This window comes from Streptomyces toyocaensis, from assembly GCF_000725125.1.
GTDB lineage: Bacteria > Actinomycetota > Actinomycetes > Streptomycetales > Streptomycetaceae > Streptomyces > Streptomyces toyocaensis.
In genome coordinates this window covers 1-53,097 of record NZ_JFCB01000040.1, presented here as the reverse complement: position 1 = coordinate 53,097, position 53,097 = coordinate 1, and the positions used below count along the sequence as shown (strand labels likewise).

The window sequence follows — 53,097 nt, the reverse complement described above, 5'->3', positions numbered from 1 at the left end:
CCCGGCCCGCCACCGCGCCGGGCGCGCGTCCCGGTCCCGGTCGTGTGCTCGCGCCCGGCCCCTGAAGGCCCCGCCCGCCTCCGGTCCGCTCCGACCCGGTGCCGCGGCAGGTGTCCGGTCCCGGTCGTGTGCTCGCGCCCCGTCCGGCACCGCGCCGGGCGCGTGTCCCTGTTCCGCCCGTGCGCTCGCGTGCGGTACGGCACCGTGGCAGGCGGCCGGTCTCACGGCCCGCCCCGACCTCGCGCTCCCGTCGGCCTCGCGCGGTGAACCCGCCCCCGGGCGCCCGCGGGAACGCCCCGAGGGCCCCGCATCCAGGCGGATGCGGGGCCCTCGGGGCGTTGCGAGGGGGACGGCTCAGCGCACGTCGCCCATGAGGCTCTTGACCTTGTTGCGGTACATCCACACGGCCACACCGGCGACCACGGCGAGCGTGGCCTCCATCGCGACGATGCCCGTCTTGTTCAGGTCGACACCGGCGATGGACAGCAGACCGGTGGTGGCGTCACCGGCGGTGACGGCCAGGAACCAGACGCCCATCATCTGCGAGGCGTACTTCGCGGGCGCCATCTTCGTGGTGACCGACAGACCGACCGGGGAGAGCAGCAGCTCACCGACGGTCTGCGTGAAGTAGATCGCCACCAGCCACAGCGCCGCCGCCTTGTGACCGCCCTCGGCGATCGACAGCGGGGCCAGGAACAGGAAGAACGACACGCCGACCAGCATCAGGCCGGAGGCGAACTTCACGATCGTGCTCGGCTCCTTGCCGCGCCGGTTCAGCGCCAGCCACACCCAGGCGAAGACGGGGGCCAGCGCCATGATCAGGACCGGGTTGACCGACTGGTACCAGGAGACCGGGAAGTCCCAGCCGAAGACGCTGTTCTCGGCCGAGGAGTCGGCGAAGATCGACAGGGTCGAGCCACCCTGGTCGTAGATCATCCAGAAGATCGCGGCGGCGACGAAGAACCAGATGTACGCGGACATCTTCGACTGCTCGGCCCGGTCCAGGTCCTTGTCGCGCTTGATGCGGGCGATCACCATCACCGGGACGATCACGCCGAGCAGCGTCAGCGGCACCAGGACCCAGTTCAGGGTGTAGTTGCCCGTGAAGCCGACGACGGCGTACGCCACCACGGCGATGCCCGCCCACAGCGCGGCCTTGCGCAGCGTCGTGGCCTTCTCCCGGTCGGAGAGCGGCTTCGGGACGACGCTGGACTGCGCGTCCAGGTGGCGGCTGCCCAGCAGGAACTGCGCCACACCGAGGCCCATGCCGAGCGCGGCGAGGGCGAAGCCCAGGTGCCAGTTGACGTTCTCACCGATGGTGCCGATGATCAGCGGCGCGGCGAAGGCACCCAGGTTGATGCCCATGTAGAAGACGGTGAAGCCACCGTCCCGGCGCGGGTCGTCAGGGCCCTGGTAGAGCTGGCCGACCATCGTGGAGATGTTGGCCTTCAGCAGGCCGGAGCCGATGGCGACCAGGCCCAGCCCCGCGTAGAAGGTGCCGGAGGACGGCAGGGCCAGCGTCAGGTGGCCCAGCATGATGATTCCGCCGGCGACGGCGACGGTCTTGCGCGGGCCCCACACGCGGTCGCCGAACCAGCCGCCCGGCATCGTGAGCAGGTACACCAGCGAGAGGTAGACCGAGTAGATCGCGGTGGCGGTACCGGCGCTGAGGCCCAGTCCGCCCGGCGCGACAAGGTACAGCGGGAGCAGGGCCCTCATGCCGTAGTAGGAGAAGCGCTCCCACATCTCGGTCATGAAGAGTGTGGCCAGTCCGCGGGGGTGGCCGAAGAAGGTCTTCTCGGAGCCGGGGGTGCCCGGGGTCACCGAGTCCTTCGTCAGGCTGGACGCCATGGTCGATCCTTGCTGTCGGGACGCGTCGCGCGAGCGTGTACGCGCCCGGTGGGGGGCGGCCGGCACCGGCGGGCCGTACCGTCCACCCCACGCCCGGGGGAGGCCGCTCCGGATCGCGGAACGGCGGACGGCGACCACCGGGATCCACGCCTCCTCCGTGCGTCCACGCGCGGTGAGGCCCGGCCACAGGTCATTCCTTCCGGGGGCCGGCGGGAACCGGCCCGCACACAAAAGAGACCCTCGGCGTCAGCGCCGCCAAAGGTCCCCGTGGTGCAACAGGCGTTGATTCACCATACGGCAGGACAGTGCCGGATATGGAAGGACTTGAGACGCGAATCACAGGTTTCGAAGGAACCACGATCACCCATTCGAAGGTCTTCCCCAGGATCGCACCCCACACACCCAGGTCCGTACCAGGCCCGCCGAAGGTGAGAGGACGGTATGTCCGAGGTAAGGGACGAGCGTGGCGATCACACCCCGGGGCCCACCGCGGCGGGTCTACCATCACTGGCATGACCCGTGTACTGCTCGCCGAGGACGACGCGTCCATCTCGGAGCCGCTGGCCCGCGCCCTGCGCCGGGAGGGCTACGAAGTCGAGGTGCGTGAGGACGGACCCGGCGCTCTCGACGCCGGCATGCAGGGCGGCGTCGACCTGGTGGTGCTGGATCTCGGACTGCCCGGCATGGACGGCCTCGAGGTCGCCCGCCGGCTCCGCTCCGAGGGGCACACGGTGCCGCTGCTGATCCTGACCGCGCGCGCCGACGAGGTGGACACGGTCGTCGGCCTCGACGCGGGCGCCGACGACTACGTCACCAAGCCGTTCCGCCTCGCCGAACTGCTCGCCCGGGTCCGCGCCCTGCTGCGGCGCGGCTCCGCCGAGCCCCAGCAGCCGCCCGCCACCCACGGGGTGCGCATCGACGTCGAGTCGCACCGGGCCTGGATGGGCGACGAGGAGCTCCAGCTCACTGCGAAGGAGTTCGACCTGCTGCGGGTCCTGGTGCGCGACGCGGGGCGGGTCGTCACCCGCGACCAGCTGATGCGCGAGGTCTGGGACACCACCTGGTGGTCCTCCACCAAGACCCTGGACATGCACATCTCCTGGCTGCGCAAGAAGCTCGGCGACGACGCGGCCAACCCCCGCTACATCGCCACCGTGCGCGGTGTGGGTTTCCGCTTCGAGAAGAGCTGAACCCCGCCGGGGTTCGCAGTGGGTAAGAGAACATGCGCCGCCGCCTGATCCAGTCCACGCTCGCCGTGGTGCTCGTCGTGATCGCCGTCTTCGGCGTCTCCCTGGTGATCGTCGAGACCCGCACCATCAGCGCGACCGCCAAGGAGCGGGTGGAGTCCGAGGCGGTGCGGCTGGCCAGCATCGTCGACAGCCGGCTGCTCGTCGAGGACAAGGTCACCGCCGAGATCCTGAGCGACCAGGTCACCGAGGACCGGTACGCGGTCGTCCGGATCCCCGGCAAGCCGCCCATCGAGATCGGCGCCGAGCCGGACGGCGACGTCATCAGCGCCTCGGCGCCCGGCGAGGAGGGCGAGACGGTCACCGTCCAGGAGCCGCGCTCCTCGGTGACCCGGGAGGTCGGCCGCACGCTGCTGATCATCGGCCTGGTGGCGCTGCTCGCGGTGATCGCGGCGGTGCTGCTGGCGATCCGCCAGGCGAGCCGGCTCGCCTCCCCGCTCACCGACCTCGCCGAGACCGCCGAACGGCTCGGCTCCGGTGACCCGCGCCCCCGCCACCGCCGCTACGGCGTCCCCGAGCTGGACCGGGTCGCGGACGTGCTGGACGCCTCGGCCGAGCGCATCGCCCGCATGCTGACCGCCGAGCGGCGCCTCGCCGCCGACGCCTCCCATCAGCTGCGCACCCCGCTGACCGCTCTGTCGATGCGCCTCGAGGAGATCACCCTCACCGACGACCCGGACACGGTGAAGGAGGAGGCGACGATCGCGCTGACGCAGGTGGAGCGGCTGACGGACGTGGTGGAGCGGCTGCTGACCAACTCCCGCGACCCCCGCACCGGCTCCGCGGTCACCTTCGACCTCGACGAAGTGATCAAGCAGCAGCTCGCCGAGTGGCGCCCCGCCTACCGCAGCGCGGGCCGCGCGATCGTCACCTCCGGCAAGCGGGAGCTGCGGGCGGTGGGCACGCCGGGCGCGGTCGCGCAGGTGCTGGCCGCGTTGATCGAGAACTCGCTGATGCACGGCGGCGGCACGGTCGCCCTGCGTACCCGCGTCACCGGAAACCAGGTCGTCGTCGAGGTCACCGACGAGGGCCCCGGTGTCCCCGCGGACCTGGGCGCACGGATCTTCGAGCGGGCGATCAGCGGCCGCAACTCCACCGGCATCGGACTCGCCGTCGCCCGGGACCTGGCGGAGGCGGACGGCGGGCGGCTGGAGATGCTGCAGGCCAGCCCGGCCGTCTTCGGACTGTTCCTGTCCCGCACGCCCCCGCAGCGGTCCGCGGACGAGGAGAACCGCCGGCCGGTGCGCTGAGCGGTGCGGGCCGGGGGTGCCGGACCCCCCTACGGGACGCGCTGCGTCGCGCGGCTCCCGGTGACCCGGCCCGACCCGGCCACCGGCCCCCGGGCCGGCAGCGCACGGAACACCCACGTGCGGTAGGACCAGAAGCGGAACAGGGTCGCGACGCCGATGCCCAGGAACTTGAAGACGTTGCTCTGCAGCGGGCTGTCCCAGCCGAAGCCGTATGTCGCCGCGTACAGGACGCCGTTCTCGATCACCAGACCGACCGCGCTGAACAGCAGGAAGAGCGACATCTCGCGGGTACGGCGGGACTTGTCGCGGTCCCGGTAGGTGAAGTAGCGGAAGCCGACGTAGTTGAAGATGATCGCCACGACGGTGGCGATGACGCTCGCCCGGACCACCTGGAGGTCGGTCACCTGGCGGACCAGGTTGAAGACGCCCAGGTTGACCAGTACTCCGGCTCCTCCCACCGCGCCGAATTTGGCCACTTCCCGGAAAAGCCGCCGAAGCCCCGAGGAACCGCGTTCCATCGTCTGCAGGCTCCCGTCGATCGAATGCGTCAACGCAGCCATGCTAACCACCCACCCGTGCGATCTTCCTGCGGACGCGGGCCGTGACCGCGGTCCTTCCCGTGCGACGGGAGGGAAATCGGCCACCGTGGCGCGGGCCGATACCCTGGGGGCGTGACATTCCCGGTAGTCGGCATGGTCGGCGGGGGCCAGCTCGCTCGTATGACACACGAGGCGGGCATCCCGCTCGGCATCAGGTTCAAGCTCCTCAGTGACACTCCGCAGGATTCCGCGGCGCAGGTCGTCGGCGATGTCGTCGTCGGCGACTACCGCGACCTGGAGACGCTGCGCGCGTTCGCGCGCGGCTGCGACGTGATCACCTTCGACCACGAGCACGTGCCCACCGAGCACCTCAGGGCCCTGGAGGCGGACGGCATCCCCGTCCGCCCGGGCCCCGACGCGCTCGTGCACGCCCAGGACAAGGGGGTGATGCGCGCGAAGCTCGACGCGATCGGCGTGCCCTGCCCGCGGCACCGCATCGTCGCGGACCCCGCGGACGTTGCCGCGTTCGCGGCGGAGGGTGAGGGTTTTCCCGTCGTCCTCAAGACGGTCCGCGGCGGTTACGACGGCAAGGGCGTGTGGGTCGTCGACTCCGCAGAGGAGGCCGCCGAGCCGTTCCGGGCCGGTGTCCCCGTCCTCGCCGAGGAGAAGGTCGACTTCGTGCGCGAGCTGGCCGCCAACGTGGTCCGCTCCCCGCACGGCCAGGCAGTCGCCTACCCGGTGGTGGAGTCCCGCCAGGTGAACGGCGTCTGCGACACGGTCGTCGCGCCCGCTCCCGGCCTCGACGAGACCCTCGCCCTGAGGGCCGAGGAGATGGCGCTGAACATCGCCAAGGAGCTCGGCGTTGTCGGCCACCTCGCCGTGGAGCTGTTCCAGACCCGCGACGGCCGGGTCCTCGTCAACGAGCTCGCGATGCGCCCGCACAACTCCGGCCACTGGTCCCAGGACGGTGCGATCACCTCGCAGTTCGCCAACCACGTCCGGGCCGTCCTCGACCTCCCGCTCGGCGACCCGCGCCCGCGCGCGCCGTGGACGGTCATGGTCAACGTCCTCGGCGGCGACTACCCGGACATGTACTCCGCGTACCTGCACTGCATGGCCCGCGACCCCCAGCTGAAGATCCACATGTACGGCAAGGACGTGAAGCCCGGCCGCAAGGTCGGACACGTCAACACCTACGGCGACGACCTGGACGACGTGCTGGAGCGCGCCCGTCACGCAGCCGGCTACCTGAGAGGCACGATCACCGAATGAGCGCCCACCCGTCGCCCGGCCACCACTCCTCGGCGAGCGCTGACGCGCGCCCCTTCCCTTCGGTCGGCATCGTCATGGGGTCGGACTCCGACTGGCCCGTCATGGAGGCGGCGGCCAAGGCCCTCGACGAGTTCGAGATCGGCTACGAGGTCGACGTCGTCTCCGCGCACCGCATGCCCCGCGAGATGATCGCGTACGGCGAGCAGGCCGCGGACCGGGGCCTGAAGGCGATCATCGCCGGCGCGGGCGGCGCCGCCCATCTGCCCGGCATGCTCGCCTCGGTGACCCCGCTGCCCGTCATCGGCGTGCCCGTGCCGCTGAAGTACCTCGACGGCATGGACTCCCTGCTGTCCATCGTGCAGATGCCCGCCGGTGTCCCGGTCGCCACGGTCTCCGTGGCCGGCGCACGCAACGCGGGCCTGCTCGCGGCCCGAATCCTCGCCTCCCACGACGAGGAACTCCTCGGCCGGATGCGGGAGTTCCAGCAGGAGCTGAACGACCAGGCCACCGAGAAGGGCAAGCGGCTGCGCGCCAAGGCCGAGGGGTCCGGCAACGGCTTCGGCTTCGGTAAGTGAGCGGGGCGGGTGCCATGACCTCCCTCGACGACGCCCGAGCGCTGCTGGCCGAGTTCCCCGTCGTCGACGGGCACAACGACCTGCCCTGGGCACTGCGCGAACAGGTCCGCTACGACCTCGGCGCCCGCGACATCGCCGGTGACCAGTCCGCCCATCTGCACACCGACATCCCCCGGCTGCGCGCGGGCGGGGTCGGGGCGCAGTTCTGGTCGGTGTACGTACGCGCGGACCTGCCGGACCCGGTGCCGGCGACGCTGGAACAGATCGACTGCGTACGGCAGCTGCTGGCGCGTCACCCGGAGGACCTGGCGCCCGCGCTGACCGCCGCCGACATGGAGGCGGCGCGCGCCCAGGGCCGGATCGCCTCCCTCATGGGCGCGGAGGGGGGCCACTCCATCGCGTGCTCCCTCGGCACGCTCCGGGGGCTGTACGACCTCGGGGTGCGCTACCTGACCCTCACGCACAACTTCAACGTGCCGTGGGCGGACTCGGCGACCGACGAGCCCGGCGTGGGCGGTCTGTCGGCCTTCGGCCGCGAGGTGGTCCGGGAGATGAACCGGCTCGGCATGCTGGTCGACCTCTCCCACGTCGCCGCGACGACCATGCGGGACGCGCTGGACACCACCTCCGCGCCGGTGGTCTTCTCCCACTCCTCGGCCCGCGCGGTCTGCGACCACCCGCGCAACATCCCGGACGACGTACTGGAGCGGCTTCCCGCCAACGGCGGCATCGCCATGGTGACGTTCGTCCCGAAGTTCGTGCTCCAGGCGGCCGTCGACTGGACCGCCGCGGCCGACGAGCACCTGCGCGCGCACGGCTTCCACCACCTCGACACCACCGCCGAGGCGATGCGGATCCACCGCGCGTTCGAGCAGGACCACCCGCGCCCGGTCGCGACGGTGTCCACGGTGGCGGACCACCTGGACCACATGCGTGAGGCGGCCGGCATCGACCACCTCGGCATCGGCGGCGACTACGACGGCACGGCCTTCACCCCCGACGGCCTGAACGACGTCTCCGCCTACCCGAACCTGATCGCCGAACTCCTCGACCGCGGCTGGTCCAGGTCCGACCTCGCCAAGCTCACGTGGCGGAACGCGGTACGGGTGCTGGGCGCCGCGGAGGACGTGGCCCGGGACCTGCGGTCGACGCGCGCACCCTCTCACGCCACCCTGGAGTCCCTCGACGCCTGACCCCGCCCCGGCGGCGGGGCCGGGGGCGGCCGTACCCCCGAACGCCGCGTTCACCAGGAAGTCCGCGGGTGCTTCGTGCGACGGTGACCGTACTGCCGAGGTCACGACGTACGGAGCCCGTGATGGCCGATCTCCAGGACGACCTGCACCCCGCCGCCGAGGCCGGGCGGGTCGGCGAGCCGTACCCGGAGGAGGCGGTGGTCGTCGGGCCGGAGGAGTACGAACCCGTCTCCGATCCCGACGACGCCCCGCTGACCCGGGCCCGCGCCGTCCTCGCCGCCCACCCCGTGGCCGACGGCTACAGCGGGCTGCCCCAGGCGCTGCGCGGGCTGCCCTGGTACGACCTCGACCTCGGGGAGAGCGCCGTCGACGCGGACGTTCCCCGGCTGCGCAAGGGCCAGGTCGGTGCCGTGTTCTGGTCGCTGCACCTGCCCGAGGGACCGGGCGGTGACCGGGCCGTCGGCGCGACCCTGGAACAACTGGACCTGGCGAAGGCGGTGGTCGACGCCCACGCCGAGGGCCTGCGGGCCGCCCGCACCGCCGGGCAGGTCGTCGACGCCCGCAACTGCGGCCGGGTGGCGGTGCTGTTCGGCCCCGCCGGTGCCGCCGCCCTCGGCGACTCACTGAGCGTCCTGCGCTCGCTGCACACCCTCGGGCTGCGCGTGATCACCCTGGCGGGCGCCTCCTGGGCGGGCGCTGCGGGCCTCACCCGGTTCGGTGAGGAGGTCGTCCGCGAGATGAACCGGCTCGGCATGGTCGCCGACCTCTCGCACGCCTCCACCCCGACGATCCGCCGGGCCCTCGCCCTCTCCAAGGCGCCCGTGATGTTCACCCGTTCGGCCGCCCGCGACCTGCGGCCCCACCCGGCCAACCTCCCCGACGAACTGCTCGCCGAGGTGGGGGAGGCCAAGGGCCTGTGCCTGGTGCCGCTGACCGCCGAACAGGCCGGCCCGACCGTCCGGGACGTCGCCGACCACCTCGACCACATCCGCACCCTCGCCGGGCCGGAGTGCGTCGGCCTGTCCGGCACCTACGACACCAGGAGCGCCCATCCGCGGGAACTCGGCGACACCTCCTGCTACCCCACCCTGATCGCCGAACTGCTGCGGCGGGGCTGGGAGGAGTCCGACGTGGCACTGCTGACCTGGGGCAATGTCCAGCGGGTGCTGCGCGGCGCCGACTTCACCGCGCACGCCGCCCGGCAGCGCCGCCCCCCGTCGACGGCGACGATCGCCGAGCTGGACGGCTGAGCCCGTCCCCTACGGCTGCTCGATCCGGCACAGGCAGAACGGATGACCCGCGGGGTCGGCGTACACCCGGAAGTCCTTCTTCCTGTCGTCCTCCCGGTCCAGCACCCGTGCCCCCAGCGCCAGTACCTTCTCCTCGGCCGCGTCGACCTCCTCCCAGGTGCCCCCGGCGTCGAAGTCGAGATGGAACTGCTGGGAGCCGTGGTCGGCGCGCGGCCAGTCCGGCGGGATGTGGCCCGGCGCCCGCTGGAAGGCCAGCCGCGGCCCCGCGGGGATCTGGAGCACCACCCAGTCCGGGTCCTCCTCCACGGGTGTGCCGCCGGCGACGGCCGCGTAGAAGACGGCCAGTTCGCGCGGATCGGGGCAGTCGAGGACGACGTTGCGCAGGCGGGCCACCGCGGCCATGGATTCCTCCCTGGTTGTCAACAGGCGCACAGGCAGAACGGGTGCCCGGCCGGGTCCGCGTAAACCCGGAAGGTCCGCGACCGGTCCTCCGTGTCGAGCGGCTTCGCGCCCAGTGCCAGCACCTCCTTCTCGGCCGCGTCCAGGTCCTCGACGGTCAGGTCCAGGTGGAACTGCTGGGAGCGGTCCGCCGCCGGCCACCGGGGCGGTACGTGTCCCGGGGCCGCCTGGAAGGCCAGCGTCGGGCCGCCGGGCACCTTGAGGTCCACCCAGTCGCCCTCGTCCTCCACCGTGCCGCCCACGATCCCGGCGTAGAACCCGGCCAGCGCATGCGGATCGGGACAGTCCAGGACGACGGCACCCACCTTGGCCACGGACATGACTTCCTCCTCGACATTCGAAGGGAGTTACCTGTATCTGCGAGCAACAGGTAACCGTTACTGCATGCTGCACCATAGGGGGTAACGCCGCAAGGGGAATCGCCGGAGAGCCCAGAGCCGAGAGGTACGGTCCAGGCATGAGTGAGAGATCGGCCCCGCCCGGTGGGCTCGCCCTGGTCCAGTCCCTGGTCAACACGCTGGACGTCGAAACGGGCGGCGACACGCTGGACACCGCGGAGGGCCGCGCGCCCTTCGGGCTCACCGAGGACACCGCCGACTCCGCCCGCGAACTGCGCGAGTCCCTGCGCGCGACGCTGCTCGCCCACGCCGGCCACCCCCCGCACCGCGCCGTCACCCCGCTGGGCGACCTGCTCGCCGGGGCGCCCCTGGTGGTCACGGTCGACACCACCGACGGATCCGCCGCCCTCGCGCCGGTCGACGACGGTCCCCTGGTCTCCCGGATCGCCGCCGCCGTCGCCGAGGCGGTCACGGCGGGCACCTGGAACCGGCTGAAGGCGTGCGAGGCCGCCGACTGCCACTGGGCGTACTACGACCGCAGCCCCGCCGGACGCGGACGCTGGTGCTCCATGCAGGTGTGCGGGGCGCGCGCGAAGATGCGCCGCTACCGGGCGAAGGGCGCCTGAGCGCTCCGCCGGACGTACGGCGACGTGCCGTCGACCGTCTGCGGCGCCGCCGTGGCCGGCCGCACCCACGCGGCGGTGGCCGTACGCCGGTGCGGTCCCGCACACCCTCAGGGCGTCGCCGCACCGCGCCCGCGCCCGGTGCGGCAGAATGCGTCAGGACGTCGGTTCGGCCGACTGAGCCTCGGCCGAACCGGCGTCCTCCTCGTGCCGGCGCCCGTCAGACGCCGGGGCGCCCCATGGCGCGCAAGCGCCACCCGGCCCGCCGCCACGTCTCGGCGTCGAGCGCGTTGCGCCCGTCCAGGATCAGCCGGTCGGCCGCCACCTCGCCCAGCTCCGCCGGGTCCAGCTCGCGGAACTCCCGCCACTCCGTCAGGTGCAGGACGACGTCCGCGCCCCGCACCGCCTCCAGCGCCGAGTCGGCGTACCCCAGGGTCGGGAAGATGCTGCGGGCGTTGTCCATGCCCTTCGGGTCGTACACCGTCACCTGGCCGCCCTGCAGGTGGATCTGCCCGGCCACGTTCAGTGCCGGCGAGTCCCGGACGTCGTCCGAGTCCGGCTTGAAGGTCGCGCCCAGCACCGCCACCCGCTTGCCGAGGAACGGCCCGCCGCCCAGCTCCTGCCGGGTCAGCTCCACCATCCGGCCGCGCTGGCGCATGTTGATCGAGTCGATCTCGCGGAGGAACGTCAGTGCCTGGTCGGCGCCCAGCTCACCCGCGCGCGCCATGAACGCCCGGATGTCCTTGGGCAGACAGCCGCCGCCGAAACCGATCCCGGCGCGCAGGAACTTCGCGCCGATCCGGTCGTCGTAACCGATGGCCTCCGCCAGCTTGGCGACGTCACCGCCCGTCGCCTCGCACAGTTCCGCCATCGCGTTGATGAAGGAGATCTTGGTGGCCAGGAACGAGTTCGCGGAGGTCTTCACCAGCTCCGCCGTCGGGAAGTCCGTCACCACGAACGGCGAACCCTCCCCGACCGGCCCGGCGTACACCTCGCGCAGCAGCTTCTCCGCCCGCTCGCTGCGCACGCCCACGACGACCCGGTCCGGGTGCAGCGTGTCCTGGACGGCGAATCCCTCGCGCAGGAACTCCGGGTTCCACGCCAGCTCCGCGTCCTCGCCGGCCGGGGCGTGCTCCGCCAGGTAGGCGGCCAGCCGGTCGGCCGAGCCCACCGGCACGGTGGACTTGCCGACGACCAGCGCCGGGCCTCTCAGGTGCGGCGCGAGCGAGGCGATCGCGGAATCGACGTACGACATGTCGCAGGCGTACTCGCCGTGCCGCTGCGGCGTGTTCACGCACACGAAGTGGACGTCGCCGAACTCGCCCACCTCGGCCCAGTCCATGGTGAACCGCAGCCGCCCGCTCGATCCCTCGATCCCGGCGACGTGCCGGCGCAGCAGGTCCTCGAGCCCCGGCTCGTACATCGGGACCTCACCGCGCCGGAGCTTGTCGATCTTCTCCGGTACGACGTCGAGACCGAGCACCTCGAACCCCAGCTCCGCCATGGCCGCCGCGTGGGTCGCTCCGAGATAACCGGTGCCGATCACGGTGATCTTGAGGGCCATGGGTGCTCCAGGGGTCATCGGCAGGCAGGGCGCGCCCGAGCATATCCGGGGAACCGGGACGGGCACCGGTCGGCTGTCGTCAAGCTCACCTATCCACGACCGTGGATGAAGGCATAAAATTCGAGTTACTTAACGGTAGTTAGCGTGATCAGCATCGCAGTGTTTTGGAGCGTGAGAAACCTTGGCCGGATCGGCTGACTTCGACCTGTACCGCCCGTCCGAGGAGCACGACATGCTCCGCGACGCCGTCCGCGCACTGGCCGAGGCGAAGATCGCGCCGTACGCCGCCGCGGTGGACGAGGAGGCCCGCTTCCCCCGCGAGGCGCTCGACGCGCTCGTCGCGGGCGACCTGCACGCCGTCCACGTACCCGAGGAGTTCGGCGGCGCCGGCGCGGACGCCCTCGCGACGGTCATCGTGATCGAGGAGGTGGCCCGCGTCTGCGCGTCCTCCTCCCTCATCCCCGCCGTGAACAAGCTGGGCTCGCTGCCGGTCATCCTCTCCGGCTCCGAGGCGCTGAAGAAGAAGTACATGACGCCGCTCGCCAAGGGCGACGCGATGTTCTCGTACTGCCTCTCCGAGCCGGACGCCGGCTCCGACGCCGCCGGCATGAAGACCAGGGCCGTCCGCGACGGCGACCACTACGTCCTCAACGGCGTGAAGCGCTGGATCACCAACGCCGGCGAGTCCGAGTACTACACCGTGATGGCGGTCACCGACCCCACCAAGCGTTCCAAGGGCATCTCCGCCTTCGTCGTCGAGAAGTCCGACGAGGGCGTCTCCTTCGGTGCCCCCGAGAAGAAGCTCGGCATCAAGGGCTCGCCGACCCGCGAGGTCTACCTGGACAACGTCCGCATCCCCGCCGACCGCATGATCGGCGAGGAGGGCACCGGCTTCGCCACCGCGATGAAGACGCTGGACCACACCCGCATCACCATCGCCGCCCAGGCCCTCGGCATCGCCCAGGGCGCCCTCGACTACGCCAAGGGCTACGTCCAGGAGCGCAAGCAGTTCGGCAAGCCGATCGCCGACTTCCAGGGCATCCAGTTCATGCTCGCCGACATGGCGATGAAGATCGAGGCCGCCCGCCAGCTCACCTACGCCGCCGCGGCCAAGTCCGAGCGCGGTGACAGCGACCTGACCTTCCAGGGCGCCGCCGCCAAGTGCTTCGCCTCCGACGTCGCCATGGAGGTCACCACGGACGCCGTCCAGCTCCTCGGCGGCTACGGCTACACCCGCGACTACCCGGTCGAGCGGATGATGCGCGACGCGAAGATCACGCAGATTTACGAAGGCACGAACCAGGTCCAGCGCATCGTCATGGCCCGCAACCTGCCGTAGCCCTTCCCCCTCCCGGGCCGGTGCGTCCGGCCCGGGAGCGGCTCACAGGAAACGCCGGATCGGCGTGACCGAGGCCTCGGCGAGGCGCTCCCGCAGCGGGCGCCGCCTCCAGCGGGCCGGGTCGATCGGCTCGCTCAGCTTGTGGTCGGCGTCGAAGTCGGAGTCGAGCTGGGCGGTGAAGTCCTCGTCGAGGACGGCCAGCATGACCTCCTCGTCGTGCTCCAGCGAGCGGCGGTTGAAATTGGTGGAGCCGATGAGGGAGCAGACGCCGTCCACCGTGATGATCTTCGTGTGGAGCATGGTCGGCTGGTACTCCCGCACCTCCACACCGGCGTCGACCAGCGTCTGGTAGTGCTGCCGTCCGGCCAGCAGACACGCCCGCTGGTCGGTGTGCGGTCCCGGCAGCAGGATCTCCACCCGCACCCCCCGGCGGGCGGCGGCGGCCAGGAGGTCGATGAAGTAGACGTCGGGCGCGAAGTAGGCGGTGGCCAGCCGGAAGCGTTCCCGCGCCGAGGTGATCACGACGCGCAGCAGTGTCTGCATGTCCTGCCAGCCGAAGCTCGCCGAGCCGCGCACCACCTGGACCGTGGCGCTCCCGGGCTGTTGCTGGGAGGTGAACCGGTCGTGCTCGTCGTACAGGTCGTCGTGGCACTCGGCCCAGTTCTGGGCGAAGGCCGCGGCTATGCCGTCCACGGCGGGACCCCGGACCCGGACGTGGGTGTCGCGCCACTCGTCGGGGTTGCGGGCGTCGCCGCACCACTCCTCGGCGATGCCGACGCCCCCGGTGAAGGCGGTGTGCTCGTCGGTGACCAGGACCTTGCGGTGGCAGCGGTGGTTCTGCCGCATCGGCGACAGCCGCGTGGGCTTGCGGAACCAGGCCACCTGGACGCCGGCCTCCTCCATGGTCCGAAGCAGCTCCGGCTCTATCTCCTTGGCCCCGAAACCGTCCAGCAGCAGGCGCACGCGGACTCCCGCGTGGGCCCGGTCGGACAGGGCGTCGGCGAACTCCCGCGCGATGTCGCCCCGCCAGTAGACGAAGGTCATCATGTCGACGGTGTGTTCCGCGGCACGGACGGCCGCCAGCATCGCGGGGAAGATCTGGTCGCCGTTGCGCAGCGGCACGAGTTCGTTGCCCTCGGTCGCGGCGATGCCGATGAGCCGCTCCAGCCGTCTGCGCAGCCGCTGTCTCTCCGCCTGTGGTGTCATGCCTGCTCTCCCTGTGCCACTCGTCGAGCCCTCGTCACGTCGTCGGTCCGATCCGGGCGCCCCACCTCTTCTTGCCGTTGCCCGCATTTCCACACGGACATCCCGTCCTGTGGTGGTCATGGGGTGGAGGGCGTAGGACGGAGGGGCGGGGCCGGGCACCGGTCCCCGGCGTCCCCGGGAGGAACCATGACCCAGCAGCAGCCCACCACGGAACCGATGAGCCGGCAGATGCAGGACTGCGTCCAGGCCTGCATGTCCTGCCACGGTGTGTGCGAGGAGACCATGAGCTCCTGTCTGCAGAGGGGCGGCCAGGACCGGATGCAGATCATGCGGGCGCTCATGGACTGCTCGGAGCTCACCCGCATGTGCGCGGACATGATGATGCGCCGCTCACCGCTGGCCAACGAGATGTGCATGATGTGCGCGCAGGCGTGCGACATGTGCGCCGAGGCGTGCATGTCCATGCCGGACGACGACCGGATGATGCGCTGCGCGGAGTCCTGTCGCCGCTGCTCCGAGATGTGCCGCGCCATGGCGGGCGCCACGATGTGACGCCGCCGGGAAGCGGCCGAGGGCACCCCCGGCGGGGGTGCCCTCGGCCGGCTCGCCCCCGTCAGTTGCTCGTGACGGTGACCTTCTCGTCGTTGTTCAGCTGGTTCACCAGCTGCTTCACCTTGGCCTTGTCCCACAGCAGATTGCCGCCGCTGGAACCGGCGATCGGCATGTTCATGGACGTGCCCTCGCCTCCACTGACGCCCTTCATCGACCAGAACATGTCGGCCAGGTCGAACAGGCCCATGTCCTTGTCGACGATCAGGGAGTCCAGGCCGGCGCCCATGGTCGGGTACAGCCGGAAGGGGTTGAGGACCGTGCCCGGCGTGGCCACCTGGTTGGCGAGGGCGGACAGGAACTTCTGCTGGTTCTTCGTACGGTCCAGGTCCGAGCCCGCCAGCGCGTAGCGGGTGCGGACGAACGCGAGGGCCTCCTCGCCGTTCAGGGTCTGCTTGCCCTTCTTGAGGTCGGCGCCGGACTTGGTGTCCTTGATGTCCTGCGGGATGTCCATCTCCACGCCGCCGACCGCGTCCACGATGTTCGCGAAGCCGGCGAAGCCGATCTCCACGTAGTGGTCGATGTGCAGGCCGGTGTTGAACTCGACCGTGCGGACGAGCAGCTCGGGCCCGTCCTCCGCGTAGGCGGCGTTGAGCTTCACCTGCCGGCCGGTCGCGGGGTAGGTCTTGCCCGACTCGGACCCCTTGAAGGACGGGATCTCGACGTTCGAGTCCCGGGGCAGCGAGATGAGGGTGGGGCCGTTGTCGCCGGTGTGCAGGATCATCATCGAGTCCGTGCGCTTGCCCTCGGCGGACCCGGTGCGCAGCCTCTTCTTGTCCTCGGCGGACATGCCCGCGCGGCTGTCGGAGCCCACGATCAGGTAATTGGTGCCCGAGCCCTTCTCCGGCCGCTCGATCACCTTCGACAGGTCGACCTCGCGGTTGAGCTTGGAGTCGGCCCAGAAGTAGGTGCCGACGGTCGTCACGACCAGCACCGTCACCAGGGTGATCGCCGTCCACTTGATGCGGCGGCGCCAGTCGGGAGCGGGACGCTGCGGGCCGTAGCCGCCGTCACCGCCGGGGCCACCGCCGCCGGGCGTGCCGTAGACCTGGCCCGTGTTGTAGCCGCTGTCGTAGCCGTCCGGGCCGTGGCCGCGCCCGTCCACGTACGACGGCTGCTGCGGGACGCCGCCGTAGGCGCCCTGCCCGGGAGGGGCCGCCGGGCCGCGGCGGACCTGCCGCATGACGCGGGCGCTCTCGGGCTGTGCGCTCGCGCTCCCGCGTCCGTAGTGTCCGCCGCGGTTGTCGTCGGACCGTGCCTCGGGCCAATCAGTCATGGGAGACAGTGTGCAGGTCCGGGCACTGCGCCATACAAGGGTCGTCGGAAAATCAGGGCAGCGCTGTTGCGAAGCTGACACAGAACGGGGCGGACGACACGTCGGCATAAGGTGGAGTCCATGACAGACCAGGCCACAGCCGCAGCCACGGAGAGTCCGGACATCCCGGGCAAGCCCATCGCGGCGTCCCGTACGACCCTCAGCCACATCATGACCCACAACGACACCAACCTCCTGGGCACGGTGCACGGAGGGGTGATCATGAAGTTGGTCGACGACGCGGCGGGCGCCGTCGCCGGACGGCACTCGGGAGGCCCTGCCGTCACCGCCTCCATGGACGAGATGGCGTTCCTCGAGCCGGTCCGCGTCGGTGACCTGGTCCATGTGAAAGCCCAGGTCAACTGGGCCGGCCGGACCTCGATGGAGGTCGGCGTGCGGGTACTGGCGGAGCGCTGGAACGAGTCGGCTCCGGCCACCCAGGTCGGCTCCGCCTACCTGGTGTTCGCGGCCGTCGACGCCGACGGCAAGCCGCGCCGGGTGCCGCCGGTGATACCGGAGACCGAGCAGGACAAGCGCCGCTACCAGGAGGCCCAGATCCGCCGCACGCACCGGCTGGCCCGGCGCCGGGCGATCATGGAACTGCGCGAGAAGCGGGCGGCGGAGGGCTTCGAGGACTAGGGCCTCAGGAGCAGTTCACCTCGTCGCCCCGCACCACCCCGAACTCGCCCTGCCCCGGGTCCTCGGCCCGCACCTTGCGGACCTTGACGAAGTCGGTGCCCGCGATCACCTTCAGCGTGGGGCCCTGTCCCTTCACCGCGCGCAGCTCGCTGCCGGGAAGGGCCGCCGCGAGGGACTTCGCGGAGCGGTCCCAGCGGGGATCGTGGGCCACGACGGTCCGCCGCACGTTCCGTTCGGCGGCGTTGGCCGGGACACGGGTGGTGCGGAAGCCGGTCGCCGCCAGTGCCGCGTCCACGCGCCGGCCGAGGCCCGCGGTGGGGGTGCCGTTCTCGACCTGGACGCGGATCTGCCGGGGGTCCACCGGCACCCGCAGGGCCGCGTCGGGGGAGCGGCGCAGGGTGAGCGGCTGGTCCCGGCGGAGCGCGTCGAAGATCTGCTCGGCCTTCGCGGTGTCCCACTTCAGCGTCGAGCCGACACCCTTCACGGCATAGCCCATCCTCGCGATGGGCACCGTCATGAACTCGGAGGAGGACGGCGAGAAGTTCCGCATGGCCCGGCCGAGGTCCAGCAGCTCGCCGGTGCCGAAACCCTTGTCGGCGCGGACCGAGCCGAGCACGGCCCGGGTCACGTCGCGGAACTTCATCGGGTTCAGCAGGATCCCGGAGGAGGTGGCGCGGTCCACCAGTGCCGCCATGAAGTGCTGCTGGCGCTTCATCCGGCCGAGGTCGGAGGCGCCGTCGACATACCGGGCCCGGACGTACTGCAGGGCCTCGCCGCCCTTGAGGGTGTGCCGGCCCGCCGGCAGGTCGAGGCCGGTGTGGCTGTCCTTCAGGTGCCGGTCGGTGCAGATCTGCACCCCGCCGACGACGTCGACGGTCTTCATGAAGCTGGTGAAGTCCACCTCCAGGTAGTGGTCGATCTTCACCCGGGTCATCTTCTCCACCGTCCGCACGGTCAGCCGCGGCCCGCCCTCCGCGTACGCCGCGTTCAGTTTGAGGGGGTGCCCATGGTGCTGTTCGCCGCTCACGCGGTCGGTGTGCGGGGGCGTCTCGGCGTAGGAGTCGCGGGGCAGGCTGACCACGCTGGCGCGGTCCCGGTTCTCCGAGATGTGCACGATCATGATCGTGTCGGTGCAGTGGCAGGGTGCCCCGCCGAGCCGGTACTTCTCCCGCTCCGCCCTGCCGAGCCGCTCCCGGCCGTCGGTGCCGACGAGCAGGATGTTCATGCCGTGGCCGGCCTCGGGCCGGTTCTTCATGTCGCGGAACGGATCGACCCGGGTGATGTCCTCGCCGAGGCTGCTGAGCACCGCGTGTCCGATCCCGGCCGAGGCGAGCACCACGACCGACAGCGTGGTGACGGTGCGCATCGCCCAGCGCGGCTTGCGGCGCGGCGGCACGGGCGGCCGCGGGCCCCGGCGGGGCGGGCGGGCCGGGTGCCGGGACGAGCTGCGGGGCCGGGGGGACCGCGGCGGCGTGGGCAAGGGGGCACCTCCGGAGGACGGCCGTGCGGGGGATGCGAGCACCGTAGGCCGATACGATCTGCGGCCCGGCGCACAGCACCCCGGCGCGCGCAACCGTGTCCCCCGTTCGCGGTAACGTGAGCCCTCTATGAACGCCAATCCCGACGTGCGGCTCCCCGCCGTTTCCGTGATCATGCCCGTCCTCAACGAGGAGCGGCATCTGCGTGGCGCCGTCCGCGCGATCCTCGCCCAGGAGTACGCCGGCGAGATGGAGGTCGTGATCGCCCTCGGTCCGTCCACGGACCGCACGGACGAGATCGCCGCCGAGCTCGTGGCCGAGGACCCGCGGGTGCACACCGTGCCCAATCCGACCGGCCGCACCCCGGCCGCCCTCAACGCGGCGATCAAGGCCTCGCGCCATCCGATCGTGGTCCGCGTCGACGGGCACGGGATGCTCTCCCCGAACTACATCACGACCGCCGTGCGGCTCCTGGAGGAGACCGGCGCGCAGAACGTCGGCGGCATCATGCACGCCGAGGGCGAGAACGACTGGGAGCACGCCGTCGCCGCCGCGATGACGTCCAGGATCGGTGTGGGCAACGCCGCCTTCCACACCGGCGGTGAGGCCGGTGCCGCCGAGACCGTGTACCTGGGTGTGTTCCGGCGCGAGGCGCTGGAGCAGCAGGGCGGCTACAACGTGGAGTTCATCCGCGCCCAGGACTGGGAGCTGAACTTCCGCATCCGTGAGGCCGGCGGACTGATCTGGTTCTCGCCGGAGCTGAAGGTGTCGTACCGGCCCCGGCCGAGCGTGCGCGCCCTGGCCAAGCAGTACAAGGACTACGGCCGTTGGCGGCACGTCGTGGCCCGCTACCACTCCGGTTCCATCAACCTGCGCTACCTCGCCCCGCCGGCCGCGGTGTGCGCGATCGCGGCCGGGATCCTGGTGGGCGCGGTGCTCACCCCGTGGGGCTTCCTGGTGCCGGGCGGTTATCTCGCGGCGATCGTGGCCGGCTCCATACCCGCGGGCAGGGGACTGCCGCTGAAGGCACGGCTGCAGATCCCGGTGGCCCTGGCCACCATGCACATGTCGTGGGGCTGGGGCTTCCTGACCAGCCCGCGCTCGCTGGCGAAGAAGGTCATCGCCTCGCGCCGGCCCGCCGTCCACGCGGACGCGCCCGCCGCCTGACGCCGCTGCGGACGCGGGCCCCTTCCCCTGCAGGGAAGGGGCCCGCGTCCGTTCACCAGGTGTAGGCGGGGTTGACGTGCATGCAGGCCTCGTCGTCGGCCCCGTTGAGCGCGTTCGCCGACTCCGGGGTGGTGTCGTCCTTCCCCGGTGCCTCGTACTCCGTGCCCTCGCGCCAGTCGGCGCCCACCACCAGGGTGACGCCGGACACGTCGGTGGACCGCTTCACCTGGCCGGCCGGGATGCCGAGGGCGTCGGCGACGCGCCGGGCGTCGCCCGCGAGGTCGGCGCTCGGATAGCGCACCACCGTCCGCTTCTCGGTGAGGGCGCTGCTGGTGTCGGCGGTCGCCGCGGTGAAGCCCTTCTCCCGCAGCGCGCCGACGACCGTGCGGGTCCGGCCCGGGGCGGCGCCGAGGGTGTCGGTGCGGGTGCCGTTGAGGACCTGGACGGCGATCGCGGCGTCGTCGGCGGCGGGGTCGGAGGGCGCCTTCTCCTCGGCCTTCCGCGGCTTCGCGTCCTTGCCGTCGAGCGCGATGTCCTCGCGCACCAGACGGAACAGCGTCTCCGCGTCCTCGGTCGGCTCCACGCGGGCGCCCACGTACCGGTTGGGCATCGTGGTCATGGTGATGCGTTCCGGTTTCACCTTGCGCAGCTCGGTGCTGAGGTCGTAGAGCTTCTTCACGGTGTCGAGCCCGGGGTCGACGGTGAGCGCCCCGGTGGCCTCCTCGGCCAGGCGGCGCAGCTTGTTGGGGCTGCTCAGGGTGGCGTTGGCACGCAACTGGCGGACCAGCGAGTTCATGTACATGTGCTGGGCGCGGGCGCGGGCGAGGTCACTGCCGTCCTCGAAGCCGTAACGCGTGCGCAGCCACTGGAGGGCCTGCTCGCCCTTGACGGGGTGGGTGCCCTTCTCCAGTTTGAGCCCGGAGCCGTGCCCCTGGCCGTCCCTGGAGTGGATGTTGGCGTCGACGCACACCGGGACGCCGCCGACCGCGTCCGCCATGGAGACCACGCCCGCGAAGTCGACCATGACGAAGTGGTCGATGTGGATGCCGGTGAGTTCCTGCCAGGTGGCCACGGTGCAGCCCGGACCGCCGTGCCCGAGGCTCTGGTTGGTCATCGTGCGGCCGTGGCTCGCCGGGTGGACCGTTCCGTCGTCCGGGTCGGTGCACTTGGGGATCTCGACCAGGGTGTCGCGCGGCATGCTGATCACGGACATGTTGGTCCGGTCGGCGGACAGGTGCACGAGCATCTGCACATCGGCGAGCGGTGTGGAGCCGAACGTCTCCCGGGCCCCGCCGAGTTGCTGGTTCTCCTCGGTGTCCCGCGCGTCGCTGCCGATGAGCAGGATGTTCAGCGGGGTCTGCCCGGCCGCGTTCGGCGTCGGCTCGGCCACCTTGTGGTCGCCCAGGTTCAGGACGTCCTTCTTGATGTTGCCGTTCAGCTGCCGGTAGTAGAGGTAACCCGCTCCGGCAGCGCCGGTCATGAGCAACGCGAGCGCCGCGGCCGACCACTTGAGCACCCGGCGTGTGCGTCGCGGTCGGGGGCCGCCGTCACCGGCGGGCGGGCCCGCGTCCGGGTCCTCCTCGCACTCCTCGTCACGGAGCGTATCCAGCGTGGCGTTCTGCGTCACTGCCCCCGTCCTCCCCACCCTGACAACTCCTCACCTCGGCCGCCGGGCCCGGCTTGCGTCCTGTTAGACGCACGACGGGCCCGTCAGTTGCCCAGCGATTCCGACCGAGTTCGACGAATTCGGGGACCGGCCGCCCTCGTCACGCCGGCACCGGCTACCAGCGGTAGGGCTCGTACACGTCCATGCACCTGCCGGTCTCCGCGCCGTTGAGCGCGTCGGCGTCCTTCGGCAGGTCTCCGGCCCTGGGCGGCGCCTGCTTCGGATAGGCCGTGCCCTCGCGCCAGTCGGCGCCGACCACCAGCGTGACGCCCGAGACGTCGGAGGACCGCTTGACCGAACCCAGCGGGATCTTCAGGGCCCTGGCGACCCGCTGGGCGTCGCCCTGCAGCTCGGCACCCGGATAGCGCACCACGGTCCGCTCCTCGGCGACGGCGGCCGTGGTGTCCGGCGCGGCCCGCGTGAAGCCCTTGGCGACCAGCGCCTGCGCGATCGCGCCCGCCCGCCCGCCGACCGGGCCGAGGGCCGCGGACCGGGTGGCGTTCCGCACCAGGACACCGATCTCGCCGTCCGGTGCGGCAGGGTCCTTCGAGGCGGCCCGGTCGTCGTCCGCCGTCTTCTTCGCGTTCCTCACGCCGCCCTTGCCGTCGAAGGACACGTCGTCACGGAGCATGGCCCACATCCGCTCGGCGCCGGCACCGGCCGGGAGCAGGTGGTTGCGGTTCTGCGGGTCCTCGACCGTGGGCAGCGTCGTCATCGTGATGCGGTCCGGCGGCACCGTCTTGAGCTGCATCCCCAGGTCGTACAGCTTCTTCACCGAGCCGATCTCCTCGGAGACCTGCAGCGACCTGGTCGCCGCCTCGGCCAGGTCCGTCAGCCGCCCGGTGTCGGTGAAGACGTTCTGGTCCCGCAGGGTGCGGATCATCGAGTTCATGTACATGCGCTGCGCCCGGGTGCGCAGGACGTCACTGCCCCAGGCGTGCCGGGTGCGCAGCCACTGCAGCGCCTGTTCGCCCTCCACCTCGGTGGACCCGGCCTTCAGCTTCAGGCCCGAGCCGCCGGGCACGCCGGGCAGCGGACGGTCCCACACGTTCTGGTTGACGCAGACCTCGACACCGCCGACGGCGTCGGCCATCCGCACCACACCCGCGAAGTCGATCGTCATCCAGTGGTCGATGTAGACGCCGGTGAGGTTCTCCCAGGTGGCCAGCGTGCATCCGGCGCCGCCGCGGGACAGCGAGGTGTTGATGATGTCGTTGACCGCCGGGTAGGTCTTCCCGGACCCGGGGTCGGTGCACTGCGGGATGTCGACCCGGGTGTCGCGCGGGATGCTCACCACGGCCGCGCTCTCGCGGTCCGCGGCGAGGTGGATCAGCATCTGCACGTCGCCCAGCGGCGGGTTGCCCCGGTTGTCCCGGCTGCCGCCGAGCGCGACGTTCGCGTCGGAGGCCCGGCTGTCGGAGCCGATCAGCAGGATGTTCAGGGGTGTCTGCCCGGCCGCGTTCGCCCCGGTCCTGCGGGCCTTGGAGTCGCCGCTGCTGCGCTCACCCTTCACCAGGTTGTCGTTGAGGTGCTCGTAGTACAGGTAACCGGCGCCGGCCGTCCCGAGTATCAGCACGGCCAGGGTCGTCGCCGACCAGCGCAGCGCGCGCCGCCCCCGCCCGCCGGGCCGCAGGCCTCCGGGTCTTCCCGCGACGTCGTCGCCGTCGGCGTCCGGCCGCCCGCCGGGCCGGCGCGGGGCGTCGCCCGGCCGTGTCCCCTCCTCGTGCACGCTGCTCCGCGTCATCGCTCCGTCTCCCCACCCCTGCACGTGAAACGGGCCCGCCCGCGCCCCGTGGGACGCGCGGCAGGCCCGTCAGGCCAGTCCTACTTGGCGCACTCGACCTTGTCCGCCGTGGACTTCTCGATGTCGTCCGGCGCCTTGTCCGGCGGCGTGAGCGACACACCGGCACCCTTGAAGTCCTTGCCGAGGGTCAGTGTCATCGCGGGCAGCCCCTGCGCGTTGGTGACGCTCTCGCCCGGCTTCATCGCCGATCCGGACAGGCCCAGGATGTCGGCCAGGCGGCGTGCCTGGTCGGCCTGGTCGGGAGCGTACTCGAGCGTCGTCCTGCCCAGCTTGCCGGGCGCGTTGCCGGCGTTCTCCGACTTGGTGACGCCCTGCTGGACCTGGAGCCAGCTGAGCATCTCCTGCGCGCTGCCCCCGGGGGCACCGCCGTTGAGGATCCGCACCCGGACCTCGGAGGCCGGTGCCTTCTCGCCCTTCAGCCGGGCGGCGACCGCGGCCTTCTCCTGCTTCTTCTGCTCCTTGACCTCGGTGAACGACACGTCGTTGCGGATCAGGTCGAAGACCTCGGGGGCCTTGGACTCGTTGAGGACGACGGTCGCCTTCACCTGCTCCGCGGGGTTGTCGACCACCGGCACGGTCGTGAAGGTCAGGTTCTTGACGTCGAGCTTGCCCAGCTCCAGGCCGAGCTCCTTGAGCTTGTTGATGCTGTCCAGCTGGGAGTCGACGGTGAGCGCCTCGGTGCCCGCCTCGGCCAGCTTGATCATCTTCGAGGGGCTGGTGAGCGTGTCGTTCGACTTCAGCTTGCGCATCAGCGCGCTCAGGAACTGCTGCTGGAGCCCGATCCGGCTCAGGTCGCCGCCCAGGCCGACCGAGTGCCGGGTGCGGACGAACGCCAGCGCCTGCTCGCCCTTGATGGTGTGCGTGCCCTCGGACAGCTTCAGGTGCGAGTCCGGGTCGTCGATGTCCTTCCCCAGGCACACCTCGACACCACCGACCGCCGAGGTCAGCGTCTTGACCGCGTTGAAGTCCGCCACCATGAAGTTGTCGGGCTTGATCCCGGTCAGCTCGGTCACGGTCCGCATGGTGCAGCTGGGCGTACGGCCGCCCTGCCCGAGGCTGGTGTTGAAACGGACGCCGGGGGAGCCCGGGATCACCTTCTGGCTGCCGTCCGCCTGCTCGGTGGGGCAGTCGGGGATGTCCACTATCAGGTCACGCGGGATGCTCAGCGCGGTCGCGTTGGAACGGTCCTTGGAGACGTGCAGCAGGATCGTGGTGTCGGCGTGCCCGGCGCTGCCCTTGTCCCCGTAGCCCTCGTTGCCCGAACCGGTGCGCTTGTCGGTGCCGATCAGCAGGATGTTGATCGCTTCGTCCTTCTTGAAGCCACCCGTGCCGGCGCCGTCGTCGGAGACGGACGTGATGTTGTCGTTCAGGTGTTCCAGATACAGGTAGCCGGCCACGCCGACGCCGAGCACCAGGAAGGCCATGGTGCCGCTGGTCCACAGCAGGACCTTCTTCGCCTTGGCGTTCTTCTTCGCCGGCCGGCGCCCGCGCCGTCCCGGAGGCGGCTCCTCCGGCACGCCCCGGCGCCTGCGCTGCGGCGGTACCTCCCGGCCCGGGGCCGCACGGCCGGGGCGCTCGGGCGCACGGCCGGAGGGGGTTTCGCCGTCGGCCTTACGGGCACTCGGCCTCACCGGGTCCGAGGGGCGTGGCCCGCGCGGGCTCGGGATGGGTGAATGCGGTGCGGAAGGACCCAGTCGCAGTTCGTACTCACCCGTCGCCGGATTGAGCACCCACTGATCTGCGGGATCGATGTTCTCTCCCCGCTCACGGCTTTGCGCGTCCACGGTCGCTCGAATCCTCCGTCGGGGCCACGCGGCGCCTTTCCCCTCCCAGGCGCTCGGGTCTCGGTCACACAGTGCGGGATCTCAGGACGGGCCTGAAGGAACGGACGCACCGGAGCGCTCACACTAACGGTCCTGATCGGCCCCGGGCGACGCCGGTGACGAATTCCACGTCCTCACAAGGGGGCAATCCACCCATTTCCCTGGACAAGGGTGCGCAGTCGTGGAGTTGGCTTGGCGCAGCCTTTACGTACAGGTGTCCTCGGCGGCCGTGTTCCCCGAGAACGTCGGAGCGGGGGAAGTGCCACCGGCCGACCCCTCCGATTCCTTTTCCGTGGCCTTTTCGTCACGTTCCGTATGGACCGTCACGGGCGCGTCCGTCCGCAGCCGTTCGAACAGCTCTTCCGCCGCGGGCTGCGCGAGCTGGTCGCGGTTGACGTCGCCGGTGTACGCCTCCCGGGGCACGGTCAGGAATCGCACGTCTTGCGTGGGGATCTCGCGCAGGCCCCGCACGAGTTCGTACAAACCGCGCAGACTGGCCAGCTCGGGGTCGGTGGTGAGCGACGACGTGGCCGCGTGCAGAACGGGATACAGCTTCACCGGGTTCAGCAGGACGTCATTGCCGCGCACCTTGCTGACGAGCGCGCCGAGGAACCGCTGCTGCCGCTCCATCCGGCCGGTGTCGCTGCCGTCGCCGAGGCTCTTGCGGGCCCGCACGTAACCGAGCGCCTGCTCCCCGCTCAGCGTCACCCGGCCGGCCGGGAGTTTCAGTCCCGCGTCCTTGTCGTCGATGGGTTCGCTCAGGCACACCTCGACGCCGTCCACCGCGTCGACCATGTCCTTGAAGCCGTCGAAATCGACGACGACGTGATGGTCGACGCGGATGTCCGTGAGTTTCTCGACCGTACGGACGGTGCAGGCGGAACCGCCCACTTCGAAGGCCGTGTTGAAGGCGGCGAACGTCGGTTCGGAACGTGAGCCGTCGGCACGCCGGCAGCCCGGCACGTCCACCATCAGGTCCCGGGGGATGGACACCGCCGTGGCGCTGCGCCGTCCCGCCGACAGGTGCAGCAGGATCACGGTGTCCGAACGCTCGGTCCCCGGGTCCCGCCCGTAGCGGCCGTTCTCGTCACCGGAGCGCGTGTCCGAGCCGATGAGCAGGATGTTCCGGGCGTCCTTGACCAGCGCGGTGGGGCGGTCCTTCTCGAACCGCGCGAGTTCGGCCGCCGCCGCCTCGTCCGGGGTGATGTTCCCGTCCAGCTTCATGTACACCGCCCACCCGGCGCCCCCGGCGACGACGAGCACGGCCGTGGCCGTCAGCCCGGTGCCGCGGGCCCAGCGCCGCCGCCGGCGGATCCGGCCCCGCCCGCCCGTCGCGGACCCCGCTGCCGGGTCCGGAGCGCGCCCGTTCTCCGGCCGCCCGGAGGGGGCGCCTGCGGTGTCGCTCATGGCCGGGTCCACCCCTCACTGCGTACGGGACCGGACGGCGTACGGGTGTGTGGTGCGTGCCGCTGCCTACGACGATGGACCGGAAACGGGGCGTGTGGTGGGTGGTGCTGCGCCGAACGGGGGAGCGGGCGGCTCCGCGGGCTCGGGTGGGCCCGAGGTGGCGTCGGCGGGCTCGGGTGGGCCCGAGGTGGCGTCGGCGGGCTCGGGTGGGCCCGAGGTGGCGTCGGCGGGCTCGGGTGGGCCCGAGGTGGCGTCGGCGGGCTCGGCGGGCAGCGGGCTCAGCGGGCGATGACCGTCACGCGTTCGCTCTCCACCCGCTTGTCCAGGGCGTCGGCCCCGAGGCGGTCCAGGTTCCGGCACAGGACCACGGAGCCGCCGGTCGCCAGCGCTCCGTACAGACCCGAGGTCAGGCCCTCCCACGTGTCGAACGGCAGCCCCGACAGGATCCGCGAGCCGGGACCGGTCAGACCCAGTTCCGGTGCCTCCGCGCGGGCCCGCTCGACCACCTCCGCCCCGGTGAACTCGCGCCCCGCGACGATGAGCGCCGGCTCCTCCGGATCGACGGGCGCGTACGGCACGAACCGGTCCCCCTGGCCCGGCACCTCCACGGCGTAGTCGGCGAAGCCCTCCGGCGGCTGCGGGAAACGTCCGCCCAGCGGCCTGAGCGCCAGCGCGATCCGCGGTCCCGGGCAGGCCCGCGCGGCCTCCAGGGACTCCGGCTCCGGACCGCTCACCGCCACGTCCGCCGCCGACGGGTCCCCGGCCACGTCCGCGACCACGCCCACCGACGCGCACGCCAGCAGCCACACCGCCGTCTGCCAGTGCGCGGGCAGCAGCAGCGCCACCCGGTCGCCGGGCTCGACGGACAACTCGTCCTGGAGGAGGTTGGCGGTCTTGGCCACCCAATTGGCGAAGGTGGCCACGGACAATTCGACACGTTCGCCCGTGGCGTCGTCGTAGAAGGTCACCAGGGGGCGTCCCGGGTCCGCGGCGAGCGCGGAACTCAGCAGGTCGGCAGGGGTGCGGTCGGTGGCGTTCACCCGCGCAAGCGTACGCGTGCCCGTCCCCCGCGCGCTGACCGTGGGGGCACCGGTTCGGGGGAACGTCCTCCGACGGCCCGTCAACTCCGCGTTGGACAGATTTGTCTGACTATGTCCAAGCTCAGGAGCATGCGTGGAATTCTTGCTTCCTCAATCGGTGTCACCTGCGCCGCCGCCCTCGCCCTTCCGCTCGCCCCGCCCGCCACCGCGGCGGCCGCGAGACCGGCGCCCACGGCAGAAGCGGCCACGCGCGCGGCAGTGACGGCCCAGCCCGACGCCCCCGGCAGCACCCAGTCGCTGCCCCTGCGACCCCTCACCCACGACCGCGTCTCCGGCGCCACCCTCGGCCTCACCCCCCGGACCGTGCGGCACTTCTCCCTCCTCGGCGTCATCTGGGACGACGCCGCCGCCGAACTCCACGGAAGCGTCCAGGTCCGTACCCGGGCTGCCGCCGACGGCGGCTGGTCCGACTGGCAGGACGTCGAGACCCACTACACCGAGCACGGCGCCGACCCGGGCACCTCGGAGGCCGCCCCCGGCCGGGTGCGGGGCGCCACGGCGCCGCTGTGGGTCGGGGAGTCGGACGGTGTGGAGGTCCGGGTGCGGCCGGAGCCCGGGGAACCGGGCGCCGGCTCCGAGGCCGACGACTCCGGGGACGACTCCCCGGCCGCAGGGTCCCCCGGGCTGCCGTCCGGGCTGCGGCTCGAACTCATCGACCCCGGGGACGCGGCCGCTCCGCTCCCGGCCGAGGCCGCCGACGCCCGTACGAGCCCCCTGAGCGCGGAGGCGACCGCCGCCTCCGCGGCCAACTCCTCACTCGTGGCCCCGGGCGCCACCGAGATCCCGGCGCTCGACGCCGAGCGGACCCGGCAGGAACTCCTCAGCCTGCGCGGGGCCGAACTGACAGAGGAGCAGCGGGCGAAGCCGTACATCGGGCCGCGCCCCGCCATCGTCACCCGGCGTGGGTGGGGAGCGAACGAGAGCCTGCGGGAGAAGCGGTTCGTGTACACGAGCAAGGTCAAGGCGGCCTTCGTGCACCACACCGCCTCCGGCAACAACTACACGTGCGCCCAGGCGCCTTCGCTCGTCCGCGGGTTCTACCGCTACCACGTGAGGAGCCTGGGCTGGCGCGACATCGGCTACAACTTCCTCGTCGACAAGTGCGGGAGGATCTACGAGGGCCGGGCCGGTGGAGTGGCGAAGGCGGTCATGGGAGCCCACACCATGGGCTTCAACAGCAACACCACGGGCATCGCGGTGATCGGCTCCTACGGCTCCAAGAAGCCGTCGTCCTCGGCCAAGAAGGCCGTCGCCCGGCTCACCGCGTGGAAACTCGGGCTGCACGGCATGAATCCGCGTGCCAAGACATATCTGAAGTCCGGCGGTGGCAATCTCTACCGAAAAGGCAAGAAGGTACGACTGAACGTGATCTCCGGTCACCGGGACGGGTTCAACACCTCGTGCCCAGGGGGGAAGCTGTACAAGAAGCTCGGCACCGTGCGTTCCACGGCGGCCCGCTACCAGGGACGTTGAGGCGGGCCGCCGTTTCTTCCTGCCGGAGAACGGTCTGCATACACTGGCCGGCCGAAAGACAGCTCGGCCGGTCCCGGCAGGAAGCAGAGACGACAGGTGACAGAAGCGATCCTCCTGGTCGGCGGCAAGGGCACGCGGCTGAGACCGCTCACGGTGCACACGCCCAAGCCCATGGTCCCGGCGGCCGGGGTGCCCTTCCTGACGCACCAGCTGGCGAGAGCCAGAGCGGCGGGCGTCGAGCACATCGTCCTGGCCACGTCCTATCTGGCCGAGGTCTTCGAACCGTACTTCGGTGACGGGTCGGCACTGGGGCTGCACATCGAGTACGTGACGGAGGAGGAGCCGCTCGGTACGGGCGGCGCCATCCGCAACGTCGCGTCCCGGCTGCACTCGGGGCCGGACGAGCCGGTCCTGATCTTCAACGGCGACATCCTCACCGGGCTCGACATCCGGGCGCTGGTGCGGACACACGAGGCGACGGGGGCGGACGTCTCGCTCCACCTGACGAAGGTGACCGATCCCCGGGCGTACGGGCTGGTCCCGACGGACGACGACGGGCGGGTGCTGGCCTTCCTGGAGAAGCCGCAGACGCCGGAGGAGATCGTCACCGACCAGATCAACGCGGGGGCGTACGTCTTCCGCCGCTCGGTCATCGACACGATTCCGGCGGGTCGGGTGGTGTCGGTGGAGCGGGAGACGTTCCCGGGGCTGCTCGCCGCGGGGGCGCACCTGCAGGGGATGGTCGACTCGACGTACTGGCTGGACCTCGGGACGCCGGCGGCGTTCGTGCGGGGCTCGGCGGACCTGGTGCTCGGGCGCGCGCCGTCGCCCGCGGTGCCCGGCCGCTGCGGTGACCGGCTGGTGCTGCCCACGGCGACCGTGGCACCGGACGCGAAGCTCGCGGGCGGGACGGTGGTGGGCGAGGGCGCGTTCGTGGCGGAGGGCGCGCGCGTCTTCGGGAGCACGATCCTGCCGGGGGCGGTCATCGAACCGGGCGCGGTCGTCACCGACTCGCTGATCGGGACGCGGGCGCGGGTGGGTGAACGGTCGGTGCTGACCGGCACGGTCATAGGCGACGGCGCGGTCATAGGCGCGCGCAACGAACTCCGCGAGGGCGTGCGCGTGTGGTGCGACGCCCGCATCCCGGCGGACGCGGTCCGCTTCTCCCCGGACCTGTAGCAGCCGCGGGCCCGCTCGGCGGGGCGCCTGCGGGTGGTGGGTGGGCCGGGGTCGGGCCGGGGGCGTCCGTCCTCGGACCGGCGCGACCGGGTCGCCCGGTGGAGGTGCGGGGCACTTCTCCGCACCAGCCGCTGCGGGGCGCACACCCCCGCCCCGCCCCCTCCGCGCCGTACGCACCTGCCCCCCCGCGCCACTCCCGCCGCGCCCCGCGCCGCTCCCGCCGCTCCCGCCGCGCCCCGCGCCGCTCCCGCCGCTCCCGCCGCGCCCCGCGCCGCTCCCGCCGCCCGCCGTGCCGGTCTCGTCGCTCCCGCCGCCCGCCGTGCCGGTCTCGTCGCTCCCGCCGCCCGCCGTGCCGGTCTCGCCGCTCCCGCCGCCCGCCGTGCCGCTCCCGCCGCTCCCGCGGGCAGTCGTGCCGCTGGGGCGGCACGGGTGGGCGCGACGGCACTCCTCAAGCGCCGGGCTGCGCGACCTCCCCCCGGCCAGCATCCACCCAGAGCACCGCACCCACCCGGGGCACCCGGGAAGCACAGGGCGACACAACACCACCCGGCGTCAAAGCCGCCCGATGTCGCCGTACGGCATCCGCGGCGCCCGCCTCGCCGGCACACACCCACTCAGCAGGATCAACCGAGCGGCCCGATGCCGCTGCCCCGCGTACGGCTCCAGCAGCGACAGCATCACCGCGTCGTCCGCATACCGGTCCCGCGCCAGAGCCCACCCCACGATCCCGGGCAGATGCAGATCCCCCACGGTCACCGCGTCCACCGCGCCGTGACTCCGCTGCACCGTCTCCGCGGACGTCCACGGCCCGATCCCCGGCACCAGCTCCAGCCGCTCCTGTGCCGCCTCCGGAGGCATCCCCGCCGCCTCCTCCAGCCGCGCGGCGACCCGCACCGCCCGCAGCACCGTCGACGCCCGCTTGTCGTCGACCCCGGCGCGGTGCCACTCCCAGGAGGGGATCAGCGCCCAGGTGCGGGGCGCCGGCATCACCGACATCCGCTCCGGCGCGGGCCCGGGCGCGGGCTCGCCGTACTTCCGTACCAGCAGCCGCCACGCCCGGTACGCCTCACCCGCCGTGACCTTCTGTTCCAGGATCGACGGAATCAGCGACTCCAGCACGAGTCCGGTCCGCGTCAGCCGCAGTCCCGGACGCCGGTGCCGGGTCAGCGCCAGCAGCCGGTGCCGGGGCACGAAGGCGGACGGGTCGTCGGCCGCCCCGAGCAAGTCCGGCAGGCGCTCCAGGAACCATTCGGCACCCGGTCCCCACGCCTCGCCCCGGACCACACCGGCCCGCTGCGTCACCCGCAGTGTCCCCGGGCCCGCAGGCGTCAGGCCGGCCCGCCACACGGAGCCGTCCGGCAGCGCCCGGAACGTCGGATCGCCGGGCCCGCGCCGCAGCGGCCCGAGCACCAGGCCGAGGTCCAGCGGACCGTCCGGCACCCACGTCCGTACCCGTGCCGGGGGTGCCTGGCGGGGGACGCCCGCGGGCACGGCGACATGACCGCCGCGCACGGTCGTGCGGGTCGGGCGGGGAGCGAAACGTCCTGCCACGGGAGTCCCAGGGTGGAGAGGGGAGCGGGGGTGCCTCTAAGAGGGTAGGCGCCCGCGCGCCCGGCTCACCGCACCTCGATGAAGCCGTCCGGCTCCCGCTCGGGCCGCGGGCGCGGGTCCTCGGCCGGGTGGCCCACCGCGACCGCGCCCATCGGGTCCCAGCTCGCGGGCAGGTCCAGGACCTCGCGGACCACGTCGCGGCAGAACATCGTCGACGACACCCAGGCCGAGCCCAGCCGCTCCCCGGCCAGCGCGACCAGGAAGTTCTGGACACCCGCGCCCGTGGCGACCACGAACATCTCCCGCTCGGCGCCGTCCCGCCGCTCGTCCCCGTAGGTGTGCGCGCCGTCCATGACCAGGCAGGGCACGACCAGGCAGGGCGCGTCGCGCAGGACGTCGCCGCGGCGGACGCGCTTGGCGACGGACTCCTCCGACTTGCCGTCACGGCGCAGGTCCGCGATCCAGGCGTCACGCATCGCGTCCAGGAGACGGGTGCGGGACCCGGCGGACTCCAGCAGCACGAAACGCCACGGCGTGGTGTGGTGCGGGGCAGGTGCCGTCACCGCCGCCGCCACCGCGCGGCGCACCGCGCCCGGGTCGACCGGCTCGTCCGTGAAGGCCCGCACCGTACGGCGCTGGGTCACCGCCTGCCGTACGGCCTCCGACGTGCCCAGCCGGAACATGTCGTCGCGCGCGCCGCGCACCATCGCCCGCGCGCCCTCGCCGTCGTCGGACGCCACCACGTGCGGCAGCCCCCGGACGACGGCCACCGGGAGACCCGCCGCCTTGCCCTTGACCAGGTCGCCCGCGGCGGCGAGTTCGTCGGCCGTGGCGACGACGGTCGCGCCGAGGGGATTGCCGTGCGCGTCGGTGCCGCCGCGCAGGTCGTCCAGCACCCGTACGCCCGCCGCGCCGATCGCCACGTCGGTCAGCCCGGCCCGCCAGGGGCGGCCGAAGGTGTCCGTGACGAGCACGCCGACCTCGACGCCGAGCGCGGCACGCAGGCCCTCGCGGATCGCCCGCGCGGAGGCGTCCGGGTCCTCGGGCAGCAGCAGGACCGTGCCGGCGGGGGTGTTGGAGGCGTCGACCCCGGCCGCGGCCATGACCAGGCCCTGCCGGTTCTCCACGATGCGCAGGGGCCCGCGCCGGGCCACGACGCGTATCGTCTCCGCGTCGATCGCCGCCTCCCGGTCGGCCGCCTCGACCATCCGGCCCTCCGCCTTGGAGACGATCTTCGAGGTGACGAGCAGGACATCGCCGTCGGACAGGTCCGGTTCGGCGGCCGCGATCAGCTTGGCCAGGTCGTCGCCCCGGCGGACCTCGGGCAGGCCCGGTACGGCCCAGACGCGGTAGCCGCCGGGTGCGGGGTGCGCGTCGCTCATACCGCCCGGACCTCCTCGGCCAGTGTCAGCGCCTCCCGCGCCATCCGCGCGGCCGCGTCGACGTCGGTCATCATCAGCGGCACGGCGCGGCAGCGGATGCCGGCCGCCTCGACGCGCTCCACACAGCCCGCGTCCACGGTGTCGACCAGCCAGCCGTCCAGCAGGCCCGAGCCGTAGTGCTCGGCCACCGCGGGCGCCGTGGACTCCACGCCGACGGCCGCGAGCACCTTGTCGGCCATGCCCCGCACGGGCGCGTCCCCGATGATCGGCGACAGGCCGATCACCGGCACGCCCGCGTCGGCGATCGCCTCGCGGATGCCGGGAACGGCGAGGATGGTGCCGACGGAGACCACCGGGTTGGACGGCGGGAAGAGGATGACGTCGGCCTCCGCGATCGCCTCCAGGACACCCGGGGCCGGCTTCGCCTGCTCCGCGCCGACCGGTACGACCGCCTCGGCCGGCACCGAGGCCCGCAGCCGCACCCAGTACTCCTGGAAGTGGATCGCCCTGCGCTCGCCGGGCCCCTCGGCGGAGCCGTCGTCCGGCAGCGTGACCGCCACGTGTGTCTCCACGCGGTCGTCGGTCATCGGGATGAGGCGCACACCCGGCTTCCACCGGTCGCACAGCGCCTCGGTCACCGCGCTGAGCGGATATCCGGCGCCGAGCATCTGGGTCCGCACGATGTGCGTGGCGAAGTCACGGTCGCCGAGCCCGAACCACTCCGGGCCGACGCCGTACGCCGCGAGCTCCTCCTTGAGATGGAAGGTCTCGTCGGTCCGCCCCCAGCCCTGCTCCTCGTTGATGCCGCCGCCGAGCGTGTACATCACCGTGTCGAGATCCGGGCAGACCTTCAGCCCGAAGAGGTGGATGTCGTCCCCGGTGTTGCCGATGACGGTGACGTCCGCGTCCGGCACGGCCCTCTTCAGACCGCGCAGGAAACGGGCACCGCCGATGCCGCCTGCCAGAACCACAATGCGCATGGGGCCATCCTCGCAGGCCGCTACGACATCGCGTCAGGAAGTCACCGGCCCGGGCGCCGGGTGGGCCTCGCAGTGCGGGGCGACGAGGGGCTCCCCGGCCGAACGAGGCCCGGACGACGGGAGCATCGGCATCTCGGTCAGGCCCGGGTGGTAGATGTGCAGGCTGACCGCGGGATTCAGCGCGTCGTTGACGACCTCGTGCGCGTAGCCGGGGGCGAACACGCGCTGCGCGCCCGCCCGCAACGCGCGCGTGCCGCGCGCGGTGCGCTCGGTCAGCGTGCCGTCCAGGACGGTGAGCACGCCGGAGGAACGGCCGTGGTCGTGCAGCCCGCTGCCCTGGCCGGGCACCCAGGACAGCAGCCACACCTCGTAGCCGGGGCCGGTGCGCAGCCGGTGGTACCAGCGGCTGGTGGCGTCGTACCGGACGAGGTGCTCCCACTGGGAGCGGTCGGCGGCGATGGAGCGGGCCAGACCGGCGAACTCGGCGACGGTGGCCGGGTGCTCGCGCGGCGGCTGGAGCAGGTGCGGGACTTCGAGGATGTCACCGGCGATCTGGAGATCGCTGTCGCTGTTCATGGGCGCGGGGGTTCCTTGACGGTGAAGCGGCGGGGGGTGCGTGCGCCGCGTCACGCCCGGATCGCGGGCGGCGGCGAGGGTGCCCCGGTGGGAGCGGAGGAAACAGCGGCCGGGTCGCGTGGGACCCGGCGCCGGCGGGAGCGGTTGGGCTCAACAGCCGGAACAGCGACAGCTACAGCGAGCGCGGGCAGCACCGAGGAACCCGGCGGAGCGGGTCGTGGTGAGTACCTGATGCGCGAGCATGCCCCCTAGGACAGCGGTTCACTCCTGCACTGTCAACTCGACGCCCGGTATGTGGGACATGGTTCACCTCATCCGGTTCATCTCGCAGGTGAAAGGTTTGCTCAGTCGTTTCCCGGGACACAAGGTGCGCACGGCCGGGCGGCAGGCGCGCCGTTGCGATCCCGTGATCCGACTGTGATCCGGTTCGCTTCGTCGTGTGTGTCGGAACGAGATCGATCTCCTGGGCGTCCTCCCCGTAGAGGCTCAGTGTGGGGCTGGAAGCCCTCGCGGGTCCCATGCGTGTGTCAAGGTTTAGGGTGATTTGAACACTTTCTGCTCGGCCTTGGTTCCGCAGAGTGAATAAGGGGCCCAATAGCAGATCTCGGCTTGACTCGCCCGGAGCAGCACACTTGTAATTTCACTCGTGTCGTTCAGCCGGGATCGGTAACGGCTAGATCACGGGGACGCGAAAGACGGACGAGGGGCGCACATGACCGAGACGGTGCAGCAACTGCTGGTCGACGACGCGGACGAGGAACTCGGCTGGCAGGAGCGCGCGCTGTGCGCCCAGACCGACCCCGAGTCCTTCTTCCCCGAGAAGGGCGGCTCGACCCGGGAGGCCAAGAAGGTCTGCCTCGCCTGCGAGGTCCGCTCCGAGTGCCTCGAGTACGCCCTCGCCAACGACGAACGCTTCGGCATCTGGGGCGGCCTGTCCGAGCGTGAGCGCCGCCGGCTCAAGAAGGCCGCCGTCTGACGAACGGCGCATCACCGCCGTACGCACGTCATCTCCGTACGCACGTCACTTCGTACATACGTCACTTAAGGCCCGTCGCAGGTGGTTGTCCACAGGCGGCGGGCCGCTGTGGTGCCCAGCCGATAGTGTGGTCGCTCGTCCGAGACGCCCCGCTGCCCCCACCGGGCACGGGGGTCCCCACAGTCCACCGAACCGGGGCCCGTACCTCGATGTCCGTGCACAGCCACACGGCAGCCCGGCAAGACCTCGCTGCCACTCCTGAGTTCCCGCGTCACGTGGTGACCGCGGTCCTCGTCTCCCACGACGGCGCCCGCTGGCTGCCCGACACGCTCGCCGGGCTGCTCGGCCAGGAGCGCCCCGTCCAGTTCGCCATAGGCGCCGACACCGGCAGCGCGGACGACTCCGCCCGGCTGGTCTCCGAGGCCCTCGGCGACGACCACGTGCTGCATCTCGCCCGGCGCACCGGCTTCGGCCAGGCGGTCGAGGAGTGCAACCGCAGCGCCCCGCACCTCACGCCGGACGAGCTGCCGTACCTGAAGCGGCCGAGCGGCTGGGACCCGGCCACCCGCAGCTGGCGCGACGACGCCTACGACATGCCGGAACTCCCGCACGGCGAACCGGTGCAGTGGCTCTGGCTCCTGCACGACGACTGCGCCCCCGAACCCGACGCGCTGGCCCAGCTGCTGCGCGTCGTGGAGAACGAGTACGAGCTCGGCCGCGACGACGTGGCCGTGGTCGGCCCCAAACTCCGTGGCTGGTACGACCGCAGACAGCTGCTCGAGGTCGGCGTCTCCATCGCCAACTCCGGCCGCCGCTGGACCGGCCTGGACCGCCGCGAGCAGGACCAGGGCCAGCACGACCACGTACGGCCCGTGCTGTCGGTGTCCACCGCGGGCATGCTGGTCCGCCGCGACGTCTTCGACCGGCTCGGCGGATTCGACCGGCACCTCCCCCTCATGCGCGACGACGTCGACCTGTGCTGGCGCGCGCACTCGGCGGGACACCGGGTCCTGATCGCCCCCGACGCCGTCGTCCGGCACGCCGAGGCCGCCTCCCGCGAGCGCCGTACCGTCGACTGCGTGGGCCGCACCGCCGCCTCCCCGCACAAGGTGGACAAGGCCGGCGCCGTCTACACGCTGCTCGTCAACGCCCGTACCGCCGCGCTGCCCTGGGTGCTGCTCCGGGTCGTCCTCGGCACCCTGCTGCGGACCCTCGCCTACCTCGTCGGCAAGGCGCCCGGACAGGCCGTCGACGAGATCCGCGGCCTCATGGGCACCCTGCTGCGCCCCGAACGGATCCTGGCCGGACGGCGCCACCGCGGCAGCCCGCAGACCGACAAGGGCGAACTGCGGCCGCTGTTCCCGCCGCCCGGCGCGACCGTACGCGTCACCGTGGAGCAGGTCGCGAGCAACATCGTCGGCCGCTCCGACCCCGAGGCCGCCTCCGGCGCGGGACGGCACGGCAGCGCCATCGAGTCCGGACCCGGCGGTGACGACGCCGACTTCCTCGAGGTCGAGCAGTTCGCCCGGCTCAAGCGCATCGCGCGCAAGCCGGGACCGGTGCTCTTCCTCGTCCTGCTGCTGGTCTCCCTGGCGGCCTGCCGCGGGCTCCTCGGCGGCGGCGCGCTCGCGGGCGGTGCACTGCTCCCCGCGCCCGCCGACGCGGGTGACCTGTGGGCGCGCCACACCGACGCCTGGCACGCCGTGGGCGCCGGCGGCACCGGCTCCGCACCGCCCTACCTGGCGGTCGTCGCGGCGTTCGCCTCGCTCCTCCTCGGCTCCACCGGCCTCGCCGTCACGATCCTCCTGGTCTTCTCGGTGCCGCTGGCGGGCTTCACGGCGTACTTCGCCTCCCGCCCGCTCGTCGAGTCCCGGCTGCTGCGCGCGTGGGCGGCCGTCGCCTACGCCTTCCTGCCCGCCGCCACCGGCGCCCTGGCCGGCGGCCGCATCGGCACCGCCGTACTCGCCGTGCTGCTGCCGCTCGTCGCCCGCGCGGGCATCGCCGCGAGCGGCCTCGGCAACCCCTCGGGCGTACGCGGCAGTTGGCGCGCCACCTGGGCGTACGCGCTGCTGCTCACCGTCACCACCGCGTTCACCCCCATCGTGTGGCCCGTCGCCCTCGTTCTCGGCGTCGGCGTACTGGCCCTGCGCAGGACCGACATCCCCGCCTACGGACTCCGCTTCGTCGCCCAACTGGGCACGCCCCTGCTGGTCCTGGCCCCGTGGTCGCTCTCGCTGCTCCCCTTCGGCTTCTTCCGGGAGGCCGGTCTGGAGTACGGCCCCTCCGCCGCGTCCGCCCTCGACCTTCTCGGCGCGAGCCCGGGCGGCCCCGGCACGGGCAGCGGTCCGGTACTGACCGGCCTGGTGCTCGCCGCCCTCGCCGCCCTGCTCCGCGCCGAGCGCCGCACGGCCATCCTCACCGCGTGGACGGCCGCCCTCGTGGGCCTCGTCTTCGCGGTCCTGTCCAACAACACCGCCTGGGCCGGTCCCGCCACCCTCGTCTACGGCATCGCCGTGCTGGCCGCCGCCACGCTCGGCGCGGACGGCGCGCGTTCCCGTGTCGCCGAGCAGAGCTTCGGCTGGCGTCAGCCGGTCGCCGCCCTGATCGCCCTCGCCTGCGCCGTCGGTCCGCTGGTCCTCGCCGCCGGCTGGATGATCCGCGGCGCCGACGGACCCGTGGAGCGGCGCCACCCCGTCCAGGTGCCGGCCTTCGTCGCCGAGGAGAGCGGCACCCGCGACCAGGCCCGCACCCTGGTCCTCGACAGCGACTCCACCGCCCGGGTCGGCTACGTGCTGGTCCGCGGCTCCGGCGCCCGCATGGGCGACGCCGAGATCGCCGCGGTGGACGGCGAGAACAGCAGGCTCGACAAGGTCGTCGCCAACCTCGTCGCCGGATCCGGCGCCGACCAGGCCGACGAGCTCGGCGGCTTCGCCGTCCGCTACGTCCTGGTCCACCGGGGAGCGCCGCGCGAGGTCACCCGCGTCCTGGACGCCACACCCGGCCTGAGCCGGCTCAGCCAGCAGGCGGGTGGCGCCCTGTGGCGGGTCGACCGGCAGGTCGCCCGTGCGAGCATCGTCCCCGCCGGGGAGGGCGACGCGGAGCCACAGCCCGTCGCCGCGGGCCCGGTGGAGATCCACACCAGGATCCCGAACGGCGCCGAGGGCCGCGTCCTGCGCCTCGCCGACGCCGCCGCCGACGGCTGGACCGCCACCCTGGACGGCAAGCCGCTGACCCGCACCACGGTCGACGGCTGGGCCCAGGGCTTCGAACTCCCCTCCTCCGGCGGCACGCTGGACGTCACCTACGAGGACCCGGTCACCCACACCGCGTGGCTGTGGGCCCAGGGCCTGCTCGCCCTGGTCCTCGTCGTCATGGCGCTGCCCGGCCGCCGCCGGGACGTCGACGACGACCTGCCCGAGGAACCGCCCGTCCCCGCCGAGGCCCTGGCCGGCGAGGGCCGCCGGGCCCGCCGTCTGCGCGCCCAGGCGGAGGCGGAGGCCGCCCCGGAGGAAGCGACCGCCGAGGAAGAGGCCCCCGCCCCGCCGGCTCCCGTTCCCCAACAGCCCGACTACGGCGACTGGGACCCGGCGGCGCCCCCCACCGACAACGCCTACCCGGCCGACCCGTACCAGCAGCAGTACTCCACGGACGCCTACGGCCGCCCCTACCAGCCGGACGCCTACCAGCAGCAGTACGACCCGTACGCCTACGGCACCCAGCAGCAGCCGTACGACCAGACGTACACCCAGGACGGCTACGACCAGAACTACCCGCAGGGCTACGACACTTCGTACGACCCCAACGGCACGGGCAGTGAGCGTCCCGACGGGAGCCAGCAGTGAACCGCACGACCCTGTCCCTGATCGCGGGCGTGACCGCCCTCGCCGCCGTCACCGGCTTCGCCGCCGTGTCCTCACCCGGCACGGCCACCGACGAGCCGGCCAGGGCGGCGGCCCACCTCCCCGTGGAGCGCACGACCCTGCTGTGCCCCCAGCCGAGCGCCTCCGACCTGGCCGAGACGACGTACACGTCCTTCACGCCGGTCACCGAGGGCACGGAGAACGGGGGCAGGGCCGAACTCCGCCCGGCCACGAAGAACACGAAGTCCGGCGACAAGCCCGTACTGAACCCCGAGGCCCCCGGCAAACCGGTCACCGGGGATGCCTCCGGGGGCGAGGCCCCCGCCCTCGTCGGCACCGCGGAGGGCCGCTTCGCGCCCGGCTGGACCGTGCAGCAGACGACGGAGGTGGCCGCGGGCACCGGCCGGGGCCTGCAGGGCGTCACCTGCACGGCCGCCGACACCGAGTTCTGGTTCCCGGGCACGAGCACCGGCGCCGACCGCACCGACTACGTCCACCTGACCAACCCCGACGACTCGGCGGCGGTGGTGGACATCGAGCTCTACGGCAAGGACGGCGCCCTGAAGTCGACCGTGGGGGAGGGCATCACGGTCCAGCCGCACTCCGCCGAGCCGGTCCTGCTGTCCACGCTCACCGACGAGAAGCAGACCGACGTCACCGTGCATGTGGTGGTCCGCAGCGGCCGGGTCGGCGCGGCCGTACAGGCCCTGGACGACAAGCTGGGCGGCGACTGGCTGCCCGCGTCGACCGACCCGTCGGGCGGCCTGGTCCTGCCCGGCATCCCGAAGGACGCCACATCCGTACGCCTGGTCGCCTTCACCCCGCAGGACGCCGACGTCGACCTGAAGGTACGCCTCGCCTCCCCCTCCGGCCTGATCACCCCGGCCGGCAACGAGACCCTGCACGTGAAGGGCGGCATGACGGCGGCCGTCGACCTGGGCGACATCACCCGCGGTGAGGCCGGCTCCCTGGTGCTGACCGCGCCGGACGGCTCCGTGCCGGTCGTCGCGGCGGTACGGGTGCTGCGCGGCAAGGGGGACAAGCAGGAATCGGCGTTCATCCCGGCGGCACGACCGGTGGGGACGCGCGCGACGGCCGTGGACAACACGGCCAAGGGCACGACGCTCTCCGTGACCGCGCCCGAGGGCACCGCCACGGTCAAGGTGACCGCCTCCGCGGGCACGGAGGGGGGCGCGCCCGCGTCCAAGACGTACACGATCAAGTCGGGCACGACGCAGAACATCGAGGCGCCTTCCCACCCCGAGGGGACGTACGCCCTCACGCTCGAACCCGAGTCGGACACGCCGGTCTACGCCTCCCGCACCCTGGCGACGACGAAGGACGGCGTCCCGTTCTTCACCGTCCAGCCCCTCCCGGACGACCGGGGCACGGTGGCGGTACCGGAGGCGACGGAGGACCTGTCGGTTCTGCAGAGGTAGCGCCTCCGCCCAGGCGGGACCTACGGGGTGTCCGGCGTCGATGTGGCCCGGGGGAGGCTGCGCAGCCCGGCGCCCACGGGGTGCCGTCGCGCCCACCCTCCCCCACTCTCGGCTTCGCCCGAGCGGGGGGACCCCCATGAGCGGGAGGTACCCCCATCGCCCCAGCGGCACGACTGCCCGCGGGAATACGGGAACGCGGGAATGCGGGAACGCGGGCGCGGCGGGTGCGGCGGCCGGCGAAGACAGCGGAGGCGGCGGCCCGCGGAAGCGGCGGCAGGCGCGTACGGCGCGGGGTGCGGTGGGCGTGGGACAGCCGCCTACGGCGGGAAGGGGGCGGGGCGGGGGTGTGCGCCCGCAGCGGCTGGTGCGAACAAACGCCCCGCACCTCTACCGGCCGACCCGGTCGCGCCAGTCCGAGGACGGACACCCCCGACCCGACCCCGACCCACCCACCACCCGAAGGCGCTACCCGAGCCCAAACCGCTGGGAAAGCTGCGCCGCAGGCACACGACCCCCGGCCGGCACCTCGTCAGTCCTCCCCGTACCGAGGATCCACAGTCTCCGGCGTCAACCCCAGCAGGTCCGCCACCTGCTCGACCACGACCTCGTGCACCAGTGCCGCCCGCTCGTCCCGCCCCTTCGTCCGGATCTCGACCGGCCGCCGGTAGATCACCACTCGCGCCGGCCGCCCCTCGCGAGCGGTCACGGCCCCGCCCAGCGGCACCGCCTCGTTGCTCCAGCCCGCCCCCGCCCCCGCCCCCGCTCCCGCCCCCGCGCCATCCAGCCGCGGAACGTCCAGCACGAGGAAATCGATGTCGGCGAGCTGCGGCCACCGCCGCTCCAGCCGCTCCACCGAATCCTGAACAAGATCCGCGAACGTCTCCGCGCGGCTGGCGGCGAGCGGCACCTGGGGTGGTGCGATCGGCCCGCGCATGCCCCGGCCGTGGCGATCACGGCGTCGGGGCCCGGGGCCGGCGGGACGGGGAGTCACAGGGCTGTCCATCACTGCGAAGGGTAGTCGTCACATGGCCGCCCCGCCCGATCCCCGCACGCCTTCACGCCGACCCGCGCGGCATGTCACAACATGACCATTCCGGCCAAGGTTGGGCTCGTTTCCGTATCTCTTCGGACCGTTGGCCTCACGGTATTTGACGGTGTTTGTGCCAAATGCTGACCGGAATCAGAACCGGCCGTCCCGGCCCGCTCGCGCGTAGAACCAGGTCAGCAACGTCAGCCCAAAGGGGTATGTGGGGCGTTTCACACTACGACACGGTGGAGTGACCTGGTGGAGAGTCGTCGCGGCCCGCTCAAGAGTGCGGTACCGTCCAACATCGTGAGCCCTGTACGTCGCTGTTCGCGCACCGCCTGCGGCCGTCCCGCCGTCGCGACGCTGACGTACGTCTACGCCGACTCCACCGCGGTCCTCGGCCCCCTGGCCACCTACGCCGAACCCCACTGCTACGACCTGTGCGCCGAGCACTCCGAGCGCCTCACCGCACCGCGCGGCTGGGAGGTCGTCCGCCTCCTCGACGGCTCGGCCCCGGCCCAGCCCAGCGGGGACGACCTGGAGGCGCTGGCGAACGCGGTGCGCGAGGCGGCCCGCCCGCAGGAGCGAGCGGCCGGAGCCGCCGGCGGTTCCCGCACGGCCGACCCCATGGAGGTCGCACGCCGCGGCCACCTGCGAGTTCTCCGCTCCCCGGACAACTGACCCGGCAGCACCCCCGAACGCCGAACGCCGCCCGAGCCGTTCGCCCGCCGGCCCGGACACCGGGGCGAGGTCTCCCCCTCTACGGGTAGTTTGTGGTGACCGTGGTGACCATGGTGACCGACAGGACTTCCGGAAGGGCTGGCCGTGGCTGCTGATCTGTCGCAGATCGTGAAGGCGTACGACGTGCGCGGAGTCGTCCCCGACCAGTGGGACGAGACGCTCGCCGAGCTCTTCGGTGCCGCCTTCGCCCGGGTGACCGGCGCGACCGCCGTCGTCACCGGGCATGACATGCGACCGTCGTCCCCCGCCCTGTCGGGCGCGTTCGCGCGCGGAGCGGCGGCCCAGGGCGTCGACGTGACCGAGATCGGCCTGTGCTCGACGGACCAGCTGTACTACGCCTCGGGCGCCCTGAACCTCCCGGGCGCCATGTTCACGGCCTCGCACAACCCGGCGCGGTACAACGGCATCAAGCTGTGCCGCGCGGGCGCCGCCCCGGTCGGCCAGGACACGGGCCTGACGGAGATCCGGGAACTCGTCGAGCGGTGGAGCGAGTCGGGCGCCCCCGAGCCGGCCGCGGGCGGGCCCGGGACGATCACCCGGCGCGACACGCTGGACGACTACGCGGCGCACCTGCGCTCGCTCGTCGACCTCACGTCCGTCCGCCCCCTGAAGGTCGTCGTCGACGCGGGCAACGGCATGGGCGGGCACACCGTGCCGACGGTCTTCGCCGGCCTGCCGCTCACCCTCGTCCCGATGTACTTCGAACTCGACGGGACCTTCCCCAACCACGAGGCCAATCCCCTCGACCCGGCCAACCTCGTCGACCTGCAGAAGCGGGTCCGTGAGGAGGGCGCCGACCTCGGCCTCGCCTTCGACGGCGACGCCGACCGCTGCTTCGTCGTCGACGAGCGCGGCGAACCGGTCTCCCCGTCGGCGATCACCGCCCTGGTGGCCTCCCGCGAGCTGGCGCGCAACGGCGGCAAGGGCACGATCATCCACAACCTGATCACGTCGTGGTCGGTCCCCGAGGTCGTGCGGGAGAACGGCGGCACGCCCGCCCGCACCCGTGTGGGCCACTCCTTCATCAAGGCCGAGATGGCCAGGAGCGGCGCGATCTTCGGCGGAGAGCACTCCGCCCACTACTACTTCCGCGACTTCTGGAACGCGGACACGGGCATGCTGGCCGCCCTGCACGTCCTCGCCGCCCTCGGCGGTCAGCAGGGCACCCTCTCCGCGCTGGTCGCCCAGTACGACCGTTACTCCGGTTCCGGCGAGATCAACTCCACCGTGGACGACCAGGTGGCCCGCCTCGCCGCGATCAGAGCCGCGTACGAGGGCCGCGAGGGCATCACCCTGGACGAGCTGGACGGCCTCACCGTCACCTCCGCCGACTGGTGGTTCAACGTCCGCCCCTCCAACACGGAACCGCTCCTCCGCCTGAACGCGGAGGCCCGCGACGAGGCGACGATGACGAAGATCCGCGACGAGGCCCTGGCCCTCATCAGGTCCTCCTGACCGCGCCACCCGCCGACCCCGCCGCCCACCCCCCACCGGCGGTACCCTGACCAGCACATCCACCCAGCGAAGGGACCCCCATGCCACTCGAAGCCGGCCTCCTGGAGATCCTCGCCTGCCCGGCCTGCCACTCCCCCCTCAAGGAGCGGGACACCGAGCTGATCTGCACCGGTCAGGACTGTGGCCTGGCCTACCCCGTCCGCGACGGCATCCCCGTCCTCCTCGTCGACGAAGCCCGCCGCCCCGCATAACCGACGATCCGGCCCGCGCCCGCGCCCGCGACCGGTGCCCCGCGCACCGACGCGGCCCCGCCGATCGAAGATCGGAGCCTGCCGCCCATGCTCGACGAATCGCTGCTCGACTCACCGGAGGGCCTCGCCGAGGCCGACCGCCGCGCACTGCTCCGCGGCGCCGCGGAAGCGGGCGCCCGCGTCCGCACCGCCGCGCGGCTCGCCGCCGAAGCCGGCGTCAACGACCTCAAGCCCGACGGCCGCCCCCGCGCGGTGCTGATCGCCGGCCCCGGCGCCGCCGCCACCCAGACCGCCGACCTCCTCGGCACCCTGGCCGGCGCGGGCAGTCCCGTCACCCGGCTCGCCCCCACCGGCGTCGCCCCCGCCGCGGGAGCCCTGCGCTGGGAACTGCCCGGCTGGGCCGGCTCCGTCGACCTGTTGCTGATCGCCACCCCCGACGGCACCGAACCGGGCCTGTCCCTGCTCGCGGAACAGGCGTACCGCCGCGGCTGCACCGTCGTCGCCGTGGCCCCCGCCCGTACCCCGCTCGCCGACACGGTGAACGGCTCCGTCGGCCTGTTCGTCCCCATGGCCACGGCCCCCTACGACCAGGACGAACCCCTCGCCGCCTCAGCCCCCGGCGTCCTGTGGGCGCTGCTCACCCCGCTGCTCGCCCTCCTGGACCGCGCGGGCCTGCTCGGCGCCCCGCAGGACGCCCTGGAGAAGGTCGCCGACCGTCTCGACGGCATCGCCGAACGCTGCGGACCCGCCATCGCGACCTACAGCAACCCCGCCAAGACCCTGGCCGCCGAACTCGCCGACGCGCTGCCCGTCGTATGGACCGAAGGGGTCTCGGCCGGCCCGGCGGGCCGCCGTTTCGCCGCGGCCCTCGCCGAACTCTCCGGCACTCCCGCCGTGGTGGCCGAACTTCCCGAAGCGCTCGCCGCGCACAGCGCACTGCTCGCCGGCCCGCTCGCCGCCAGCGCGGACCCGGAGGACTTCTTCCGCGACCGCGTCGAGGAGGCGCCCGCCCTGCACGCGCGCGTGGTGCTGCTCCGCGACCGCCCGATCGGCGGCCTCACCGCCGCTCCCGCCGCCCGGGAGCTGGCGCTCACCCACGACACACCGATCAGCGAGCTGGAACCGGAGGCGGGCGGCGAGCTGGAGACCCTCGCGGAACTGATCGCCGTCACGGATTTCGCCGCCGTTTACCTGGCGCTCGCCTCGGGCGCCTGATCATGCCCGGGTACCGCTGAACCCACCTATCGCGCAGACGCACGCAGCCGCACGGCACCACGCGCCCGCACGAGAACCGGCAGAAGGAACGCAGAGAACCCCATGGACCGCCTCGACAACACGATCCGCCCCTACGCCTGGGGTTCCACCACCGCCATCCCGCGGCTGCTCGGCACCGAACCGACCGGCGAGCCGCAGGCGGAGATGTGGATGGGCGCCCACCCCGGCGCGCCCTCGCGCACCGAGCGGGGCACCCTCGTCGAGGTCATCGACACCGACCCGGAGAGGGAACTCGGAGCGGACTCGGTCGCCAGGTTCGGCCCCCGGCTGCCCTTCCTCCTCAAACTCCTCGCCGCCGGCGCCCCCCTCTCCCTCCAGGTCCACCCCGACCTGGCGCAGGCGCAGGAGGGGTACGCGGACGAGGAGAGCCGGGGCGTCCCCGTGACCGCCCCGCACCGCAACTACAAGGACGCCAACCACAAGCCGGAACTGGTCTGTGCCCTCACCGAGTTCGACGGACTGTGCGGCTTCCGCGACCCGCTGCGCACCGCCGGGCTCCTCGACGGCCTCGGCGTGGACTCCCTCAAGCCGTACGTCGACCTGCTGCACGCCCACCCGGAAGAGGCGGCCCTGCGCGAGGTCCTCACCGCGATCCTCACCGCCGACCCCGAGGAGATGGCCCGCACCGTCGCCGAGACGGCCGCCGCCTGCGACCGGCTCGGCGGTGCCTACGCCCCGTACGCCGACATCGCCCACCACTACCCGGGCGACCCCGGCGTCATCGCCGCGCTGCTCCTCAACCACGTCCGGCTCCAGCCCGGCGAGGCCCTCTTCCTCGGCGCCGGCGTCCCGCACGCCTATCTCAACGGTCTCGGCGTCGAGATCATGGCCAACTCCGACAACGTCCTGCGATGCGGCCTGACCCCCAAGCACGTCGACGTCCCCGAACTCCTGCGCATCGTCCGCTTCGAGGCCGGCGACCCCGGTGTGCTGCGCCCGGAGGCCGGCCCGGACGGCGAGGAGGTCTACGAGACCCCCGTCGACGAGTTCCGCCTCTCCCGCTACGTCCTCCCGGAGGGCGGCACCACCCACGACCTCACCCTCGCCACCCCGCAGATCCTGCTCTGCACCGCCGGCTCCGTCCGGGCGGGCGAGCACACGCTGGCTCCGGGCCGTTCCGTCTTCGTCCCGGCCGGTGAGAAAGCCGAAGCATCGGGTACCGGAACGCTGTTCAGGGCCACGGTCGTCGCCTGATCATCCCGTGACGGCGACCTGACACGCCGTCGCCCGACGGGGCTGCAACAATGTCCCACCGTCACAGGACGGGCGGCACCCGGGGCGGCGTACGCACACGCCTGCCCGGACCCCACACGGCGTACGAAGGGACAACGCGAACACATGAGCGCGTCAGGCGGCACCAAGGCGATCGTGGCGGCACTCGCCGCCAACCTCGCGATCGCGGTAGCGAAGTTCGTGGCGTTCCTCTTCAGCAACTCGTCGTCGATGCTCGCCGAGTCGGTGCACTCGCTCGCCGACTCCGGCAACCAGGCCCTGCTGCTGGTCGGCGGTAAGAGGGCCCAGCGCCAGGCGACCCCGCAGCACCCCTTCGGCTACGGCCGCGAGCGCTACATCTACGCCTTCCTCGTCTCCATCGTGCTCTTCTCCGTCGGTGGCATGTTCGCCCTCTACGAGGGCTACGAGAAGATCAAGCACCCGCACGAGCTGGAGCACTGGTACTGGCCGGTCGGCGTCCTGATCTTCGCGATCATCGCCGAGACCTTCTCCTTCCGTACCGCCATCAAGGAGTCCAACGTCCTGCGCGGCCGGCGCTCCTGGAAGGAGTTCGTCCGCCACGCCAAGGCGCCCGAACTGCCGGTCGTCCTCCTGGAGGACCTCGGCGCGCTCGTCGGCCTCGTCCTCGCCCTCGGCGGTGTCGGCCTGGCCCTGGCCACCGGCGACAGCGTCTGGGACGGCATCGGCACCCTGTGCATCGGTGTCCTGCTCATCGTGATCGCCCTGGTCCTCGCCGTCGAGACGAAGTCGCTGCTGCTCGGTGAGGCCGCGGGTGCCGAGGAGACGCGGAAGATCGAGGCCGCCGTCGTCGACGGCGACACCGTCACCCGCATCATCCACATGCGCACCCTCCACATCGGTCCGGAGGAGCTGCTGGTCGCCGCGAAGATCGCCGTCCGGCACGACGACACCGCCACCGACATCGCCTCCGCCATCGACGCCGCCGAGTCCCGCATCCGCGAGGCCGTCCCGATCGCCCGCGTGATCTACCTCGAACCCGACATCTACAGCGAGACGGAAGCCGCCAAGGGCCCCGACCCCCAGGCCACCCCCGGCGGCCCCGCACCCCACGGCACCGAGCACTAGGCGCCCCGATCACCCGCCGCGCGGAGCGCACGCGCGGGACGAGGCCCGGCGGCCCCCAGATCGGCCTGATGTGTACGCGGCCGGACTGGGGGTCGCCGGGCCTCGCGGTGTAGCTTGGGACGGAGCCAGACGTCGCTGCTGATGGCGGTCGGTCGGTCCCACCGGGGTCCGGCCGAGGGAGAGAGGGCCTCCGACGGACTGCGCTGCGCGCACGCGGCATGCCCGTGTCCTCTTCGGGCACCCCATGTGTCCGCCGCCGCGCAGACCAGCCGTACCCACCTCGACCCACACCCCGAGGAGCAGCTCGTAATGACGACTGTCGACAACCGACAGGACTTCAAGGTCGCCGACCTCTCCCTGGCCGAGTTCGGCCGCAAGGAGATCACCCTCGCCGAGCACGAGATGCCCGGCCTGATGGCGATCCGCAAGGAGTACGCCGAGGCCCAGCCCCTGGCCGGCGCCCGGGTCACCGGCTCGCTGCACATGACCGTGCAGACCGCCGTGCTCATCGAGACCCTGGTCGCCCTCGGTGCCCGCGTCCGCTGGGCGTCCTGCAACATCTTCTCCACCCAGGACCACGCCGCGGCCGCCATCGCCGTCGGCCCGGACGGCACGCCCGACAACCCCCGCGGCGTCCCGGTCTTCGCCTGGAAGGGCGAGACCCTCCAGGAGTACTGGTGGTGCACGGAGCAGGCGCTGACCTGGCCGGACAGCCCCACCGGCGGCCCCAACATGATCCTCGACGACGGTGGTGACGCCACCCTCCTCGTCCACAAGGGCGTCGAGTACGAGAAGGACGGCAAGGCCCCCTCGCCCGACACCGCCGAGTCCGACGAGCACCGCGTCATCCTGGAACTGCTCAACCGCACCCTGGGCGAGAACCCGCAGAAGTGGACCCAGCTCTCCTCCGAGATCCGCGGTGTCACCGAGGAGACCACGACCGGCGTCCACCGCCTGTACGAGATGCAGCGCGACGGCATCCTCCTGTTCCCGGCGATCAACGTCAACGACGCCGTCACCAAGTCGAAGTTCGACAACAAGTACGGCTGCCGCCACTCGCTGATCGACGGCATCAACCGCGCCACCGACACCCTGATCGGCGGCAAGACCGCCGTCGTGTGCGGCTACGGTGACGTGGGCAAGGGCTGCGCGGAGTCCCTGCGCGGCCAGGGCGCCCGCGTGATCATCACCGAGATCGACCCGATCTGCGCCCTGCAGGCCGCGATGGACGGCTACCAGGTGACCACCTTGGACGAGGTCGTCGACCAGGCCGACATCTTCATCACCACGACCGGCAACAAGGACATCATCATGGCCTCGGACATGGCCAAGATGAAGCACCAGGCGATCGTGGGCAACATCGGCCACTTCGACAACGAGATCGACATGGCCGGCCTCGCGCAGGTCCCGGGCATCGTCAAGGACGAGATCAAGCCGCAGGTCCACACCTGGACCTTCGCGGACGGCAAGAAGATCATCGTGCTGTCCGAGGGCCGCCTGCTGAACCTGGGCAACGCCACCGGTCACCCGTCGTTCGTGATGTCCAACTCCTTCGCGGACCAGACGCTGGCCCAGATCGAGCTGTTCACCAAGCCCGACGAGTACCCGACCGGCGTCTACGTGCTGCCCAAGCACCTCGACGAGAAGGTCGCCCGCCTGCACCTCGACGCGCTCGGCGTGAAGCTGACCACCCTCCGCCCCGAGCAGGCCGAGTACATCGGCGTCCAGGTCGAGGGCCCGTACAAGTCGGACCACTACCGCTACTGAGCCGACGCTCCCACCGCGGGGAGCACGTCCGGGCCACGGACGCGTTCCCCGGCGGCAGGTCCTCCGAGGCAGGCCCCCGCACCCCCGTGCCGGGGGCCTGCCCCGTTGGCGGACCGGCGACCGGCCCAGCTCGTCACGACCCAGGACCCCCATGCCCCGCGGCCGCTATTCGCTCCACGATCCGCACGATCACACCCCCCTCGCGGAAGAGCACTTCCAGTGCGCCCCCGGCCCCTCCGGCTGGCGCTACGTCTCCCAGCTCACCGCCCCCTCCGGCGATCACCTGGGCTCGGTCGACCTCGCCCTCGACGAACTCGGCCGCCCCATCCGCCTCGAACTGCACGCCGGGAGCTGGCAGGTCCGCGGCGCCGCTCTCGACGGCGTCACCTGGGTCCGCACCGACCCCTCCGGAGTCCACGCCACCGAAGGCAACGTGCGCGCCCACGCCTTCACCGGATCGTCCCCCGCCTTCCTCGTCGCCACCGCCCGGCTGCTGCGCCTCACCCCCTCCGCCACGGCCACCCGCGTACGCCTCGTCGCCTTCACGGACCCGGTCCTCGCCCCGCGCACCCTGGACCAGTCCTGGGCGCTGGTGGACAGAGAAACACACGCCACTGACAACGGCCCCCTGACCGTGGACGCGTACCGGGTCACAGCCCTGGACACGGGCGAACAGCACGCCGTGCACCTCGCCGGCGACGTGGTCCTCGCCGCCCCCGGAGTCGAGCTGGAAGACCTCGCGTCCCCACCGTCGGCCTTCGGCTGACCGACGAGTCCCGAGCCCCCGAGCCCCTACGCCGGCGGTACGAACCCCGTGGACGGCCGGTCGGCCGATGACGCCCCGCCCCGCGGAGCGGCGTCCGGATGCGCCGGCGGAACGGGCGGCCCGGCCACCGGCGGCACGGCCGCGGAAGGGCGCACGGCCGGGACATGGCCACCCGGGGCGCCCGACGCCCCGACCTGCCCGGCACCCGGGACGGCCCCGTCCCCGAACGTCCGCCGGGCCTCCCGGGCCTGCCGCTCCTGCACCACCGCCGCCAGATAGGCCGCAGGCGGCACCCCCGGCGGCACCGGCGCCCCCGTACGGTCCGCCAGGTCCGTGGCCAGCCGCTCGGCCATCGACCAGCCGACCTGCGGGTCGAGCTGCCGCATCCGGGTCAGGTACTGGCGGACGGCAAGCCACAGGGCATCGGGCACCGCCGACAGATCAAGTCCCGAGAAACGCCCCGCCAGCCACGGAGGCGGCGGCGGCACGAAGTCCGCCCGCCCGGCCGGCACCCGCTCCCGCACGACCAGCGTCCCCGCGAACACGTCACCGAGCCGCCGGCCACGCGCCGAGACCAGCGAGGCGACGCACGCCACGACACCGAACGTCATCAGGATCTCGATCACACCGATCAGGCCCCGCACCAGCGCGTGCCGGAACCGGATCGGACCGCCGTCGTCCCGCACCACCCGCAGCCCGAACGCCATCTTCCCGAGCGACCGTCCGTGGCTCAGCGTCTCGACCACGATCGGCCCGCCCACCAGCACCAGGACGAACACCGCGATCGATATCGCCGTCTGCGCCGCCTGGTCCAACGAGGCCGTCGCGGCCACGAGGCCGATGGTCACCGCGATGTACACGGCGACGGCCACCGCCAGATCGAGCAGCACGGCCAGCGCCCTGCTGGGCAGCCTCGCGGGGCGCAGCTCCAACGCCACCGCCTCGCCCGTCACCAGCTCACTCACGCCCGCCGCCCTTCCCTGGTCTGCCCCGAACACCGTCAGTCTGCCAAGCTGATGACCCGACCGCCGACGAACAGCCGGGGAGCAGGCACACCGATGGACCTCGACGTCTTCGTCTCCGCCCACCGCGCGGAGTGGGACCGCCTCGACGCCCTTCTGCGGCGCCAGCGCCGCCTCACCGGCGCGGAGGCCGACGAACTCGTCGTGCTCTACCAGCGCACCGCCACCCACCTCTCCCTGATCCAGTCGGCCGCTCCCGATCCCCAGCTGACCGGCAGGCTCAGCCAACTGGTGGCACGCGCGCGCAGCGCCGTCACCGGCGCCCGCCGAGCGTCCTGGCGGGACGTGACGCGGTTCCTGACCCACAGCTTCCCGGCCGCCGTCTACAGGTCACGCCACTGGTGGGTGCCCACGGCCCTGCTCTCCACAGCCGTGGCGGTCCTGCTCGGCTGGTGGGTCGGCACGCACCCCGACGTACAGGCGTCCATCGCCGCCCCCAGCGAGCTGCGCGAGCTCACCCGCCCCGGCGGCCAGTACGAGACGTACTACTCGAGCAACCCCGCGGCCTCCTTCGCCGCACAGGTGTGGACGAACAACGCCTGGGCCGCGGCGCTCTGCCTGATCCTGGGAATCTTCCTCGGCCTGCCGGTCCTCTGGATCCTCTTCCAGAACATGCTCAACCTCGGCATCGGCTTCGGCCTGATGTCCTCGGCCGGGCGCCTCGACACGTTCCTCGGCCTGGTCCTGCCGCACGGTCTGCTGGAACTCACCGCCGTCTTCGTCGCCGCCGGGACCGGGCTCCGCCTCGGCTGGACCGTCATCGACCCGGGCCCCCGCACGCGGCGCACGGCCCTGGCGGAAGAGGGCCGCGCAGCCCTTGCCATGGCCATCGGTCTCGCCCTGGTCCTCTTCGTGTCGGGCGCCATCGAAGGCTTCGTCACGCCGTCGGGTCTGCCCACCTGGGCACGCATCACCGTCGGGGTCATCGCCGAGCTGGCCTTCCTGGCCTACGTCTACGGGCTGGGCCGGCGTGCCGCGCGCGCCGGCGCGACGGGCGACCTCGAAGCGTCCGAGCGCAGTGCCGACGTGCCCATGGCCGCCTGATGTGCGAGTGAGCCCGTCGAGCTGCTAGTCTCCTCTTCGCCCCGCAGGAGCCGTTGACACGGCGCGTGTGGGGAGGTAGATTCGAACAGTTGCCTGGAGGCGGGGTACGACCCGCAAGGTGGCAGTGAGCATCTAGCCGCTTCTCGACGAAACGATGATTTCGCGGAAGCACCTCCCGATGAATCGGAAAACGAAGGCCGGTCAATCCGCCCCGAAACTTCTGATAAAGTCGGATCCGCCGGAAAGGAAAACGCGAAAGCGTGGACCTGGAAAGCACCGAGGAAATCGGATCGAAAAGAT

At 72.3% G+C, this 53,097-nt stretch carries 44 protein-coding genes; 25 read left to right on the top strand and 19 right to left on the bottom strand.

Annotation, left to right across the window (positions count from 1 at the left end; translation table 11 throughout):
• Positions 1-354 precede the first annotated feature (354 nt).
• The gene (locus BU52_RS29345; protein ID WP_037940154.1) at positions 355-1,851 is read right to left on the bottom strand and encodes an oligopeptide:H+ symporter; all 1,497 of its coding nucleotides are present in this window, start codon (positions 1,849-1,851) and stop codon (positions 355-357) included.
• Between the two features lie 512 nt (positions 1,852-2,363).
• On the opposite strand from BU52_RS29345, the gene BU52_RS29340 reads away from it, so the two are divergent.
• Positions 2,364-3,041: a response regulator transcription factor gene (locus BU52_RS29340; RefSeq protein WP_037940153.1), complete on the top strand. Its 678-nt coding sequence runs from the start codon at positions 2,364-2,366 to the stop codon at positions 3,039-3,041.
• A 32-nt stretch (positions 3,042-3,073) separates the two neighbouring features.
• Entirely contained in the window at positions 3,074-4,348 is a 1,275-nt protein-coding gene (locus BU52_RS29335) for an ATP-binding protein (protein ID WP_037940152.1), read from the top strand.
• Positions 4,349-4,377: 29 nt separating this feature from the next.
• Here BU52_RS29335 and BU52_RS29330 read toward each other — a convergent pair whose 3' ends face one another.
• The gene (locus BU52_RS29330) at positions 4,378-4,866 is read right to left on the bottom strand and encodes a GtrA family protein (protein ID WP_037940160.1); all 489 of its coding nucleotides are present in this window, start codon (positions 4,864-4,866) and stop codon (positions 4,378-4,380) included.
• A gap of 153 nt (positions 4,867-5,019) precedes the next feature.
• Here BU52_RS29330 and BU52_RS29325 point away from each other — a divergent pair, with 153 nt between their 5' ends.
• The 4 genes from BU52_RS29325 (at position 5,020) to BU52_RS29310 (ending at position 9,177) form a co-directional block, all read left to right on the top strand.
• Entirely contained in the window at positions 5,020-6,159 is a 1,140-nt protein-coding gene (locus BU52_RS29325; protein ID WP_037940151.1) for a 5-(carboxyamino)imidazole ribonucleotide synthase, read from the top strand.
• Between the two features lie 74 nt (positions 6,160-6,233).
• A complete protein-coding gene (gene purE / locus BU52_RS29320) occupies positions 6,234-6,734 on the top strand; it encodes a 5-(carboxyamino)imidazole ribonucleotide mutase (RefSeq protein ID WP_037940158.1) in 501 nt (166 codons plus the stop codon).
• Positions 6,735-6,748: 14 nt separating this feature from the next.
• Positions 6,749-7,927 carry a dipeptidase gene (locus tag BU52_RS29315; RefSeq protein WP_037940150.1) on the top strand — a complete coding sequence of 393 codons (1,179 nt, stop codon included), beginning with the start codon at positions 6,749-6,751 and terminating at the stop codon, positions 7,925-7,927.
• A 122-nt stretch (positions 7,928-8,049) separates the two neighbouring features.
• Complete coding sequence (locus tag BU52_RS29310) at positions 8,050-9,177, top strand: dipeptidase (RefSeq protein ID WP_037940149.1); 1,128 nt, start codon at positions 8,050-8,052, stop codon at positions 9,175-9,177.
• Between the two features lie 9 nt (positions 9,178-9,186).
• On the opposite strand, the gene BU52_RS29305 is transcribed toward BU52_RS29310, so the two are convergent.
• The gene (locus tag BU52_RS29305) at positions 9,187-9,579 is read right to left on the bottom strand and encodes a VOC family protein (protein WP_037940147.1); all 393 of its coding nucleotides are present in this window, start codon (positions 9,577-9,579) and stop codon (positions 9,187-9,189) included.
• A gap of 17 nt (positions 9,580-9,596) precedes the next feature.
• Complete coding sequence (locus tag BU52_RS29300) at positions 9,597-9,956, bottom strand: VOC family protein (protein WP_037940146.1); 360 nt, start codon at positions 9,954-9,956, stop codon at positions 9,597-9,599.
• Between the two features lie 137 nt (positions 9,957-10,093).
• On the opposite strand from BU52_RS29300, the gene BU52_RS29295 reads away from it, so the two are divergent.
• Complete coding sequence (locus tag BU52_RS29295) at positions 10,094-10,600, top strand: CGNR zinc finger domain-containing protein (protein WP_037940141.1); 507 nt, start codon at positions 10,094-10,096, stop codon at positions 10,598-10,600.
• Positions 10,601-10,817: 217 nt separating this feature from the next.
• On the opposite strand, the gene BU52_RS29290 is transcribed toward BU52_RS29295, so the two are convergent.
• Positions 10,818-12,161 carry a UDP-glucose dehydrogenase family protein gene (locus tag BU52_RS29290; RefSeq protein ID WP_037940137.1) on the bottom strand — a complete coding sequence of 448 codons (1,344 nt, stop codon included), beginning with the start codon at positions 12,159-12,161 and terminating at the stop codon, positions 10,818-10,820.
• Positions 12,162-12,342: 181 nt separating this feature from the next.
• Here BU52_RS29290 and BU52_RS29285 point away from each other — a divergent pair, with 181 nt between their 5' ends.
• Positions 12,343-13,500, top strand: a complete 1,158-nt coding sequence (locus tag BU52_RS29285) for an acyl-CoA dehydrogenase (protein WP_037940135.1) — start codon at positions 12,343-12,345, stop codon at positions 13,498-13,500.
• Between the two features lie 42 nt (positions 13,501-13,542).
• Here the strand turns inward: BU52_RS29285 and BU52_RS29280 are convergent, their stop codons facing one another.
• Positions 13,543-14,706, bottom strand: a complete 1,164-nt coding sequence (locus tag BU52_RS29280) for a phospholipase D-like domain-containing protein (RefSeq protein WP_037940133.1) — start codon at positions 14,704-14,706, stop codon at positions 13,543-13,545.
• A 186-nt stretch (positions 14,707-14,892) separates the two neighbouring features.
• Here BU52_RS29280 and BU52_RS29275 point away from each other — a divergent pair, with 186 nt between their 5' ends.
• On the top strand, positions 14,893-15,258 hold the full coding sequence (locus BU52_RS29275; RefSeq protein WP_037940129.1) for a four-helix bundle copper-binding protein: 366 nt from the start codon (positions 14,893-14,895) through the stop codon (positions 15,256-15,258).
• Between the two features lie 61 nt (positions 15,259-15,319).
• On the opposite strand, the gene BU52_RS29270 is transcribed toward BU52_RS29275, so the two are convergent.
• Positions 15,320-16,591, bottom strand: a complete 1,272-nt coding sequence (locus BU52_RS29270) for an LCP family protein (protein ID WP_200881333.1) — start codon at positions 16,589-16,591, stop codon at positions 15,320-15,322.
• A 120-nt stretch (positions 16,592-16,711) separates the two neighbouring features.
• Here BU52_RS29270 and BU52_RS29265 point away from each other — a divergent pair, with 120 nt between their 5' ends.
• Complete coding sequence (locus BU52_RS29265; RefSeq protein ID WP_037940124.1) at positions 16,712-17,269, top strand: acyl-CoA thioesterase; 558 nt, start codon at positions 16,712-16,714, stop codon at positions 17,267-17,269.
• A 4-nt stretch (positions 17,270-17,273) separates the two neighbouring features.
• On the opposite strand, the gene BU52_RS29260 is transcribed toward BU52_RS29265, so the two are convergent.
• Entirely contained in the window at positions 17,274-18,749 is a 1,476-nt protein-coding gene (locus tag BU52_RS29260; RefSeq protein ID WP_167343549.1) for an LCP family protein, read from the bottom strand.
• A gap of 127 nt (positions 18,750-18,876) precedes the next feature.
• Between BU52_RS29260 and BU52_RS29255 the strand changes: the two genes are divergently transcribed.
• Positions 18,877-19,914: a glycosyltransferase family 2 protein gene (locus BU52_RS29255; protein ID WP_037940120.1), complete on the top strand. Its 1,038-nt coding sequence runs from the start codon at positions 18,877-18,879 to the stop codon at positions 19,912-19,914.
• Positions 19,915-19,966: 52 nt separating this feature from the next.
• Here BU52_RS29255 and BU52_RS29250 read toward each other — a convergent pair whose 3' ends face one another.
• The 5 genes from BU52_RS29250 to BU52_RS29230 form a co-directional block, all read right to left on the bottom strand.
• A complete protein-coding gene (locus tag BU52_RS29250) occupies positions 19,967-21,541 on the bottom strand; it encodes an LCP family protein (protein ID WP_037940118.1) in 1,575 nt (524 codons plus the stop codon).
• 154 nt (positions 21,542-21,695) lie between these two features.
• Positions 21,696-23,324 (bottom strand): LCP family protein, encoded by a 1,629-nt coding sequence (locus BU52_RS29245; RefSeq protein ID WP_200881331.1) that lies wholly within the window; start codon positions 23,322-23,324, stop codon positions 21,696-21,698.
• Positions 23,325-23,404: 80 nt separating this feature from the next.
• Positions 23,405-25,168: an LCP family protein gene (locus BU52_RS29240; protein ID WP_037940116.1), complete on the bottom strand. Its 1,764-nt coding sequence runs from the start codon at positions 25,166-25,168 to the stop codon at positions 23,405-23,407.
• Positions 25,169-25,411: 243 nt separating this feature from the next.
• Entirely contained in the window at positions 25,412-26,614 is a 1,203-nt protein-coding gene (locus tag BU52_RS29235) for an LCP family protein (protein WP_037940113.1), read from the bottom strand.
• A gap of 278 nt (positions 26,615-26,892) precedes the next feature.
• Positions 26,893-27,654: a TIGR03089 family protein gene (locus BU52_RS29230; protein WP_037940111.1), complete on the bottom strand. Its 762-nt coding sequence runs from the start codon at positions 27,652-27,654 to the stop codon at positions 26,893-26,895.
• A gap of 129 nt (positions 27,655-27,783) precedes the next feature.
• On the opposite strand from BU52_RS29230, the gene BU52_RS29225 reads away from it, so the two are divergent.
• Together BU52_RS29225 and manB are read left to right on the top strand one after the other, a co-directional pair.
• Complete coding sequence (locus BU52_RS29225) at positions 27,784-29,187, top strand: peptidoglycan recognition protein family protein (RefSeq protein ID WP_037940110.1); 1,404 nt, start codon at positions 27,784-27,786, stop codon at positions 29,185-29,187.
• 96 nt (positions 29,188-29,283) lie between these two features.
• Positions 29,284-30,366 (top strand): mannose-1-phosphate guanylyltransferase, encoded by a 1,083-nt coding sequence (gene manB, locus BU52_RS29220; RefSeq protein WP_037940108.1) that lies wholly within the window; start codon positions 29,284-29,286, stop codon positions 30,364-30,366.
• Positions 30,367-30,918: 552 nt separating this feature from the next.
• Here the strand turns inward: manB and BU52_RS29215 are convergent.
• From BU52_RS29215 to BU52_RS29200, 4 genes are all read right to left on the bottom strand, one after another.
• Positions 30,919-31,917 carry a DNA-3-methyladenine glycosylase family protein gene (locus tag BU52_RS29215; RefSeq protein WP_037940107.1) on the bottom strand — a complete coding sequence of 333 codons (999 nt, stop codon included), beginning with the start codon at positions 31,915-31,917 and terminating at the stop codon, positions 30,919-30,921.
• A 65-nt stretch (positions 31,918-31,982) separates the two neighbouring features.
• Complete coding sequence (locus BU52_RS29210; protein WP_037940106.1) at positions 31,983-33,299, bottom strand: coenzyme F420-0:L-glutamate ligase; 1,317 nt, start codon at positions 33,297-33,299, stop codon at positions 31,983-31,985.
• The gene (gene cofD, locus BU52_RS29205) at positions 33,296-34,279 is read right to left on the bottom strand and encodes a 2-phospho-L-lactate transferase (protein WP_037940104.1); all 984 of its coding nucleotides are present in this window, start codon (positions 34,277-34,279) and stop codon (positions 33,296-33,298) included. Before cofD ends, BU52_RS29210 begins: the two co-directional genes overlap by 4 nt.
• Positions 34,280-34,312: 33 nt before the next feature.
• Positions 34,313-34,855: a cysteine dioxygenase gene (locus BU52_RS29200; protein ID WP_037940102.1), complete on the bottom strand. Its 543-nt coding sequence runs from the start codon at positions 34,853-34,855 to the stop codon at positions 34,313-34,315.
• A 712-nt stretch (positions 34,856-35,567) separates the two neighbouring features.
• Between BU52_RS29200 and BU52_RS29195 the strand changes: the two genes are divergently transcribed.
• From BU52_RS29195 to BU52_RS29185, 3 genes are all read left to right on the top strand, one after another.
• On the top strand, positions 35,568-35,831 hold the full coding sequence (locus BU52_RS29195) for a WhiB family transcriptional regulator (RefSeq protein WP_010034659.1): 264 nt from the start codon (positions 35,568-35,570) through the stop codon (positions 35,829-35,831).
• Positions 35,832-36,040: 209 nt separating this feature from the next.
• Positions 36,041-39,673 carry a glycosyltransferase gene (locus BU52_RS29190; protein ID WP_078903506.1) on the top strand — a complete coding sequence of 1,211 codons (3,633 nt, stop codon included), beginning with the start codon at positions 36,041-36,043 and terminating at the stop codon, positions 39,671-39,673.
• The gene (locus tag BU52_RS29185; RefSeq protein ID WP_037940100.1) at positions 39,670-41,130 is read left to right on the top strand and encodes a DUF5719 family protein; all 1,461 of its coding nucleotides are present in this window, start codon (positions 39,670-39,672) and stop codon (positions 41,128-41,130) included. Before BU52_RS29190 ends, BU52_RS29185 begins: the two co-directional genes overlap by 4 nt.
• A 529-nt stretch (positions 41,131-41,659) precedes the next feature.
• On the opposite strand, the gene BU52_RS29180 is transcribed toward BU52_RS29185, so the two are convergent.
• Entirely contained in the window at positions 41,660-42,133 is a 474-nt protein-coding gene (locus BU52_RS29180) for a metallopeptidase family protein (RefSeq protein WP_078903508.1), read from the bottom strand.
• Between the two features lie 282 nt (positions 42,134-42,415).
• On the opposite strand from BU52_RS29180, the gene BU52_RS29175 reads away from it, so the two are divergent.
• The 8 genes from BU52_RS29175 to BU52_RS29145 all read left to right on the top strand — a co-directional run bounded on the left by BU52_RS29175 (position 42,416) and on the right by BU52_RS29145 (position 50,731).
• On the top strand, positions 42,416-42,838 hold the full coding sequence (locus tag BU52_RS29175; protein ID WP_037940096.1) for a DUF3499 domain-containing protein: 423 nt from the start codon (positions 42,416-42,418) through the stop codon (positions 42,836-42,838).
• A 144-nt stretch (positions 42,839-42,982) separates the two neighbouring features.
• Entirely contained in the window at positions 42,983-44,353 is a 1,371-nt protein-coding gene (locus BU52_RS29170) for a phosphomannomutase/phosphoglucomutase (RefSeq protein WP_037940093.1), read from the top strand.
• A gap of 80 nt (positions 44,354-44,433) precedes the next feature.
• Positions 44,434-44,604 (top strand): Trm112 family protein, encoded by a 171-nt coding sequence (locus BU52_RS34280; RefSeq protein ID WP_078903505.1) that lies wholly within the window; start codon positions 44,434-44,436, stop codon positions 44,602-44,604.
• Positions 44,605-44,691: 87 nt separating this feature from the next.
• Complete coding sequence (locus BU52_RS29165; RefSeq protein ID WP_037940092.1) at positions 44,692-45,819, top strand: SIS domain-containing protein; 1,128 nt, start codon at positions 44,692-44,694, stop codon at positions 45,817-45,819.
• Between the two features lie 102 nt (positions 45,820-45,921).
• A complete protein-coding gene (manA, locus tag BU52_RS29160; RefSeq protein WP_037940090.1) occupies positions 45,922-47,073 on the top strand; it encodes a mannose-6-phosphate isomerase, class I in 1,152 nt (383 codons plus the stop codon).
• 144 nt (positions 47,074-47,217) lie between these two features.
• Complete coding sequence (locus tag BU52_RS29155) at positions 47,218-48,198, top strand: cation diffusion facilitator family transporter (RefSeq protein ID WP_037940087.1); 981 nt, start codon at positions 47,218-47,220, stop codon at positions 48,196-48,198.
• A gap of 309 nt (positions 48,199-48,507) precedes the next feature.
• On the top strand, positions 48,508-49,965 hold the full coding sequence (gene ahcY, locus BU52_RS29150; RefSeq protein WP_037940085.1) for an adenosylhomocysteinase: 1,458 nt from the start codon (positions 48,508-48,510) through the stop codon (positions 49,963-49,965).
• A gap of 151 nt (positions 49,966-50,116) precedes the next feature.
• Entirely contained in the window at positions 50,117-50,731 is a 615-nt protein-coding gene (locus tag BU52_RS29145; RefSeq protein ID WP_037940083.1) for a hypothetical protein, read from the top strand.
• 26 nt (positions 50,732-50,757) lie between these two features.
• On the opposite strand, the gene BU52_RS29140 is transcribed toward BU52_RS29145, so the two are convergent.
• Positions 50,758-51,696 (bottom strand): RDD family protein, encoded by a 939-nt coding sequence (locus BU52_RS29140; protein WP_037940081.1) that lies wholly within the window; start codon positions 51,694-51,696, stop codon positions 50,758-50,760.
• Between the two features lie 93 nt (positions 51,697-51,789).
• Here BU52_RS29140 and BU52_RS29135 point away from each other — a divergent pair, with 93 nt between their 5' ends.
• On the top strand, positions 51,790-52,797 hold the full coding sequence (locus BU52_RS29135; protein ID WP_037940078.1) for a stage II sporulation protein M: 1,008 nt from the start codon (positions 51,790-51,792) through the stop codon (positions 52,795-52,797).
• Positions 52,798-53,097: the final 300 nt, after the last annotated feature.

Coding starts and splice junctions, on each gene's coding strand:
- cofD (WP_037940104.1), bottom strand. CDS start 34,279: ATGCGCATTGTGGTTCTGGCAGGCGGCATCGGCGGTGCCCGTTTCCTG.
- ahcY (WP_037940085.1), top strand. CDS start 48,508: ATGACGACTGTCGACAACCGACAGGACTTCAAGGTCGCCGACCTCTCC.
- BU52_RS29145 (WP_037940083.1), top strand. CDS start 50,117: ATGCCCCGCGGCCGCTATTCGCTCCACGATCCGCACGATCACACCCCC.
- BU52_RS29270 (WP_200881333.1), bottom strand. CDS start 16,591: ATGACTGATTGGCCCGAGGCACGGTCCGACGACAACCGCGGCGGACAC.
- BU52_RS29310 (WP_037940149.1), top strand. CDS start 8,050: ATGGCCGATCTCCAGGACGACCTGCACCCCGCCGCCGAGGCCGGGCGG.
- BU52_RS29165 (WP_037940092.1), top strand. CDS start 44,692: ATGCTCGACGAATCGCTGCTCGACTCACCGGAGGGCCTCGCCGAGGCC.
- BU52_RS29315 (WP_037940150.1), top strand. CDS start 6,749: ATGACCTCCCTCGACGACGCCCGAGCGCTGCTGGCCGAGTTCCCCGTC.
- BU52_RS29345 (WP_037940154.1), bottom strand. CDS start 1,851: ATGGCGTCCAGCCTGACGAAGGACTCGGTGACCCCGGGCACCCCCGGC.
- manA (WP_037940090.1), top strand. CDS start 45,922: ATGGACCGCCTCGACAACACGATCCGCCCCTACGCCTGGGGTTCCACC.
- BU52_RS34280 (WP_078903505.1), top strand. CDS start 44,434: ATGCCACTCGAAGCCGGCCTCCTGGAGATCCTCGCCTGCCCGGCCTGC.
- BU52_RS29210 (WP_037940106.1), bottom strand. CDS start 33,299: ATGAGCGACGCGCACCCCGCACCCGGCGGCTACCGCGTCTGGGCCGTA.
- purE (WP_037940158.1), top strand. CDS start 6,234: ATGGGGTCGGACTCCGACTGGCCCGTCATGGAGGCGGCGGCCAAGGCC.
- BU52_RS29335 (WP_037940152.1), top strand. CDS start 3,074: ATGCGCCGCCGCCTGATCCAGTCCACGCTCGCCGTGGTGCTCGTCGTG.
- BU52_RS29300 (WP_037940146.1), bottom strand. CDS start 9,956: ATGTCCGTGGCCAAGGTGGGTGCCGTCGTCCTGGACTGTCCCGATCCG.
- BU52_RS29265 (WP_037940124.1), top strand. CDS start 16,712: ATGACAGACCAGGCCACAGCCGCAGCCACGGAGAGTCCGGACATCCCG.
- BU52_RS29255 (WP_037940120.1), top strand. CDS start 18,877: ATGAACGCCAATCCCGACGTGCGGCTCCCCGCCGTTTCCGTGATCATG.
- BU52_RS29155 (WP_037940087.1), top strand. CDS start 47,218: ATGAGCGCGTCAGGCGGCACCAAGGCGATCGTGGCGGCACTCGCCGCC.
- BU52_RS29275 (WP_037940129.1), top strand. CDS start 14,893: ATGACCCAGCAGCAGCCCACCACGGAACCGATGAGCCGGCAGATGCAG.
- BU52_RS29200 (WP_037940102.1), bottom strand. CDS start 34,855: ATGAACAGCGACAGCGATCTCCAGATCGCCGGTGACATCCTCGAAGTC.
- BU52_RS29225 (WP_037940110.1), top strand. CDS start 27,784: ATGCGTGGAATTCTTGCTTCCTCAATCGGTGTCACCTGCGCCGCCGCC.
- BU52_RS29195 (WP_010034659.1), top strand. CDS start 35,568: ATGACCGAGACGGTGCAGCAACTGCTGGTCGACGACGCGGACGAGGAA.
- BU52_RS29290 (WP_037940137.1), bottom strand. CDS start 12,161: ATGGCCCTCAAGATCACCGTGATCGGCACCGGTTATCTCGGAGCGACC.
- BU52_RS29245 (WP_200881331.1), bottom strand. CDS start 23,324: ATGACGCGGAGCAGCGTGCACGAGGAGGGGACACGGCCGGGCGACGCC.
- BU52_RS29235 (WP_037940113.1), bottom strand. CDS start 26,614: ATGAGCGACACCGCAGGCGCCCCCTCCGGGCGGCCGGAGAACGGGCGC.
- BU52_RS29135 (WP_037940078.1), top strand. CDS start 51,790: ATGGACCTCGACGTCTTCGTCTCCGCCCACCGCGCGGAGTGGGACCGC.
- BU52_RS29295 (WP_037940141.1), top strand. CDS start 10,094: ATGAGTGAGAGATCGGCCCCGCCCGGTGGGCTCGCCCTGGTCCAGTCC.
- BU52_RS29190 (WP_078903506.1), top strand. CDS start 36,041: ATGTCCGTGCACAGCCACACGGCAGCCCGGCAAGACCTCGCTGCCACT.
- BU52_RS29280 (WP_037940133.1), bottom strand. CDS start 14,706: ATGACACCACAGGCGGAGAGACAGCGGCTGCGCAGACGGCTGGAGCGG.
- BU52_RS29180 (WP_078903508.1), bottom strand. CDS start 42,133: ATGGACAGCCCTGTGACTCCCCGTCCCGCCGGCCCCGGGCCCCGACGC.
- BU52_RS29340 (WP_037940153.1), top strand. CDS start 2,364: ATGACCCGTGTACTGCTCGCCGAGGACGACGCGTCCATCTCGGAGCCG.
- BU52_RS29330 (WP_037940160.1), bottom strand. CDS start 4,866: ATGGAACGCGGTTCCTCGGGGCTTCGGCGGCTTTTCCGGGAAGTGGCC.
- BU52_RS29305 (WP_037940147.1), bottom strand. CDS start 9,579: ATGGCCGCGGTGGCCCGCCTGCGCAACGTCGTCCTCGACTGCCCCGAT.